Annotated in this window: 75 protein-coding genes and 1 other annotated feature; of the genes, 2 read left to right on the top strand and 73 right to left on the bottom strand. The window is 48.0% G+C overall.

From position 1 onward, the window contains the following. Positions 1–51: 51 nt before the first annotated feature. The 9 genes from smpB to pheS form a co-directional block, all read right to left on the bottom strand. Entirely contained in the window at positions 52–522 is a 471-nt protein-coding gene (gene smpB, locus DW826_RS12650) for an SsrA-binding protein SmpB (protein ID WP_015554767.1), read from the bottom strand. A 137-nt stretch (positions 523–659) separates the two neighbouring features. Next, entirely contained in the window at positions 660–2,990 is a 2,331-nt protein-coding gene (locus tag DW826_RS12645) for an RNB domain-containing ribonuclease (RefSeq protein WP_117552902.1), read from the bottom strand. 229 nt (positions 2,991–3,219) lie between these two features. Beyond that, positions 3,220–3,453, bottom strand: a complete 234-nt coding sequence (gene secG / locus DW826_RS12640) for a preprotein translocase subunit SecG (protein ID WP_021906090.1) — start codon at positions 3,451–3,453, stop codon at positions 3,220–3,222. Between the two features lie 225 nt (positions 3,454–3,678). After that, complete coding sequence (locus DW826_RS18295; RefSeq protein WP_181968065.1) at positions 3,679–3,843, bottom strand: hypothetical protein; 165 nt, start codon at positions 3,841–3,843, stop codon at positions 3,679–3,681. 168 nt (positions 3,844–4,011) lie between these two features. After that, positions 4,012–4,203, bottom strand: a complete 192-nt coding sequence (locus DW826_RS12630) for a hypothetical protein (RefSeq protein ID WP_015554769.1) — start codon at positions 4,201–4,203, stop codon at positions 4,012–4,014. Between the two features lie 16 nt (positions 4,204–4,219). Further along, positions 4,220–4,996, bottom strand: a complete 777-nt coding sequence (locus tag DW826_RS12625) for an A24 family peptidase (protein WP_117469807.1) — start codon at positions 4,994–4,996, stop codon at positions 4,220–4,222. A gap of 42 nt (positions 4,997–5,038) precedes the next feature. Beyond that, positions 5,039–5,260, bottom strand: coding sequence for a hypothetical protein (locus tag DW826_RS18880; protein WP_278286472.1), 222 nt, complete (start codon positions 5,258–5,260; stop codon positions 5,039–5,041). A 343-nt stretch (positions 5,261–5,603) separates the two neighbouring features. Next, entirely contained in the window at positions 5,604–8,018 is a 2,415-nt protein-coding gene (gene pheT, locus DW826_RS12615; protein ID WP_117552900.1) for a phenylalanine--tRNA ligase subunit beta, read from the bottom strand. Between the two features lie 18 nt (positions 8,019–8,036). Continuing rightward, positions 8,037–9,059, bottom strand: coding sequence for a phenylalanine--tRNA ligase subunit alpha (gene pheS / locus DW826_RS12610; RefSeq protein WP_015554773.1), 1,023 nt, complete (start codon positions 9,057–9,059; stop codon positions 8,037–8,039). Between the two features lie 230 nt (positions 9,060–9,289). Beyond that, positions 9,290–9,517, bottom strand: a binding site (T-box leader). A 415-nt stretch (positions 9,518–9,932) separates the two neighbouring features. On the opposite strand from pheS, the gene DW826_RS12605 reads away from it, so the two are divergent. Beyond that, positions 9,933–10,397, top strand: a complete 465-nt coding sequence (locus DW826_RS12605; protein ID WP_117469810.1) for a methylglyoxal synthase — start codon at positions 9,933–9,935, stop codon at positions 10,395–10,397. A 145-nt stretch (positions 10,398–10,542) separates the two neighbouring features. Here the strand turns inward: DW826_RS12605 and DW826_RS12600 are convergent, their stop codons facing one another. The 3 genes from DW826_RS12600 to DW826_RS12590 all read right to left on the bottom strand — a co-directional run bounded on the left by DW826_RS12600 (position 10,543) and on the right by DW826_RS12590 (position 14,111). Next, positions 10,543–11,019 carry a DUF523 domain-containing protein gene (locus DW826_RS12600; protein ID WP_117552899.1) on the bottom strand — a complete coding sequence of 159 codons (477 nt, stop codon included), beginning with the start codon at positions 11,017–11,019 and terminating at the stop codon, positions 10,543–10,545. A gap of 249 nt (positions 11,020–11,268) precedes the next feature. Further along, positions 11,269–13,110, bottom strand: a complete 1,842-nt coding sequence (gene typA / locus DW826_RS12595) for a translational GTPase TypA (RefSeq protein WP_117484052.1) — start codon at positions 13,108–13,110, stop codon at positions 11,269–11,271. Between the two features lie 347 nt (positions 13,111–13,457). Continuing rightward, positions 13,458–14,111, bottom strand: coding sequence for a YigZ family protein (locus tag DW826_RS12590; RefSeq protein ID WP_117552898.1), 654 nt, complete (start codon positions 14,109–14,111; stop codon positions 13,458–13,460). A 303-nt stretch (positions 14,112–14,414) separates the two neighbouring features. Between DW826_RS12590 and DW826_RS12585 the strand changes: the two genes are divergently transcribed. Then, positions 14,415–17,108 carry a transglycosylase domain-containing protein gene (locus DW826_RS12585; RefSeq protein WP_117552897.1) on the top strand — a complete coding sequence of 898 codons (2,694 nt, stop codon included), beginning with the start codon at positions 14,415–14,417 and terminating at the stop codon, positions 17,106–17,108. Between the two features lie 378 nt (positions 17,109–17,486). Here the strand turns inward: DW826_RS12585 and DW826_RS12580 are convergent, their stop codons facing one another. From DW826_RS12580 to DW826_RS12315, 61 genes are all read right to left on the bottom strand, one after another. After that, positions 17,487–18,455, bottom strand: a complete 969-nt coding sequence (locus DW826_RS12580) for an electron transfer flavoprotein subunit alpha/FixB family protein (RefSeq protein WP_117552896.1) — start codon at positions 18,453–18,455, stop codon at positions 17,487–17,489. Between the two features lie 84 nt (positions 18,456–18,539). Beyond that, positions 18,540–19,316 (bottom strand): electron transfer flavoprotein subunit beta/FixA family protein, encoded by a 777-nt coding sequence (locus DW826_RS12575; protein ID WP_117502934.1) that lies wholly within the window; start codon positions 19,314–19,316, stop codon positions 18,540–18,542. Between the two features lie 137 nt (positions 19,317–19,453). Further along, entirely contained in the window at positions 19,454–20,590 is a 1,137-nt protein-coding gene (locus tag DW826_RS12570; RefSeq protein ID WP_015554780.1) for an acyl-CoA dehydrogenase family protein, read from the bottom strand. Positions 20,591–20,798: 208 nt separating this feature from the next. Then, the gene (locus DW826_RS12565; protein WP_117552895.1) at positions 20,799–22,235 is read right to left on the bottom strand and encodes an FAD-binding oxidoreductase; all 1,437 of its coding nucleotides are present in this window, start codon (positions 22,233–22,235) and stop codon (positions 20,799–20,801) included. 415 nt (positions 22,236–22,650) lie between these two features. Next, positions 22,651–23,319, bottom strand: coding sequence for a GntR family transcriptional regulator (locus DW826_RS12560; RefSeq protein WP_117484045.1), 669 nt, complete (start codon positions 23,317–23,319; stop codon positions 22,651–22,653). 241 nt (positions 23,320–23,560) lie between these two features. Next, complete coding sequence (gene thrH, locus DW826_RS12555) at positions 23,561–24,166, bottom strand: bifunctional phosphoserine phosphatase/homoserine phosphotransferase ThrH (protein ID WP_117552894.1); 606 nt, start codon at positions 24,164–24,166, stop codon at positions 23,561–23,563. A 175-nt stretch (positions 24,167–24,341) separates the two neighbouring features. Then, the gene (locus DW826_RS12550; RefSeq protein WP_117552893.1) at positions 24,342–25,559 is read right to left on the bottom strand and encodes a hydantoinase/carbamoylase family amidase; all 1,218 of its coding nucleotides are present in this window, start codon (positions 25,557–25,559) and stop codon (positions 24,342–24,344) included. Positions 25,560–25,827: 268 nt separating this feature from the next. Then, the gene (locus tag DW826_RS12545) at positions 25,828–27,000 is read right to left on the bottom strand and encodes a PucR family transcriptional regulator ligand-binding domain-containing protein (RefSeq protein WP_117552892.1); all 1,173 of its coding nucleotides are present in this window, start codon (positions 26,998–27,000) and stop codon (positions 25,828–25,830) included. Positions 27,001–27,502: 502 nt separating this feature from the next. Continuing rightward, on the bottom strand, positions 27,503–27,859 hold the full coding sequence (gene spoVAE / locus DW826_RS12540; RefSeq protein ID WP_117552891.1) for a stage V sporulation protein AE: 357 nt from the start codon (positions 27,857–27,859) through the stop codon (positions 27,503–27,505). Between the two features lie 125 nt (positions 27,860–27,984). Next, positions 27,985–29,043 carry a stage V sporulation protein AD gene (locus DW826_RS12535; protein WP_117552905.1) on the bottom strand — a complete coding sequence of 353 codons (1,059 nt, stop codon included), beginning with the start codon at positions 29,041–29,043 and terminating at the stop codon, positions 27,985–27,987. 131 nt (positions 29,044–29,174) lie between these two features. Further along, on the bottom strand, positions 29,175–29,432 hold the full coding sequence (locus tag DW826_RS12530; protein WP_117552890.1) for a hypothetical protein: 258 nt from the start codon (positions 29,430–29,432) through the stop codon (positions 29,175–29,177). After that, the gene (locus DW826_RS12525; RefSeq protein ID WP_181968064.1) at positions 29,419–29,868 is read right to left on the bottom strand and encodes a YopX family protein; all 450 of its coding nucleotides are present in this window, start codon (positions 29,866–29,868) and stop codon (positions 29,419–29,421) included. The genes DW826_RS12530 and DW826_RS12525 overlap by 14 nt, the downstream gene beginning before the upstream one ends. 2 nt (positions 29,869–29,870) lie before the next feature. After that, positions 29,871–30,083: a hypothetical protein gene (locus tag DW826_RS12520; RefSeq protein WP_117552888.1), complete on the bottom strand. Its 213-nt coding sequence runs from the start codon at positions 30,081–30,083 to the stop codon at positions 29,871–29,873. 2 nt (positions 30,084–30,085) lie between these two features. Continuing rightward, positions 30,086–30,346 (bottom strand): hypothetical protein, encoded by a 261-nt coding sequence (locus tag DW826_RS12515; RefSeq protein ID WP_117552887.1) that lies wholly within the window; start codon positions 30,344–30,346, stop codon positions 30,086–30,088. Continuing rightward, the gene (locus DW826_RS12510) at positions 30,339–30,695 is read right to left on the bottom strand and encodes a hypothetical protein (protein WP_117552886.1); all 357 of its coding nucleotides are present in this window, start codon (positions 30,693–30,695) and stop codon (positions 30,339–30,341) included. The genes DW826_RS12515 and DW826_RS12510 overlap by 8 nt, the downstream gene beginning before the upstream one ends. An 11-nt stretch (positions 30,696–30,706) precedes the next feature. Then, complete coding sequence (locus DW826_RS12505) at positions 30,707–31,141, bottom strand: hypothetical protein (protein ID WP_117552885.1); 435 nt, start codon at positions 31,139–31,141, stop codon at positions 30,707–30,709. Between the two features lie 113 nt (positions 31,142–31,254). After that, the gene (locus DW826_RS12500; protein ID WP_117552884.1) at positions 31,255–31,692 is read right to left on the bottom strand and encodes a single-stranded DNA-binding protein; all 438 of its coding nucleotides are present in this window, start codon (positions 31,690–31,692) and stop codon (positions 31,255–31,257) included. Further along, on the bottom strand, positions 31,685–31,894 hold the full coding sequence (locus tag DW826_RS12495; protein ID WP_117552883.1) for a hypothetical protein: 210 nt from the start codon (positions 31,892–31,894) through the stop codon (positions 31,685–31,687). Before DW826_RS12495 ends, DW826_RS12500 begins: the two co-directional genes overlap by 8 nt. A 45-nt stretch (positions 31,895–31,939) precedes the next feature. Next, on the bottom strand, positions 31,940–33,013 hold the full coding sequence (locus DW826_RS12490; protein ID WP_117552882.1) for an SUMF1/EgtB/PvdO family nonheme iron enzyme: 1,074 nt from the start codon (positions 33,011–33,013) through the stop codon (positions 31,940–31,942). An 11-nt stretch (positions 33,014–33,024) separates the two neighbouring features. Beyond that, complete coding sequence (locus DW826_RS12485; RefSeq protein ID WP_117552881.1) at positions 33,025–33,717, bottom strand: hypothetical protein; 693 nt, start codon at positions 33,715–33,717, stop codon at positions 33,025–33,027. Positions 33,718–33,728: 11 nt separating this feature from the next. Beyond that, positions 33,729–34,160 carry a hypothetical protein gene (locus DW826_RS12480; protein ID WP_117552880.1) on the bottom strand — a complete coding sequence of 144 codons (432 nt, stop codon included), beginning with the start codon at positions 34,158–34,160 and terminating at the stop codon, positions 33,729–33,731. Then, positions 34,160–34,786: a hypothetical protein gene (locus DW826_RS12475; protein ID WP_117552879.1), complete on the bottom strand. Its 627-nt coding sequence runs from the start codon at positions 34,784–34,786 to the stop codon at positions 34,160–34,162. Before DW826_RS12475 ends, DW826_RS12480 begins: the two co-directional genes overlap by 1 nt. A 12-nt stretch (positions 34,787–34,798) precedes the next feature. Beyond that, on the bottom strand, positions 34,799–35,068 hold the full coding sequence (locus DW826_RS12470) for a hypothetical protein (protein WP_117552878.1): 270 nt from the start codon (positions 35,066–35,068) through the stop codon (positions 34,799–34,801). A gap of 1 nt (position 35,069) precedes the next feature. After that, positions 35,070–35,504, bottom strand: coding sequence for a hypothetical protein (locus DW826_RS12465; RefSeq protein ID WP_117552877.1), 435 nt, complete (start codon positions 35,502–35,504; stop codon positions 35,070–35,072). 127 nt (positions 35,505–35,631) lie between these two features. Then, positions 35,632–36,012 carry a helix-turn-helix transcriptional regulator gene (locus DW826_RS12460; protein ID WP_117552876.1) on the bottom strand — a complete coding sequence of 127 codons (381 nt, stop codon included), beginning with the start codon at positions 36,010–36,012 and terminating at the stop codon, positions 35,632–35,634. Between the two features lie 14 nt (positions 36,013–36,026). Continuing rightward, positions 36,027–36,467 (bottom strand): hypothetical protein, encoded by a 441-nt coding sequence (locus DW826_RS12455; protein WP_117552875.1) that lies wholly within the window; start codon positions 36,465–36,467, stop codon positions 36,027–36,029. A gap of 13 nt (positions 36,468–36,480) precedes the next feature. Further along, positions 36,481–36,756, bottom strand: coding sequence for a hypothetical protein (locus tag DW826_RS12450; RefSeq protein WP_117552874.1), 276 nt, complete (start codon positions 36,754–36,756; stop codon positions 36,481–36,483). 11 nt (positions 36,757–36,767) lie between these two features. Further along, a complete protein-coding gene (locus DW826_RS12445; RefSeq protein WP_117552873.1) occupies positions 36,768–37,055 on the bottom strand; it encodes a ClpX C4-type zinc finger protein in 288 nt (95 codons plus the stop codon). 97 nt (positions 37,056–37,152) lie between these two features. Next, complete coding sequence (locus DW826_RS12440; protein WP_117552872.1) at positions 37,153–37,563, bottom strand: hypothetical protein; 411 nt, start codon at positions 37,561–37,563, stop codon at positions 37,153–37,155. Further along, positions 37,556–37,930: a hypothetical protein gene (locus DW826_RS12435; RefSeq protein ID WP_117552871.1), complete on the bottom strand. Its 375-nt coding sequence runs from the start codon at positions 37,928–37,930 to the stop codon at positions 37,556–37,558. The genes DW826_RS12440 and DW826_RS12435 overlap by 8 nt, the downstream gene beginning before the upstream one ends. Further along, entirely contained in the window at positions 37,924–38,586 is a 663-nt protein-coding gene (locus DW826_RS12430) for a hypothetical protein (RefSeq protein WP_117552870.1), read from the bottom strand. Before DW826_RS12430 ends, DW826_RS12435 begins: the two co-directional genes overlap by 7 nt. Then, the gene (locus tag DW826_RS18290) at positions 38,583–38,732 is read right to left on the bottom strand and encodes a hypothetical protein (RefSeq protein WP_181968063.1); all 150 of its coding nucleotides are present in this window, start codon (positions 38,730–38,732) and stop codon (positions 38,583–38,585) included. The genes DW826_RS12430 and DW826_RS18290 overlap by 4 nt, the downstream gene beginning before the upstream one ends. A gap of 343 nt (positions 38,733–39,075) precedes the next feature. Then, positions 39,076–39,336 (bottom strand): hypothetical protein, encoded by a 261-nt coding sequence (locus tag DW826_RS12425; RefSeq protein WP_117552869.1) that lies wholly within the window; start codon positions 39,334–39,336, stop codon positions 39,076–39,078. Between the two features lie 12 nt (positions 39,337–39,348). Continuing rightward, positions 39,349–39,579, bottom strand: coding sequence for a hypothetical protein (locus DW826_RS12420; RefSeq protein WP_117552868.1), 231 nt, complete (start codon positions 39,577–39,579; stop codon positions 39,349–39,351). A 12-nt stretch (positions 39,580–39,591) separates the two neighbouring features. Then, positions 39,592–39,999, bottom strand: coding sequence for a hypothetical protein (locus DW826_RS12415; RefSeq protein ID WP_117552867.1), 408 nt, complete (start codon positions 39,997–39,999; stop codon positions 39,592–39,594). A gap of 1 nt (position 40,000) precedes the next feature. After that, entirely contained in the window at positions 40,001–40,708 is a 708-nt protein-coding gene (locus DW826_RS12410; RefSeq protein WP_181968062.1) for a DUF2786 domain-containing protein, read from the bottom strand. Next, on the bottom strand, positions 40,708–40,884 hold the full coding sequence (locus DW826_RS18285) for a hypothetical protein (RefSeq protein WP_181968061.1): 177 nt from the start codon (positions 40,882–40,884) through the stop codon (positions 40,708–40,710). The genes DW826_RS12410 and DW826_RS18285 overlap by 1 nt, the downstream gene beginning before the upstream one ends. A 98-nt stretch (positions 40,885–40,982) precedes the next feature. Then, a complete protein-coding gene (locus DW826_RS18280) occupies positions 40,983–41,153 on the bottom strand; it encodes a hypothetical protein (RefSeq protein ID WP_181968060.1) in 171 nt (56 codons plus the stop codon). After that, on the bottom strand, positions 41,146–41,271 hold the full coding sequence (locus DW826_RS18875; protein WP_278286580.1) for a hypothetical protein: 126 nt from the start codon (positions 41,269–41,271) through the stop codon (positions 41,146–41,148). The genes DW826_RS18280 and DW826_RS18875 overlap by 8 nt, the downstream gene beginning before the upstream one ends. 4 nt (positions 41,272–41,275) lie before the next feature. Further along, the gene (locus tag DW826_RS18275; protein ID WP_181968059.1) at positions 41,276–41,422 is read right to left on the bottom strand and encodes a hypothetical protein; all 147 of its coding nucleotides are present in this window, start codon (positions 41,420–41,422) and stop codon (positions 41,276–41,278) included. Then, entirely contained in the window at positions 41,415–41,624 is a 210-nt protein-coding gene (locus tag DW826_RS12405; protein WP_117552865.1) for a hypothetical protein, read from the bottom strand. Before DW826_RS12405 ends, DW826_RS18275 begins: the two co-directional genes overlap by 8 nt. A gap of 2 nt (positions 41,625–41,626) precedes the next feature. Next, positions 41,627–41,833, bottom strand: coding sequence for a hypothetical protein (locus DW826_RS12400; protein ID WP_117552864.1), 207 nt, complete (start codon positions 41,831–41,833; stop codon positions 41,627–41,629). A gap of 113 nt (positions 41,834–41,946) precedes the next feature. Beyond that, entirely contained in the window at positions 41,947–42,582 is a 636-nt protein-coding gene (locus DW826_RS12395; RefSeq protein ID WP_117552863.1) for a hypothetical protein, read from the bottom strand. 13 nt (positions 42,583–42,595) lie between these two features. After that, complete coding sequence (locus tag DW826_RS12390; RefSeq protein ID WP_117552862.1) at positions 42,596–42,793, bottom strand: hypothetical protein; 198 nt, start codon at positions 42,791–42,793, stop codon at positions 42,596–42,598. Between the two features lie 443 nt (positions 42,794–43,236). Further along, positions 43,237–43,410 (bottom strand): hypothetical protein, encoded by a 174-nt coding sequence (locus DW826_RS18270; protein ID WP_181968058.1) that lies wholly within the window; start codon positions 43,408–43,410, stop codon positions 43,237–43,239. Positions 43,411–43,422: 12 nt separating this feature from the next. Continuing rightward, positions 43,423–44,487 (bottom strand): GH25 family lysozyme, encoded by a 1,065-nt coding sequence (locus DW826_RS12385; protein ID WP_117552861.1) that lies wholly within the window; start codon positions 44,485–44,487, stop codon positions 43,423–43,425. Positions 44,488–44,560: 73 nt separating this feature from the next. Beyond that, positions 44,561–45,265 (bottom strand): hypothetical protein, encoded by a 705-nt coding sequence (locus tag DW826_RS12380; protein WP_117552860.1) that lies wholly within the window; start codon positions 45,263–45,265, stop codon positions 44,561–44,563. 67 nt (positions 45,266–45,332) lie between these two features. Then, entirely contained in the window at positions 45,333–45,554 is a 222-nt protein-coding gene (locus DW826_RS12375; protein ID WP_117552859.1) for a hypothetical protein, read from the bottom strand. 15 nt (positions 45,555–45,569) lie between these two features. Continuing rightward, positions 45,570–46,034 (bottom strand): hypothetical protein, encoded by a 465-nt coding sequence (locus tag DW826_RS12370; RefSeq protein ID WP_117552858.1) that lies wholly within the window; start codon positions 46,032–46,034, stop codon positions 45,570–45,572. Between the two features lie 31 nt (positions 46,035–46,065). Continuing rightward, positions 46,066–46,197, bottom strand: a complete 132-nt coding sequence (locus tag DW826_RS18870; RefSeq protein WP_264294164.1) for a hypothetical protein — start codon at positions 46,195–46,197, stop codon at positions 46,066–46,068. Continuing rightward, entirely contained in the window at positions 46,187–47,332 is a 1,146-nt protein-coding gene (locus DW826_RS12365; protein WP_117552904.1) for an RNA-directed DNA polymerase, read from the bottom strand. Before DW826_RS12365 ends, DW826_RS18870 begins: the two co-directional genes overlap by 11 nt. A 385-nt stretch (positions 47,333–47,717) precedes the next feature. After that, positions 47,718–48,116, bottom strand: coding sequence for a four helix bundle protein (locus tag DW826_RS12355; protein ID WP_117552856.1), 399 nt, complete (start codon positions 48,114–48,116; stop codon positions 47,718–47,720). A 136-nt stretch (positions 48,117–48,252) separates the two neighbouring features. Continuing rightward, positions 48,253–49,302: an SUMF1/EgtB/PvdO family nonheme iron enzyme gene (locus tag DW826_RS12350; protein ID WP_117552855.1), complete on the bottom strand. Its 1,050-nt coding sequence runs from the start codon at positions 49,300–49,302 to the stop codon at positions 48,253–48,255. Positions 49,303–49,316: 14 nt separating this feature from the next. Beyond that, the gene (locus DW826_RS12345) at positions 49,317–49,664 is read right to left on the bottom strand and encodes a hypothetical protein (protein WP_207659891.1); all 348 of its coding nucleotides are present in this window, start codon (positions 49,662–49,664) and stop codon (positions 49,317–49,319) included. Between the two features lie 13 nt (positions 49,665–49,677). Further along, positions 49,678–49,839, bottom strand: coding sequence for a hypothetical protein (locus tag DW826_RS18265; RefSeq protein ID WP_173885606.1), 162 nt, complete (start codon positions 49,837–49,839; stop codon positions 49,678–49,680). Next, the gene (locus DW826_RS12340; RefSeq protein WP_117552854.1) at positions 49,836–50,306 is read right to left on the bottom strand and encodes a hypothetical protein; all 471 of its coding nucleotides are present in this window, start codon (positions 50,304–50,306) and stop codon (positions 49,836–49,838) included. The genes DW826_RS18265 and DW826_RS12340 overlap by 4 nt, the downstream gene beginning before the upstream one ends. Then, positions 50,306–50,623: a hypothetical protein gene (locus DW826_RS12335; protein WP_117552853.1), complete on the bottom strand. Its 318-nt coding sequence runs from the start codon at positions 50,621–50,623 to the stop codon at positions 50,306–50,308. Before DW826_RS12335 ends, DW826_RS12340 begins: the two co-directional genes overlap by 1 nt. Before the next feature lie 20 nt (positions 50,624–50,643). Continuing rightward, entirely contained in the window at positions 50,644–51,798 is a 1,155-nt protein-coding gene (locus DW826_RS12330) for a DUF2612 domain-containing protein (RefSeq protein WP_117552852.1), read from the bottom strand. After that, the gene (locus DW826_RS12325; RefSeq protein ID WP_117552851.1) at positions 51,785–53,236 is read right to left on the bottom strand and encodes a hypothetical protein; all 1,452 of its coding nucleotides are present in this window, start codon (positions 53,234–53,236) and stop codon (positions 51,785–51,787) included. The genes DW826_RS12330 and DW826_RS12325 overlap by 14 nt, the downstream gene beginning before the upstream one ends. Continuing rightward, positions 53,214–53,579, bottom strand: a complete 366-nt coding sequence (locus DW826_RS12320) for a hypothetical protein (RefSeq protein ID WP_117552850.1) — start codon at positions 53,577–53,579, stop codon at positions 53,214–53,216. Before DW826_RS12320 ends, DW826_RS12325 begins: the two co-directional genes overlap by 23 nt. Before the next feature lie 126 nt (positions 53,580–53,705). Further along, positions 53,706–54,320, bottom strand: a complete 615-nt coding sequence (locus DW826_RS12315) for a Gp138 family membrane-puncturing spike protein (protein WP_117552849.1) — start codon at positions 54,318–54,320, stop codon at positions 53,706–53,708. Positions 54,321–54,368 lie beyond the last annotated feature (48 nt).

The raw sequence follows: 54,368 nt of genomic DNA, 5'->3' as shown, positions 1-54,368 counted from the left end.
GGCATGTTCACAATTTATTTACTCATGCGTTTTTCGTGGTATAGATCCGCTCTAGTACAGGTTTTTCACCTTGAATTCCTTCTCCAGCTCTCTTCTCTGATCCTTCTTCGCGATATCAGCGCGCTTATCGTAGAGCTTCTTACCTCTTGCGAGACCAATCTCCACTTTTACGAGACTTCCCTTAAAGTATACCTGGAGCGGCACTAAGGTATAACCTTTTTCCTGGATCTTTCCCTTTAATTTGTTGATCTCGTAGCGGTGCATCAGGAGTTTTCTCTCGCGGAGCGGGTCCTTGTTGAAGATATTTCCCTTCTCATACGGGCTGATGTGCATGCCGTAGATCATGACCTCGTCGTTTGTGATCCGCACGAAGGATTCCTTGATGCTGCACTTGCCCATACGCATAGACTTTACTTCCGTTCCCGCAAGGGCAATACCGCACTCGAACTTATCGTCGATAAAGAAGTCGAAATACGCTTTTTTATTGTTCGCGATCAGCTTAAAGCCGCTGCTCTTTGCCATAATCCTATCCTCTTTTCTGTTCCGGCCGGGAACTCATCCGACCGGAACTTATCTCTATATTATAATACCATTTCACCGCAAAGCAATGTTTTCCGGGAAATTTTCGCCGCCAATCCGTCGTGTCCGAATCATTTCGCCTAATCAAATTTTCTTACCGGCAGAAAATCAATGGTCTTCAAATACCTGTCCACAGAGACCACCTGGATCTTCACCGTCTGTCCCAGCTTATATTTCTTTCTCGTCCGCTCTCCCACTAACTCATAGTGTTCCTCATCGAACACATAGTAATCGCCATCCAGGTTCGCAAGGCGTACCATGCCTTCCACAGTGTTCGGGAGTTCCACATAGAAACCGTAGTTGCTGATTCCAGAGATCACACCGGTGAATTCCTCGCCGATATGGTGTTCCATGAACTGGACCTTCTTCGCCTTGTCGGTCTCCCGCTCCGCCTCGTCCGCAAGGCGTTCCCTGGATGATGTCCAGACCGCAACCTCCGGCAGGATCTTCTCGTAGTGGGCAACGCGCTTCTTCGTGAGCTCACCGTGAAGATTCTCCTTGATGATCCGGTGGATCTGAAGATCCGGGTATCTGCGGATCGGTGAAGTAAAGTGGGTATAATAGTTCGCCGCAAGACCGAAATGTCCCATGCAGTCCGTCGTGTACTTCGCCTGTTTCATGGAGCGGAGCGCCAGTCTCGCGAGAAGCGCCTCCTCCGGGGATCCGGCCACCTTTGCAAGAAGCTTCTGCATCTCCTTCGGGTGAAGCTCTCCGTTCTGGAGACGGATCGAGTAACCGAAATTGTTGATCAGGATTCCGAAGCGCTTGATCTTCTCCCCATCCGGCTTCTCATGGCTGCGGTACAGGAACGGCGCCTGCTGCCAGTAGTAATCTTCCGCAACCGTCTCGTTGGCCGCCAGCATGCAGTCCTCGATCAGCATCGTCGCCGCATTCCGCTCGTATGGCTTGATCTCCACCGGGCGTCCCTTTGCGTCCAGGATGATCTTGCACTCCGGGAAATCGAAGTCCACAGCACCTCTCGCCATGCGCTTTTCTCTTAAGACGCGAGCGGTCTCGTCCAGAAGCAGGAACATCGGGACGAAATCCTCGTACTCTTCCAGGCACTTTTTCGCGAATTCAGCTTTCTCTTTCGCTGCGTCTTTCTTTTTCTCGAGATCATCTGCCTGTACATTTTTCAGACTCCGTTTCGATTTTTTCTGTTCATCATTCTCAAAACGCTCGTCCTGGTTCCGTCCTTTTGTCTCTTCTAACTCAGCGTCCTCCCCGCTATTCTTTCCATTCTTCGCTTCCAGGATCGCATTCACCGCCGTGTACGTCATTCTCCGGTCAATGTTCACCACAGACTCGCAGATCTTATGCCCCACAATAATACCCTTTTCATCGATATCCATAAGACAGCTCATCGCCAGCCTGTCACATCCTGCATTCAGGGAACAGATTCCGTTGGAAAGTCTGTGGGGCAGCATCGGGATCACGCGGTCCACAAGGTACACGCTGGTTCCCCGCTTGTACGCCTCCTCATCGAGAGGACTCTTCTCCTTTACATAATGGCTCACATCCGCGATGTGAACGCCGAGATGGTAGATCGTCTCCCCGTTTATCGTCTCCTTCGACACACTGACTGCATCGTCCAGATCCTTCGCATCCTCTCCATCGATGGTCACCATCGGCACATTTCGAAGGTCCACTCTTCCGTTCTTCTCGATCTCCTCCTCCACATATTCCGGCGAGAGCGCCTCCGGAACATGGGAGACCTCCTCCATCACCTCTTCCGGGAACTCCTCCGGCAACCCGTAGGCCCGGACGATGGACAGGATATCCACTCCCGGATCATTGATATGACCCAGAATTTCCTTTACATGGCCTTCCGGATTTTTATTTTTCGCCGCGTAAGTATCCAGCTTTACCACAACTTTGTGCCCGGATACCGCGCCATTTTCCTTTCCCTGGGGGATAAAGATATCCATGGTGATCCGCGGGTTGTCCGGGATCACGAAACCGAAATTCTTGTTTTTCTCGAAGGTTCCGATCAGGGTCTCGTTGGCATGCTTCAATACCTTTAAGACTCTCGCCTCCGTCCGGCCGCCTCTTCCGTTCTCATTGATGACGACCTGGACCGTATCCCCGTCCATGGCATCCCCGGTATCATCCGGCGGGATAAAGAGATCATCCTCCCTGCCCTCGATAGTCACAAAGCCGAAGCCCCGGTGATGAGCCGCAAAAACTCCCGTCTGGGCGAAGACCTCGGATCTCGCATATTTTCCCTTTTTCGAGATTCCAACCCTTCCAGACGCCACCAACTCATTTAAAACTTCTTCCAGCTCGCCGCACTGCTCCTTTGTGACACCAAGAAGCAGCGCCAGCTCTTTTAGTTTCATCGGAACATATGTCGGATCCTTCATCAGGTCCAGCAGCATATTTTTCCGCTCTTCCATTAACTTTTCTTCCATTCTTCTCCTTAAATAATATCCGGTAAAATCCAAACAATCTAAAAGTTCCCAGCGCAGTATTCACACCGGGCAGCCGCAAATGATCAAATTAATAAGATTCTGCAGACCATATTATAAATAATAAAGAGCGCGCCCTTTTGTCACCCGGAATCTTCATCGAAATTTCCTGTTAAACAAAAAACACTCCTGCACGGAAGTTATCGCTGCAAGAGTGTTCGTCATCTTAGAATTAAATTACCTTTAAATTTAATACCAGGGCAAGTACAAAAATCAGGATTGCCGCAATTTTTGTAAACTTTTCAAGGTTGCCTTCCATAGAACGGCCTTTATTTTTTCCCCAGTAGCTCTCAGCTACACCACTGATCGCGCCAAGTCCGGAAGTCTTTCCTTCCTGCATTAACACAATCACTGTCATTGCGATACATAAGATAACGAATACGATCGTCAGAATAATTCTAATCACCGACTACACCTCCTGTCCACAGATAAAGTCATCATAACATAAAAACTCAGGGCTGTCAATCTCCAGCTTGCGGCGCTGAAATCTCAGACAGCACGCGGGCAGTTACTGACATTGCCCGTGTACAGTAACTACGGACTTACTGTCTGCCGCGCTCGAAAGCGCATGGGGACGGTACGAAGCAGGCAGGCAGAAGAATGCCTGCCTGCTTCAGAAGTTTTTTACGGATCACTGGAGCTTTTTCCAGTCGATCCAGTCGCCGTAATAGACGGTCTGGTCTTCCCCGTTTTTCGTCCATATCTTATATGGGTAGGAGCTCCACGATAAGTCTGCGCTGAAACTGAACGTTTTATCCGCATTGTTTTCGTTTCCGGAAGATAAGATATTAGACATGGACTCCTCTCCCGGCACTGCCGCCAGATTTACAATATCAAAAAATGTATTGAGATAAAAAATGAGTGATGCTCGGTCTTTCAACCTGGCATCACTCGTTTTTCGTTGTTTCTTACCAACCCCGTTTGACAGATACCGTAAAATAGTTAAGTTTTTGGTTTAACTGTTTTACGAACACCCGGCATTGCAACGGATCATTTTTTGAGCCAGAAGATCCCGGATCGTCTCCGCGCAGAGTCTGGCATCCGGTTTCGCTCCTTCTTCGATCCGTTCTGAAATACACTCCTTCAGCACGCCTTTTTCCATATACGCGATCTTGATCCGGTAATTTCCAATCTCAATTCCCAAACAATTTTTCATCTTGAAGTTCTCCAATTCAGAACAGGTCAGTATACCAGCCGGTCAATTTTTCTCCGTATAATATCATAATAAAACAGGCCGCCGCGATCGCCGGGCCAAAAGGAACACGTTTTTCTTTCCGGAAAGACGCGAACCCCAGACCGAAGAGACAGCTTAAGATCAGGTAAAACAGGATCTCCCAGGCCGAGCTCAGGTAAAGTCCTGTCATAAAAAACAATTTGATATCGCCCCCGCCAAGGCTTTCCTTCCCTGTGAGCTTGTCAAAGACCAGAGATACGAGAAGCATCCCCCCGCCGAGGATCAATCCAAGGAAGAGACCTCCAAAGATTCTCTGGATCGGGTCCGGGAGAAACAGGGCGGTCGCTAAAAATATCACACAGCCCGCAATCTGCAGGCGGTCGGGGATGATCCATCCATGAAGGTCGGTCAGGCTGAGGATCATAAGGACTACTGTCAGAAGAATTCCCCTGAGACTCATCACAGACATGTCATAGCGATACACGATCATACAGCAGGCAATTCCCGATACCAGTTCCACAAAAAAGGCTTCTGCCGGTAGCTTTGCCCTGCAGTAGCGGCAGTGTCCTTTTAAAAGGAGCCAGGAAAACAGCGGGATCAAGTCCAGCACTCCCAGGACATGCCCGCAGTGGTCACAGTGGGACCGCCCGGCAAACACTGACTCTCCGGAAAGAAGCCGTCCCGCCGCGCAGTCCGCAAAGCTTCCGAGACAGCAGCCCAGGATGAATGTGATCGTTAGGATATATATTGTAATTCCCGGGCTGATGTGCAGCATATTGATACTCCTTTATCTTTTTGTCAAAGATCCTTTGTAGTCCTATCTTCGAGGGCCGAATGGGTTCTGTCCCTGGATCTTTCCTACGTTTCCATCCTCGTCGTAGTACGGGGCTGCCTGGATAATATTTTCGCCAGGCTTTGGTACATATCTGGACATTTCCGGCGTGATATCCACCATTGAGAGATCGATATATTCGATGCCAAGCTGGATCCGCAGTGTATCGATCAGCTGTTTTTCCGTTATATAGTTATGTTTGACCAGAGTCGTTCCCAGTCGTTCTTTTTCCTGTGCCTGATATTTTAATGCCTCGTCGAGCTACTCCTCCGTGATCAGCCCAGCCTCAAGAAACATATCCCCTAAACGTTTTGTATGCATAATTTGTCACCTCTGCAAGGATTCGGTCATATCTGACTGCCAATTTTCTGAACAGACATGTTCTTTTGTATTGTACCATAGGGAAACGTTCTTTTGTAATTTTTCTGGCCGAACGTCTGATTTTTATCTTCCAGCCTTTTTGTTTAAGCGAAAAAAACAGTCATCCGGTGCAGGTTCATGCCTGTATCAGATGACCGTTTTCAAATATTTGATCAATATTCCATTGATCCTACCGGATATCAGCTCCAAGACGGAACTTCAGGTTTCCGAGGATCTTCTTTACGAATCTCTCGATATCCTTCGGATCAAGTGCCTTGTCCTCCGGGACAAAGGTGATCTTAAATGCCATGCTCTTCTTACCCTTTCCGAGCTGCTCGCCGCGGTAGATATCGAAGAGCTCTGCGTCACCGACCTGCTTGCATGCCTTCCTGATCTCATTGATCAGGCTGCCGCAGCTTACATCCTCGTCAACGACCATAGCCAGGTCACGGGTAACCGTGTCATACTCGGAGATCGGTTTGTAGCGCAGACCTTCCGGCATATGGGAAGCAAGTGCCGCGAAGTCGATCTCACCGAGATAGATCTGGTTGTTTGCCTTGCTGTCTTTCGGGAGCTTTAACTCACCCGCAACGCTGTTTGCAAGCTTACCGAAGGAACCGACGCGCTCGCCATCACAGAGAATGTATGCGGAGATTCCCGGATGAAGATACGGAATATCCTCTGCTCTCTCGTAGTCGAAGCTTACGCCGAAGGAAGCTGCAAGCTCTTCCATGGTTCCTTTGACGGTAAAGAAGTCTTCTTCCTCGCCGAATGCCGCGAATCCCACATGCGGAATCTCATTCGGAAGTTCTGTAAGCGGAAGTGCCTTCGGATAGTACACGTTCGCGTACTCAAAGAAACGTCCTGCCGTGTTGCCCTTCTTCACATTCTCAACAACTGTATTCAGCATGGACGGAGCCAGGGTTGTTCTCATGATGGAAAGGTTTGTGGTGATCGGGTTTAACAGGCGGATCACGTTGCGCTCCTTCGCGTCCTCAGCGATATGAAGCGCGTCAAGGTCAGCGTCAGAGTAGAATGCCAGAGTGGATACCTCGAAATAGCCCTGGGATACCATCACCTGTTTTAATTTTGTTCTTCTCTTCTGTGCCGGGTTTAATCCACCGTTTGTAACTGCGGAATCCTTTAAGAAGGTCGGAACGATGTGCTCGTAACCGTATTCACGGATCACTTCCTCCGCGAGATCCGGCTCACCAACCTCGATATCCTCACGGTAGCGCGGTGCTGTCACAGTAAGAACATCACCGTCGCGCTCTACCTCGAAGCAGAGTCTGCGGAGAATGTCAAGAACATTCTCTGCCGGAACCTCGATGCCGAGGATCTTATTGATGCCACTCAATGTCGCGGTAAATTTCTTACCTTCTCTCGGTGCGCCTGCGCTCACATCGAATGCGCTGGCTGTGATCTCGCCGCAACCGAGTTCTTCGATCAGGTGAAGGGCCCGGGCCATACCGATCTCTACGGTATACTCAGCGATACCTTTCTCGTAGTGGCTGGACGCATCGGTGTTCTGTCCGAGGCTTCTCGCTGTCTTACGGATGTTGTCACGCATGAATTTTGCCGACTCAAAGAGAAGCTGCGTGGTGTTCTCTGTGATCTCACTGTTCATGCCGCCCATGATACCCGCAAGGGCTACCGGTTTGCTGCCGTCGCAGATCACGAGATTGTTCTCGTTTAACTTGAACTCTTTTCCGTCCAGAGTCTGGATCATCTCGCCGTTCTCCGCGCGGCGGACGATGATCTGGCTGCTCTCTAAGGTGCTCATATCGAAAGCATGCATCGGCTGTCCGATCTCAAGCATCACGTAGTTTGTGATATCGACCACATTGCTGATGCTCCTTAAGCCGCAGAGTGCTAACTGGCGGCGCATCCATCTCGGGGACTGGCCCGGAGTGATGTTTCTGACACCATGACCTAAGTAGCGCGGGCAGAGATCCTGTGCCTCTACTTTGATGTCAAGGTTTTCATATTTATAATCGCTCTCTTTGTAGTCGAGAGCCGGCATTTTAAGCGGTTTGTCTAAGACTGCGGCAACCTCTCTCGCGATTCCTAAAACAGACTGGCAGTCCGCACGGTTCGCCGTTACAGAGATGTCGAAGATATAGTCGTCTAAGCCAACGACTTTCGCGATATCTGTTCCCGGGACGGTGTCCTTCGGAAGGTCTAAGAGACCGTAGACCTCAGAACCTGGATACAGGTCCTCGTTTAAGCCCAGCTCTTCACCGGAGCAGAGCATACCGTTGGACTCGATGCCGCGCATCGGTTTTGCCTTGATCCTGATGCCGCCCGGAAGTGTGGAATTGTCGAGGGCTGCCGGTGTGTGCATTCCTGCATACACATTCGGGGCGCCTGTGACGATCTGGATATCGTTTCCATACTCGCCGCAGTCTACTTTACATGTGCAAAGATGCGTTCCCTCCACCGGGGTACATTCTTTTACAACACCGACAACGACACGGTCGATCTCAGCGGAGAGATCGATCAGTTCCTCTACCTCGAATCCGCAGCCGAAAAGCTTATCCTCTAACTCCTGGGCTGTCACGTCAATGTCAACATATTCTTTCAGCCAACTAAATGGTACTTTCATGATCTTCTCCCTCCCCTATTAGCCTTTGAACTGCTTCAGGAAACGAAGATCATTCTCATAAAGCAGGTTGATGTTGTTGATACCGTATTTTAACATGGCGATACGCTCGATACCGATACCGAAGGCGAGACCGGAATACTCATTCGGGTCGATGCCGCAGTTTTCAAGCACCTTGTGGTGTACGATACCGCCGCCGAGGACCTCGATCCAGCCGGTGTGTTTGCAGAGCGGGCAGCCTTTTCCACCGCACTCGAAGCAGCTTACATCGACCTCAACGCTCGGCTCCGTGAACGGGAAGTAGCTCGGACGGAGACGTGTCTTAACTTCGCTTCCGAAGATCGCCTGTACGAACTTGTCCAGCATACCCTGAAGGTCGCAGAGTGTGATCTTCTTATCCACAACAAGACCTTCCATCTGATGGAACATCGGGGAGTGGGTCGCGTCACTGTCGGAACGGAATACACGTCCCGGTGCCAGCATCTTGATCGGCGGCTTCTTCGCGTCCATGACACGGATCTGTCCCGGGCTTGTGTGGGTACGGAGCAAGATATCTTCCGCTACATAGAAGGTATCCTGCATATCTCTTGCCGGATGGTTCTTTGCAACGTTTAATCTTGTAAAGTTATGGTCGTCATCCTCGATCTCCGGGCCGTCGTAGATCTCGAAGCCCATTCCGGCGAAGACATCGATCATCTCGTTCTCTGTGACGGTGAGCGGATGAAGTCCTCCTGCCGGGCGCATCTTTGCCGGCATGGTGATGTCGACCTGCTCGCTCTTGTTGCGGGCTGCAAGCTCCAGCTCATCCATCTTATTTTTCATTTCCTGGTAGCGTGCTTCTACCTGATTCTTAAATTCGTTGATCGTCTTACCAACGTTCGGGCGCTCCTCCTTCGGAACGCTTCCAAGACCTTTCATCAGGTCCGCAATGCTGCCTTTCTTTCCAAGGAAGTTCTGCCAGAACTCACCAAGCTGTTCCTTGGACTCTACACTGCCGAGAGCGGCTTCCATCTGCTCTTTCAGTGCCTTGATCTTCTCTTCCATAGTCCACCTCATTCTTTCGGTATGGTTTGGTTATCTATCAGTGCGGCGGTCAGGCTTTTCTGCATGGCCATATCTTCTTGTTTTCGCTTTCACGAAAACAAGAAGCACGGGGCGTTCCCCGTATGATGATTTTTCCTGAAAAAGGCTTATGCAAGCGAGCTTGCAGCACCTTTCTCAGGAAAAATCATCGCATGGCTGAACTGTTAACATGAAAAAAGCCCCGTCCCGCGCTATGGGACGAAGCTGACTCTCCGTGGTACCACCCAGATTCCGCATGATTTATGTGCGGCACTCTAACGTCTGTAACGGGACTTCCCGTCCTGCACTACTGGAATTTCTTTCGCACAGGCTGCTCAAGAGTGAATTTACAAAAGTTTCCTTCGGAAGGTCTTTCAGCCGGTGAACCTTCTCTCTGTCATACCGGAATTTCCTTGTACTGTCTCTGTCATTGCGTTTTACACATTGACGATGGTAGCACAATCCGTAATGTTTGTCAAGTGGCGGGCAGTCCGTCGGAATGGGATCCATGTTTTAACCGTTACTGTTTACGCCTTGCGCAAACAGTAACTGATTTTGCCGATGCTTCGCATTCCAAATCGGCAAAATCCACTACCACCACTGTACTGTACGGAATTTTCAGTTCAGAAAATTCCTACCCGTGTACAGTAACTTTTAACCTTCCTTATTAATTTTCCGTTTATATCTGTGAATTTATTTCGAAACATTGCCCGCATTTCTTGACACAATTCCCGTTTTATGGCATTATCACCTTGTGGCAGCAAATTATCTGCATATTATCTTTTATTTCATCCATTCGCATTCGCAATATGCAGGTCTTTTCGAGACAACACCTGTCAAAAAGGAGGAATTTCTATGGATTTTCTGACACTGACCATCGGTAAACAGAAAAACATCGCTCTGATCGCCCATGACAGTAAGAAGCATGAGATGATCGAATGGTGCGAGGCAAATAAAGAGATCTTAAAGGGACATTTCCTGTGCGGCACAGGAACTACCGCGAGAATGATCACCGAAGCCACCGGTCTCCCGGTAAAGGGCTATAACAGCGGTCCTCTCGGCGGTGACCAGCAGATCGGCGCGAAGATCGTGGAGGGGCGCATCGACTTCGTTGTTTTCTTCTCCGATCCCCTGACTGCCCAGCCCCACGATCCCGACGTGAAGGCGCTTCTTCGGATCGCCCAGGTCTACGACATCCCGATCGCAAACAATAAGGCAACGGCAGATTTCATGATCTCCTCCCCGCTTATGAACGAGACATATGACCACCGGGTCATCAATTTCCATGAGGCGATCGCGGACAGGGCGAAGACGCTGTAAGATTATTGATTGCAACCAGGCGGCACAGATATCAGAAAAAGCAGAAAAACATTCAATGTGGATGTTCTTCTGCTTTTCTTACTTACCAGTATTTAACTATACATAGATCATTCTATATTTTTCTTATTCTTAAACCTCTAAACCATCAATTCAACTCTCCGCTGTTGATCACTGCTTCCAGTTCCTTCAGTTGGCTCTCCCCGTACACTTTCAGTCCATACCCGGCAAGCAGGGCCGCAGTCTTTCCCATTCCCTCGCGGAGTTTATGGGAAAAAGTCCCGTCATAGATGCCGTTTGAGCCGCATGACGGGCTTCTTTCTTTTAAAATCGCAATAGTGCAGTCATATTTTTTTGCCTCCCGGAGCGCAAAATCGGCGCCGAGGAGAAATTCTGCCGTGACGTCCCCGCCTTCCGTGTTCATGACCGCCTCGTCCGGCATATGGATCTCGGAGGCCGCCCGCGGGGTCGGAAGTCCGCCCGCCTGTTCCGGGCAGACCGGATGGAACTTTGCCTTTCCTTCCATTTTTTTCATAAAATCGAGCACATCCTGATTGCGGTTGTTCGAGCCGTCCCACTTGCAGTTTTCGCCGATGAGACAGGCACTGATCAATATCTGAAGCATAATTCTCCCTCTTTCAATGCACGCCGGACAGAGTTCCAGGCTCCTGCATCAACACATTCTGCTGCTCAGATGGCAGGAATCATCACACAGGTTTCTTATTTCTCTCAATCCGGCTGTATGATAAAAGCAGGATCGTCCCACACTTTTTCATGCGGAAGCGATCCTGCTTTCTTTCTATCTTTTCATAAGATCACGCTGCGTCTTCGTGATCCTATCTTCGTACGTTTCCGCGCAGATGGTGATCAATGATTACATCTGGCTCTTCTTGCTGATCATTGCTCTCTTTCTGAGGGTCGGATCAAGGATCTTCTTTCTGATACGAAGGCTTGTCGGTGTGATCTCAAGAAGCTCGTCCGTATCGATGAAATCCAGACACTGCTCCAGGCTCATAATCTTCGGCGGAACAAGCTTTAATGCCTCGTCGGCGCTGGAGGAACGTGTATTTGTTAACTTCTTTGTCTTGCAGACATTGATCTCGATGTCCTCCGCCTTCGGGCTCTGTCCGACGATCATACCGGAGTAAACCTTTACGCCCGGTCCGATGAACAGGGTACCTCTCTCCTGGGCGTTGAACAGACCGTAGGTGATGGACTCACCGGCCTCGAACGCGATCAGGGAGCCTGTCTTTCTGTAGCTTAACTCGCCCTTGAACGGAGCGTATCCGTCAAAGCTTGTGTTCAAGATACCGTTACCCTTTGTATCTGTCATAAACTCACCGCGGTAACCGATGAGACCTCTGGACGGGATGGAGAACTCAAGTCTTGTGTAGCCGCCGTTTGTCGGACTCATTCCCTGAAGTTCACCCTTTCTGCTTGTAAGCTTCTGGATGACAGCTCCGGTAAACTCATCCGGAACATCAACGTAAGCGAGCTCCATCGGCTCTAACTTTCTGTTTCTCTCGTCGTATTTGTAGATAACCTCTGCCTTGCTGACTGCGAACTCAAAGCCCTCACGGCGCATATTCTCGATCAGGACGGACAGGTGAAGCTCACCACGGCCGGATACCTTGAAGCAGTCTGCAGACTCTGTCTCTTCTACACGGAGGCTGACATCCGTGTTTAATTCACGGAACAGGCGATCGCGGAGGTGACGGGAAGTGATGAACTTACCTTCCTGACCTGCCAGCGGGCTGTCGTTTACCATGAAGTTCATGGAGATCGTCGGCTCGGAGATCTTCTGGAACGGGATTGCCTCCGGCTTCTCCGGGGAGCAGAGGGTATCACCGATGTGGATATCCGGGATACCGGAGATCGCTACGATCTCACCGATGGTCGCGTTCTGTACTTCGACTCTCTTTAAGCCGTCGAATACATAGAGCTTACCGATCTTAACCTTCTTCATCTTGTCCGGATCATGATGGTTTACGATCACGCAGTCCTGATTTAACTTTAAGGAACCGCTGTCGATCTTACCGATACCGATACGGCCTACGAACTCGTTGTAGTCGATGGTGCTGATAAGGACCTGGGTCTCAGCCTCCGGATCACCTTCCGGCTCCGGGATATAGTTGATAATGGTCTCGAATAACGGGCTCATATCCACTTCAGGATCATCTAATTCTTTCTTTGCGAAGCCTGCACGGGCAGACGCGTAAACGAACGGGCAGTCAAGCTGCTCATCAGATGCGTCGAGATCCATGAATAATTCAAGAGTCTCGTCGATCACTGCTTCCGGTCTTGCCTCCGGGCGGTCGATCTTGTTGATGCAGACGATAACTCTTAAGTCAAGGTCAAGTGCTTTCTGGAGAACGAACTTCGTCTGCGGCATCGGTCCCTCGAATGCGTCGACAACAAGGACAACACCGTCTACCATCTTAAGGACACGCTCAACCTCGCCGCCAAAGTCCGCATGACCTGGGGTGTCGATGATATTGATCTTCACACCCTTGTAGAATACGGCTGTATTCTTGGAGAGGATGGTGATTCCTCTTTCTCTCTCGATGTCATTGGAGTCCATGACACGCTCTTCTACTTCCTGGTTTGCACGGAATACGCCGCTCTGCTTTAATAACTGGTCTACCAGGGTCGTTTTACCGTGGTCAACGTGGGCGATGATCGCAATATTTCTGATATCTTCGCGTTTGATCTTCATAATCAATCCTCTTTCTTCATCTATAACTGTCCTCTCACCGATCATTTCCCGACCCGTTTTGCACAGTCATCTTACATTGTATACACTACATTTCCTAATTTTTGCATTACCGACTCAAAATTATAGCATTCATGAAATCAAAATGCAATATATAATCTTTCAAAATTCGGGGCAGATCTGCCTTTTCTGTGTGTTTTTTTCTGTCCAATCGGCAGTTAGTTTTCTCTCACCCATTCAAAATGTCAGAACCCCCGTTTATACTGGCTTGCTGCGGCATTCAAGGATCAGCCTGATATCCCCTTCAAGACATAACTTCTGTATGTGCAGACTGATGCCCCGGCCGGCAGTTAAAACAGAATCACTTCCTTATTAAGTGTGCCGTACCACACCTCATCGCCCTTCCCGATCTTCGCGCCGCCGCTTGTCCCCTCGGTGATCTTCTTTTCCAGGCCATCGTACTCTGCCACCGGGACGAGAACGGAAAACTCCACCTTATCCGTGTACACGCTGTCCAGCACCGTCATATTTTCCTGTCCCAGAATGTACTGGATCTTTCCGACACCTGTATAGTCCGTCACGATCTTCATCTCAAAGGCGCGCTTCTTCTCAACGATCTCGGAAGCCGCAAGTCCCTCCTTCACAGCGCCGGAATAAGCCCGCACAAGACCGCCTGTTCCAAGCAGGGTCCCGCCGAAATATCTCGTCACGACGACACAGACGTTGTGGACATCCTCGCCTAAAAGCACGTCAAGCATCGGCCGGCCCGCCGTCTGGGCCGGTTCCCCATCATCGCTGCATCTTGTGAGCTCGTGGTTCATGCCGATGGTAAAGGCCTGGCAGTTGTGGCGGGCGTCCCAGTATTTCTTTTTGATCTCGGCGATAAACGCCGCTGCCTCCTCTTCGGACTCCACCGGTTTCAGGTTCGCGATAAAGCGGGATTTCTTCACTTCGATCTCCGCTGTGCCGCCTTTGTACAAAATTTTCATGCTGTCAAGAGCCATATCTTCTCTCCTTCATATCCCGTCCAAACCTGCTGTCCGTCCCGTATATTTTTCCGTTATTTCCGGTTTCCGGGCAGAACCGGACAGGCAACCCTCATAATTCCGCATTGCGGAAAGATATCCCTGTCATTCATATTTTTGTCATGTCTTTGACGATTCCGACCACAAAATGTAATTTTTCCTTCATATTTTCCCACTTTGCGGTCAAAAATATCATAATACAAACCAAACTTTTCCACAATAACTATTTATAAATGAATGAAACTTTGCTATAATTAGGGAATGATAAAGGAGGCATCCTGAATGAATTATGGAAAAAACGAGGTGGAAAAGACACTCCGCAAGACAAATTCCAGATCACAGAAGATCACCTCACATCTGGTGCTTCTTCTCACAAAGATCATCCTGATCCTGGTTCTGTTTGCAGCGGTGCTTGGAATCAGTTTCGGCTACGGAATCTTCAAGGGCGTTATCGACGCAGCCCCGGAGATCGATGTAGCGAGCATCGAGCCAAGCGGTTATGCCACCATGGTCTATGACAGTAAGGGAAACCTCACGGAAACGCTCGTAAAATCAGGAGCGAACCGTCTTGAGGCATCCTACGAGGAACTTCCCCAGTGCCTGATCGACGCTTTCGTCGCGATTGAGGATTCCAGGTTCTGGTCCCACAAAGGCGTTGATGTCCGTTCCATGGTCCGTGCGGCCGTCGGAATCATTACCGGTGACTCCAGTGCCGGCGGCGGAAGTACCCTGACCCAGCAGCTCATTAAAAACAATATCTTTGAAGGCGGCAATGAGGACACCTTCGGGGAGAAGCTTGAGCGAAAGATCCAGGAGCAGTATCTGGCGATCCAGTTAGAGAAGATCATGGATAAAAAGATCATCCTCAAAAACTACTTAAATACCATCAACCTCGGAAACAACACTCTGGGCGTAAAGGCGGCGGCTCTCCGTTACTTTGATAAGGATGTTTCGGACCTTACACTCTCCGAAGCGACCGTCATCGCCGGAATCACCCAGAACCCGTCGAGATTCAACCCGCTCTCCGAGAACGGAAGAAAACGCAACGAAGAAAAGCGCCGCGTGATCCTCCAATATATGTACGAGCAGGGAATGATCTCGAAGGACGATCAGGAAGAGGCTCTCGCTGATGACGTTTACTCCCGGATCAAAAACGTGGATATCGTCACAAAAGAGACCCAGACGCCGTACTCCTACTTTACCGACGAGCTGATCGATCAGGTATTAAAAGCCCTGCAGGACAAGAAAGGCTACACGGAGACGCAGGCCTACAATCTCCTCTTCTCCGGCGGTCTTGAGATCCACACCACCCAGGATCCGGATATCCAGTCCGTGGTGGATGAAGAGATCAGCAGACCGGAAAACTACGACGTTGTCTACTACTCGATCGACTACCGTCTGTCGATCCAGCATCCGGACCAGACAACAACGAACTATTCCGATGAGACATTAAAAACATACTTCCGCAAGGAACTCGGCGAGACAAACTTCGACGGTCTCTTCTCCTCAAAGGAGAAGGCGGATAAGGCCATCGCGAAATACAAAGCTGCAGTGACAAAAGACGGGGATACGGTTCTCGGCGAATCTGTCCACTATGTACTTCAGCCTCAGGCGTCCTTCGTCCTCATCGACCAGTCCAGCGGCTATGTGAAGGCGCTCAGCGGCGGCCGCGGCCAGAAAGAGGTCAGCCGTTCCTTAAACCGTGCCACAAACACCCTGCGCCAGCCTGGTTCCACCTTCAAGGTCATCACATCCTTCGCCCCGGCGATCGATACCTGCGGCGCTACCCTGGGAAGTGTCTACTACGACGGCCCGTACACCATGGGCACAAAGACGTTCCGGAACTGGTACAGCAGCAAGGGCTACATGGGCTACAGCACGATCCGTGACGGTATCGTCTACTCCATGAACATTGTTGCCGTCCGCTGCATGATCGAGACTGTGACACCGCAGCTCGGCGTGGAATACGCGAGAAACTTAGGGATCACTTCCTTAACAGATACGGACTACAACGCTTCCACCGCTCTCGGCGGTATCACAAAGGGCGTTTCAAACCTGGAGCTCACCAATGCCTTTGCGGCCATCGCAAACGGCGGTATCTACACGAAACCGGTATTCTTCACCCAGATCCTGGACCACAACGGAAAAGTGCTCCTGGAGAATGTGCCGGAGACAAAGCGTGTACTTAAGGACTCCACCGCATTCCTTCTCACGGACGCGATGGCCCAGTCCATGGAGAGCAGCCGCATGTTCGCGTCCTCCGGAGTCAGCTTGAACTCCACAAGTGCCGTGGCAAATATTCCGGGAATGTCCAACGCCGGTAAGTCCGGTACCACAACAAACAATAACGATATCTGGTTTGTCGGATTTACCCCGTACTACACGGCGGGAATCTGGTCCGGATGTGACGATAACCAGAAGATCTCAGCCATCGGAAGCAGTACTTCCTACCACAAGAAGATCTGGAAAGCAATCATGACAAAGATCCATGAGGGGCTTGCGGACACCGGTTTCCCGGTTCCGTCCTCCGTCACAACTGCCCAGATCTGCCGGAAATCCGGAAAGCTTGCGATCCCCGGTGTCTGCGAGAATGATCCAAGAGGAAACGCCGTTTACACCGAGTACTTCGCAAAGGGAACTGTTCCAACAGAGGTCTGCGACCATCATGTACAGCTGACCGTGTGCAGCGAGTCCGGCGGACTTGCAACGGAATACTGCCCTGCGAAGACTACAAGGACCTTCATGGTGATCCCGGACGGCGAATCCGGCGGAACGGATGATTCTAAATACCGTTCTCCGGGAACCTGCACGATCCACAGCTCGACCTCCGTTGTTCTTCCGAGCGAAGAAGGCACTGAGAACATGGGTTCCACAAAGGTCGAGACTGTTCCGGAAACTGTTCCTGAGACCACAAAAGCAGCGCCGAAATCGCCGCTTGACCAGGTATATATTCCTGTGGGACCTGGATATAATTAATCCTAAGTAAAGCAATACGCCGGATAGATTGAATTCTATCTGGCGTATTGTTATAGAATTTTAGTAACTGTTCAGTAGGTCTGCGCACTTGCTGCGCTGACCGTAAGAAAACCTAGGCTAAAAGGCAAAAATCCCATCGGCGTAGCCGATTTGGAATGGATTTTTGCATGTAACTGTGAAGGTACTGAACAGTTACGAATTTTATAAGATTCCAGACACTGCCTGCGGCGAATTTATAGTCGATAAAATTCTCTGTTGATTCGCAAATAGTAGTAAGCTGCAAAGCACCGCTCAGAAAGTTATACTGCTGAAAAATCCCCCAGCTTTAATACCGGGGGACTCTCTCTATTTACATCATGGCTTTTGTAAATACGACCTTTATTCCGCTTTTCTTTTCTTCATCTCTTCGATCATCACCGGAAGGATCTTTGTGACATCCCCGACGATTCCCGCATCTGCCACATCAAAGATGGACGCATCCTCATCCTTATTGATGGCTACGATATAGCCGGAACCGATCATGCCGGATACATGCTGGGTGGCGCCGGAGATTCCACATGCGATGTAGAGCTTCGGAGCGACGATCTTGCCGGACTGCCCGACCTGGTGGGCTCTGGATACCCAGCCTTCCTCGATTGCAGGTCTGGTGGCTCCCACAACGCCTCCCATAACCTCCGCGAGTTCTTCCACAAGGGCAAAATTCTCCTTGCTGCCCATTCCTCTTCCGCCGGATACGATGATCTGTGCTTCCTCGAGGTTGACGGTCTCTGCGATCTCTTTTACTGTCTCAACGACCTTTGTGCGGACTGTGTCTGCGGAGGCATCCTCAGCGATGACTTCGCCGGTTCTGCTCTCGTCTAATTTTTTTGCGAAGGAACCGGAACGTACGGTCGCAACATGCGGAAGGTTCTCTCCCATCTTCATGTCATTCAGTACATTTCCGTTGTAAGAAAGGGATGTGTAAACGCCGTCTGCAGTGATCCCTGTCACATCTGTCACACAGCCGGACTCAAAGACTGCGGAGACTGCCGGGGCGATCATCTTTCCCTCCGGGGTTCCTGCCATATAGACTGCCTTCGGCTGATATTTCTCCGCAAGTTTTACGAGGATCTGTGCCTTCTCCTCAGCCGGAAGTCCTTCCTCACCTGCCACGAGGACCTTGGAAGCTCCTGCTGTGATCACGGTCTTTGTATCAGTGTCCTTTCCAAATACAACAGCGATCACTTCCTCGCCGTTTGCCTTTGCAAGCTCTGCGGCCTTGCTGACTGTCTCAAGTGCTGCACCGACCGGTGCACCGTCTGCGCTCTGGGCGTAGACCATGATATTCTTTCCATCTGTATATTTCATCGTCTCAATTTCCTTCCATGCTTAATTCCGGCTGACATTCACGTTTTGTGCGGGCCAAAGCCGGTTCTGCCGATCCAGCATTCATCAGATTGCTTTTGCTTCGCTCATCATGGCGAGCGCCTGGCTTACCGCCTCCGCCGGATCTTCTGCCTTGATCTTCACACCTGCGGCTCTCTTTGCCGGTGCGTAGACCCTGAGGACCTCGACCTGTGCAGCTCCTGCCTCTTCTGCAGCGAGCTCCTCGATCGGTTTCTTTCTCGCTGCCATCTTGCTCTTGATCGTCGGATAGCGCGGGTCATACTCCGGCTTATTGACAGCCACAACGCACGGAAGCCCTGACTCGATCATGCAGTAACCTTCCTCCGTCTCCTGCTTTACTGTCACTTTTCCCTCTCCTGCTGTGATATCAACGACATCTGCTGTTACCGGAGCGGAAAGCTCCTTCGCCAGGATCGTTCCCACCTGTCCGGAAGCGAAATCTGTGGTCTCTTTGCCGCAGAACACGATGTCAAATTTCTTTCCTGTCCTCTCCTCGATGGCTTCCTTCGCAGCCTTCAGTTCCTTTGCGATGATCTCCGGATCAGCGCTCTGGTAAGCGTCATTTGCCGCAAGGTACGCGTAGTCAGCGCCCACTGCCAGGCAGTTCTTTAAGGAGTTCTTAACGCTCTCATCGCCGATGGAAAGAACGGTCACCTCTCCTCCTGCCGCCTCTTTTAAGCGGACTGCCATCTCCAGCGCATATGTATCAAATGCGTTTACTACCGGTGTCACACCGTCAAGAGCCGGTGCCCCTGTCTTCGGATCCAGGGAGATCTCAACGGAATCGTCCGGAACCTGTTTTACACATACTAAAATTTCCATGTTTTCCTCCAAAATTCGTCCGGTTCCGGCAGAACCAGTTCTTCACGGATACTGCCGGACCGGTGTAATATCTCGAAATTTTGCGGCTTTCACAGCCGTTTCTCCGCCATTCATTTGCCTTTACGCGCAAATTGCTTTTACTTTCCTATCACGTTGTTTGCCACAACAATTCTCTGTACCTCATTGGTTCCCTCAAAGATCTGGAAGATCTTCGCATCTCTAAGAAGCTTCTCAACCGGGTACTCTCTGCTGTAGCCGTAACCGCCGAACATCTGGATCGCCTCAGAAGCAACCTCCATTGCGATATCGGACGCATAGCATTTCGCGATAGCGGATTCCTTCGTGTACGGAAGTCCCATATCCATCTTTGTTAAAGCATGGGCAACCATCTGACGGGCCGTCTCTGTCTTGATCTCCATGTCGGCTACCTTGAACTGTAATGCCTGGTTCTTGATGATCGGTTTGCCGAACTGGATCCTCTCCTTGCCGTATGCGACTGCCTCGTTGATGCCTCTCTGGGCGATACCTGTGGCAACGCAGCCCATCCATGCGCGGGCCTGGTCGAGAGTCTTCATGGCGATTCCGAAGCCCTTTCCTTCCTCTCCGATGAGGTTCGCTGCCGGGATCCTGCAGTCCTCGAATACAACGTCACAGGTATTGGAGGTACGGATACCCATCTTGTTCTCCTCATGTCCTGTGGAGAGACCAGGAGTTCCGGCATCTACCAGGAACATGGAGATTCCCTTTACCCCTTTGGATTTATCGGTCATGGCTGTCACGCAGTAGAAGGAAGCGACACCGCCGTTCGTGATGAAGCATTTTCTGCCGTTTAATACATACTCATCTCCATCTTTCACCGCTGTGGTCTTGCCTGCGCTGGCATCGGAGCCTGCACCCGGCTCTGTCAGACAGAACGCACCGAAGCCTCCGTCGAGGATCAGATCGCAGACATGCTGCTTCTGCTCGTCGCTGCCCGCGATGAGGACCGGCTTCATGCCGAGCCCACTGGCGGAGATCGTTGTGGCAAAGCCTGCGTCCGCGATCGCCATCTGCTCGATAAGGGCGGCTACATCCACACGGGAAAGCCCCGGGCCGCCGAACTCTTCCGGAACCTCGAGAGCCTGATAGCCCTGCTCGACCGCTTTATCATAAATTGCCTTCGGCCATTCGCCGGAAACATCGTATTCCTTGCACTGCTCTGCAACTTCTTTGTCACAGAAATTTTTAACGTCCTGCAGGAGATCCTGCGCCTCTTCAGAAATTAAGTATGCCATAATGAAATTCCTTTGCTGCTATGTCTTCTGCGGCCGCCCTGGAAAATATGCGGGCTTGCCGGACAGCAGCTTTCCTTTCTTTTTTATTTGCGCCGGCCGGTTCACGGGGGAGATTGCCGGCCGGCAGACAGTGTCAATAAATATATTGGTGTACGGCAGCCGTCTCACGGGGAGGAAAAGGACTGCTGCCGGGGCTAAACAGAATACTTTACGCCACTTCCTTCGGATCATAGCAGATCTTGCCCGGGTTTAAGATCATCTTCGGGTCGAAGGTCTCCTTGATGCCGCGCATCAGGCGCATGTTCACCGGACCTGCGAACTCTGCAAGATAGCCTTTCTTTCCAAAGCCGATTCCGTGCTCACCGGAGATCAGACCGCCCAGCTCTGCTGCCTTCCTGTAGATGTCTGCCATGAACTCGGAAACCTGTTTCTTGAATGTCTCCTCATCCATGTCGTTCGCGCATGTATAGATATGTAAGTTTCCATCGCCCGCATGTCCGAAGCTCTTGACCTCGAAGTCATATTTCTCGGACGCTCCCTTGACGTATGTCAGGTATTTCGCGATCTGGTTGACCGGAACGACGACGTCGCACTCATCGAGAAGCTTTGTCTCCGCCTCGATGGCCTCAAGGAAGGAGCTTCTCGCTGCCCATGCGTCTTTCTTCTTCGCCGGGGTATCAGCAACGAGAACATCCACAGCGCCCGCGTCGAGAACAACCTCAGCCGCCTGCTCTGTGAGCTCCTCCAGCTGTTCCATGTTGTCGCCGTCGAATGTCACAAGAAGGTAAGCGCCGATGTCAACACCCTCGACCTGCTTCGGGAATACGCTCTTTCCAAGGTAGCGCTCGGAAGCGAGAACGATCTCTTTCTCCATGAATTCCAGTGCCTGCGGCTGGAAGTGGTTCATGAAGAATTTCGGAACCGTCGCAATACAGTCTTCCAGGTTCTCATACGGGATGATCAGGCTGATGGTCTCTTTCGGTGCCGGGATGAGCTTTAAGGTGAGCTCTGTGATGATACCTAAGGTTCCCTCGGAACCGATCATTAAGTTTAACAGGCTGTAGCCGGTGCTTGTTTTTGAGACGGTAGCGCCCAGCTTTACGATCTCACCGGTCGGAAGGACAACGGTCATGGCGCGCACATAATCTCTTGTGCATCCATATTTGACGGCGCGCATGCCGCCCGCGTTCGTGGAAACATTTCCGCCGAGAGTCGCAAACTTTTCACCCGGATCCGGCGGATATAAGAGACCCTGCTTCTGTGCATCCTCAGCGAGGTCATTTAACAGAACGCCCGGCTCCACGCGGACTACGAAGTTCTCGAGATCATAGCCAAGGATCTTATTCATCTTGCTCATGTCAATCATGACCCCGCCATCTACAGCTACTGCCGCGCCGGTAAGACCGGTTCCTGCTCCTCTCGGAATCACCGGGAGGGAGTTCTCATAACAGACCTTCACGATAGCCGCGATGTCCTCTGTGGTTGTCGCCTCGATCACGACCTCCGGCGCGCCCTTTCCGTAGATCGGCATCTCGTCGTGGAAATAGTCACTGTTGATCTCTTCGCCTGCGTATACTTTTCCCGGAACGATCGCTTTGAACTGTTCCAGGATCTCAGGCGTTACCTCATTATACTTCTTTGCCATGTTTGCTTTCTCCTCTTCTCATATATTGCCGCCACCCATATGACACATGTGCGGTTTTGTGTAATGCAATTGATTCTCTTTTATATTGGTAGTACCAATTATGATATATTTTAAACACCATGCACATTTGTTTGTTTATTGCGCACAATGTTGATTGTTTTCTCTTTATTGGTAGAACCAATTCGTTCTAAAAAATAACTGCTATCAATAAGCAGTGTATTTTTTCCAATACAAGGATATCGCTGTCCCGGATTTTTGTCAAGACTTTTTGTTTTTCTTTGCGCAAATTTCGCACAGATTGTCTGATTTTTGTCAGGATTGTTAGAATTATATCATAGTCATGGTTCCCGCTCTTTTCCCTGACTCTCAAAGCACTGGCTTATCGGAATAATCAGTCGGAACTCTGCCATAATTTTTATAAGTACTGGTAAATATAGTGGAAATGCAGCTTCAGTCCCTCTCTCGCCTTCTCGATATTTCCCTCCGCGAAACCTTCTGCCAGTGTCCTGTGGGCGCGGCTTAAGAACTGCTCGCTGTGCATGCCCTCGATGATCTTTCCACGCATCTTCGGGATATACTCGTCCATGATCTTGTTGAGGGCCTTATAGTTTGCCAGCATACAGAAGTTTCCGGATGCCTCGATGAGAAGGTAGTGGATCGCCTTATCCCAGCGGACACGCTCCTCCTCCGTCTCCGCCCGCTCCAAATTGTCGAGATAGGACATCATCTTCTGGCGCTGCTCCTCCGTCGCCTGTTTCACCCCTGTCTCAATGGCCCCCCACTCCAGGGTAGAACGGAATTCCGTGATCTTATCCACGTCGATCTTCTTTAAAATATACATGAACGACAACATCTCCGCCAGAATCTCGTCAAAATTTCCGGAGACATAGTTTCCCGCGCCTTGCTGGCTCTCCAGAACTCCCATGTTTTCCAGGATCCGGAGTCCCTCTCTCGCGGAATTCCGGCTGATCTCCAGCTTCTGGGCAAGTTCCCGCTCCGGGAGAAGCTTCTCACCCGCCTGGATCTCCCCGCTTCCGATTCCATGTTTTACATATTCAATGACTTTCTCGTAGGATTTCTCCATTTTTGATTCAGCAGTCCTTTCTTTTAACCAGAACTCCTGTACTTTCTACCCTGTTAGACTAATACACCGTTCAAACAGATCCAGCATCTCTCAGCAGACCGTACATTCATTCAAATAGAAAAGCACAGCCGCTGCCCCTTGAAACAGAGCTGACGTTCCATCTCCGCATCCATAACAAACTGCAGTCCGGCTGTGTTCTTAAATGTCTTTTTTGTGCGGAATCTTTTCCATAAGATTCCTGCTATTCTTCCATCGCCTTTTTGATCGCCTCAAAGAGCTCATCATACGTCTCGAACGCTGTGATCCCTGGATGGTCCTTCTTGATCTGCTCCGTGCTGCGGAACAGGAATCCCGCCTTGCTCGCCTCGATCATTCCGAGATCATTGTAGCTGTCCCCGCTGGCGATCGTCTCAAAGCCGATGGACTGAAGTGCCTTCACCGTCGTATACTTGGACTTCTCGATCCGCATCTTAAATCCCGTGATCTCCCCGTCCGGAGCGACCTCCAGGGAATTGCAGAAGATCGTCGGCCAGCCAAGCTTCTTCATCAGGGGCTTCGCAAACTGCGTAAACGTATCACTGATAATGATGACCTGACCAAGCTCACGAAGCTTATCCAGGAACTCCTTCGCGCCCGGAAGCGGATCGATCTTCTCGATGGTCTCCTGAATCTCCTTCAGCCCCAGTCCATGTTCCTTCAGGATCCCGATTCTCCAGCGCATCAGCTTATCATAATCCGGCTCGTCCCTCGTCGTCCTCTTAAGCTCCGGGATCCCGCTGGCCTCCGCAAACGCGATCCAGATCTCCGGCACTAAAACTCCCTCTAAGTCAAGGCATGTGATATACATAGCTGTTTTCTCCTCATTCCCGTGCTTTATTGTCATAATGAAAATATTATAACATTATCATCCAGAAAAATCTATAACCGCTTTACCCGCCCATAAAAATATGCTGCCCGCTGAATCTCCCAGCCAGACAGCATATCATTAAATTTATAGTCTTTTCAAAAAATATTCCCGCCGATTATTTCGCCGTCTCTCCCTTTAAATACTCATACATCACCCGCGCCCCATCACAGATACTCGTAATCTCCGCATGCTCCGACGGATTGTGTGACACACCGCCCCGGCACGGAATAAATACCATACCGGAATCACAAATCTCCGCAAAAGACATGGCATCATGCCCCGCACCGCTCGGCATTCTCCGGCTGGAGATTCCAAGCCGCTTCGCCGCCTGCTCCAGACCGTCTTCCACTGACTCACTCATACTGATCGGAGGAATGCTGTTGATTTTCTCCGCCACATACTCAACGCCGCGCCTCTTGCAGCTCTCCCGCACCGCGGCCTTAAACGCCCGCTCCATACGGTCCAGACTGTCCTGATCAATGCCACGCATGTCCACACCGAGCTCCACCCGTCCCGGGATGACATTCAGAACATTCGGATGGTTCTGAACCACGCCCACCGTCGCCACCGACTCGTACGCAGATTCCCACTTTCCGATCTTCTCCATCTCCAGAATGATCTCCGCAGCCGCACAGAGCGCGTCACTCCTCATATCCATCGGCGTAGCGCCAGAATGCTCCGCCATACCACGAAGATACACCCGGTACCTCACCGGCCCCGCGATCGTCCCGACAATACCGACCTGCGTCTTACATTCCTCAAGCACCTTTCCCTGCTCAATATGTAACTCCAGATATCTCCGAAGTCCCGATATCTTCTTCGGATGAAGCGTCAACCCCCGGTGCTCAAAAATACTCTCCAAAGACTCCCCGTCCTTCGACATCAGATGTCCGATATCCTGCTTATAGACCTCATGCGTGATCAGTCCACTACCGATCGTACAGCACCCAAAATTACTGGACTCCTCACACCGGAACGCCCCGACCCGAAGCGGGATCCTGATTCCATCCTCCTTCGCCCAGCGCATCACCATAAGCCCGGCCATCACGCCAGCCACACCATCATACCGTCCACCCTCGATCACAGAATCCAGATGCGACCCGATCAGCGTATACCCGTCCTCGTCTGTATTCGTCACATAAGTATTCCCAACCTCGTCTGTAATCACAGAAGCCCCGAGCTCCCTTCCAAGCCCCTTAAAGACCTCATGCATCGCGTCCTCCGTTTCCGAATACCCCAGCCGCGTCACGCCGCCCTGCGACGTACTTCCGATATCATAAAAACTCTGAAATAACCTTTCACAATACTGAACATCCTCGATCCGACGCTCCATAACCAGTACCTCCTGAATTCCCCTAAGTATTTTCCGATCTATCTCATCTTCATTGCATATTTACTTTATCTCTATTTCGCAACAAGAAATAATTCTGACAATACCATTATAATCCATAAGAACTCAGAATTATATGTTCTCCCAGCCAAACTGAAACGCGCCTTTTTGTACGTACGGACAAAAACATTCTCCCTGGCATGCCAGTACACAGCGGGGGTGAGGCTTCGGGCACGGATGCGCCTGAAGCCTCACCCCCGCGTACCCCTCGTCACTCCTTCATCCGCCAAGCCAAAACTCCCATATACAACTTAAAACCATCCTCCGGCCTTTTAATATCCAACCCCGTAACCGCCTGAATCCTCCCCAGCCGATACTTCACCGTATTCCTATGCGTATGCAGCACCCCAGCCGTCTCATCCAGACTCCCCGAACACATAAAATACGTCCACAGAGTCTCTAAAAACTCCCGACTCTCCACCGGCGCCAAAATCCTCTCAAATACATCCCTTTCCCCCGCTGAAAAAAGATCCTGCAACACACAGTACATCTCAACCTTTTCATATACGCAGACACAATTCTCAGGCTGAAGCTTTCTCATGACCCTAATTGCCTTAAACGCATCACTGTATGTATCGCGAATCCCGGCTAGTCCAGTCCGGACCGGACCGACAGAACAGACAAACTTATCCGTTCCCGCATTCCACAGAGAACATATTCTCTCCTCTTCAAAAAAATCCACAAGCGTCTCCCGAAGTCTGCACTCATCCTCTCCCTCAGTCAGAATCAGATACCCCTTCTCCAACGGAACCATCACACGCTCCCTGATCCCAGCAGTCTCTCTCATCCTCTCCAACAAAGTCCGCCCCAGAAACCTGATCCCCTTCCAATCCTGCTCATCCGGCACATACCGCTTTCTGAAATTGATCACCACCGCCGAAAACCAGTCATGCTCCACGTCCATCCCAAAAAGCCGTCCCCGTTCCTCCATCAGGATCTCATCACTGTAATTCTCGTAAAGAATATCCTTCACATACTTCTCCAGAATCTCCGAGTTTCCCTCCTCCTCAAAGATCAGATTCATCACATTCACAATAATATCAATATAAGCCAGCTCCCCCGGAATCTCCAAAACCGGCAGTCCCACCTCATCCGCCGCTCTCTTCACACTCTCCGCGACAGTCTTCACATACTGCCCCGTCTTCACCGCAATACAGCAGCACGTATCCGCCAGATCCCGGATCAAGGCACACTGATCCTCCTCACTCTTCCGCACCGAATAAAAACTCGTGATCAGAAAATCATTTCCCTTGAGCCACCTCTTGATCTCCGGGACCTCCATCACCGTCACATGCTCCACTTTCCTAAAAAGTCCCTCTTCCCCCGCCACCACGCGGACACCCCGCATAACCGAGAGCTTCAGGACATCACTTACCTTTGCCACAAAAGTCCCTATCTCCTTTACAAATCATTACACTTTTCCATTCAAGGAACAATTGTTAATTACGTTATCTCCTAAGCGGAAATCATAACTTACGTTATAGACCCTAATACACATAACTATTTTACCACATTCTACGATTATTCTCAATCTATCCTTGCCTTAATGCCACTCCACAAGCCCCGTCATACTGTCTATCTCGTTGCCTCTCGTCTTCCTGTTCCATCACCTTACAAATAATCGTATCAATCTGCACCGAATCAGCATGTTTTTTTACACCCTTCAAATTTAATCATCCCTATTTTTCAAATAATGTTTTTACATATAAATTCTCACCATAACAATGCCGTTTAAAAAATTCCAAATATTTTTTACTCTTCCACAAACTCCCGCGCCTTTTTGTCCCTCCGGGACAAAAACAGCCAACCCAGGCATGCCAGTGCACAGCGGGGGTGAGGCTTCGGGCACGGTCGCGCGCCCGAAGCCTCACCCCCGCGTACTCCTGTCACTCCTTCATCCCCGGCCTGAAGATAATCGCACCCAGATATCCAAACACCAACGCCCCACTGATCCCCACAGCACTGGCTGTAAATCCCCCTTTAAAGATTCCAAGCACTCCATCCTCCGACATCGCCTTCACAACCCCTTTCCAAAGTGTATTTCCAAATCCAAGCAGCGGCACAGTCGCTCCTGCCCCGGCCCACTCGGCAAACGGCTCATACACTCCCAAAAATCCAAGGACACTCCCGCTGACCACTAACAGCACCATGATCCTCCCCGGCATCATCTTTGTCTTATCCATCAGGATCTGCACCAGCATGCAGATCAGACCACCCACAAGAAAAGCTCTGATATATTCCATAGCCACACTCACTCCACTTCTCATTCCTAAGATTTATATTTTCACACTCTGTATGATCCACGTCCGTCTTCCCTTAACATTTTTCCAACAGATTGTTCCTCCTTCGAAAATCCCCGGCTAAGTTCTTACAGAAAATCCGGCGTCTCCAGCACCACCCCATGCGCGATCCCCGGCACACTCTTCCCCTCATTAAAGCTCACCGTAGAAAGCAGAGCCCCCGTCGGCAGAAACAGCACCCTTTTCCACTCCCCATTCCTGATCTTCGGCAAAACAAACCCGCAAAGCACCGCCGCTGAACACCCACATCCGCTTCCCCCGGCATGGGTATCCTGCTCCTCCGGCGAAAACATTTCGATCCCGCAGTCCATATATCTGCTCTCGATCCGGTATCCTGCCTTCATAAGATAATCCAGCAGAAGTCTCCGTCCCACTGTCCCCAGATCCCCGGTGATGATCTTATCATAATGTGTCTCGTCCACCCCGAGATCCCTGAAATTTTGCAGGATCGTATCAAGCGCCGCCATCGCCATCGCAGCCCCCATATTCATGGAGTCATGAAAATCCATATCCACAATTTTTCCCGTCGTCACCGCCGTGATCTTCGCAAGCGGCGCTTCCTTCCCCCGGCAATCCCCGGAGGACACGATCACCGCTCCGCACCCAGTCACCGTCCATGTAGCCGAATACGGCCTCTGATTCCCATATTCCAACGGAAAACGGAACTGCTTCTCCGCCGAAGCGAAATGGCTGGAAGCGCCTACAAGAACATGATCCGCAAATCCACCCTCCACGCACATGGCGCCCAGCCCCAGACCTTCCCCCATGGTGGAGCATGCTCCGTAAAGCCCGAACATTGGGATCTCCAGATTTATATTTCCAAAAGAAGTGGCGATGAGCTGTGCCAGAAGATCCCCCGCAAACGAATACCTGATTTCTTCCTTCGAAAGCCCGCTCTTCTCGATCACAAGACCTGCAGTCCTGCTCTGAAGCTCACTCTCCGCCTCCTCCCAGTTTTTCTTTCCCAGCATGGGATCCAGCTCCACCCGGTCAAAAAAAACGCCAAGAGGCCCGTCTCCTTCCTTCTTTCCCACCGTCGACGCAGCCGCCATGATCAGCGGCGGATTTTCAAACACCACACTGGTACGCCCGCGCTGCTTTCTTAACGTTCCTGTTTTCTCATCCATTTTTCTATCCACTCCCATCTTTATTTTGGTCTCAAAATAGGATCCCTCATGTTTCGAGTTCGCCTCACTTTTCCTGTTTTGTAATTTACATTCCATCAGTTATCAATGATAACACAGCCATATCTCCGTAGTCAATCGGAAGTGTGGCTCATTTTTCTCTGTAATTCATCGCAGATGGCGGACACTCTCTTTTCGCCAAATCCCTTGAGAGTGAGCAGGCACTCTCTTACTTGGTCTATCGTGAGGGAGTCTGCTTCTGCCGCCTCCTTGCCATCTTTATATCCGGACTTATAAACCGACTCCGCCCACATCGTCATCTGACAATGGTCCATTTTGCGGATTTTGTCGTACTGCTTCCTGTTGAGGATAAACCCTTTAATCTTTCCCATTCTGTTCCTCCTTGCGGTCATAAATATTTCCATCTATTCTGTACTTAGAATGATTGTCAAGGAAATAATGTCTCCTACGCTTAGTGTCGTTGATATAGAACTTTCCTTCGTCAAATTCAACAGTTCCGTATCCACTGAGACCATCGCATCTCATGTAGACTATATCGCCCTCGTAAATTCTCCTGCCATCCTTTGCAACAATTCCTGTGAATTGGCATAATGTATCCGGATTTATTCTTGCTTGAAGATGCCTGTTCGGCAATCCCCAATCGGTCATTTGGTCGAAAATCATGTAATGCTTCGTGTTGCCCGGATGGTTCTCATAATCTTCCTTAATGCAATATGTTGTATCATTCAAGGCTATATAAAATCCCTCATACCACCTATCCTTGTCATCGTCATCAATGCCTTTCGCTCTAAAAAGTATGTCTCTCATCTTCATTTTCCCCCATATACTTCATCTCTTGCAATCTCGTACAGATACGGATAATCGTGAGGGTTGAAATTGAAACCGTACAATTCATAAAAAGCATCATTGCTCATCTTGAACCACAGAATCGCCCATTGGAGTAGGCTTTTCCCTTTCATAGTTCTCATGGAGTAACTCGCCCTTGCATTTGCTTTCATAATGTTTCTTACTATAACTGCCAATTCTATTCCTCCTTTTCCAATTCATCGAGCCTGCCGGATAATACTAACGCAGTGGCTTCGATGACAATTCTCATAATCTCCATATCCAAAGTCTCCCAAGGGATATGTGTCGCTTTGTCTCTCTGTCCTGCCGTCTTTTGCGTAGTCATCTGAATGAGCCGATATACAGATGCTTTCAGTTCCGGGATATTCTCTTTCTGACCCTTATCCATCAAAAACGACCACATCACATCCTTAATTCCATTAGCCGGATTCTCACTCATTTTTTGAACCACTCCTCTCATCAAGCCTTTTTACCTGTCTACCAACCTTGAAATCAATCCGGTTGGATACCTCATCTTCTGCTTGGAACATCAATTCCATCTGTCTGCACATGATTCTGACATCTGCCAGTTCGTCAATAATGTCCTCTCTCGCTTTGGTCAAATCTGTATCTCCGGATACGGGATTTACATTTTCTCCTCTTACAAGAGCAAATTTTCTTCTCCATTTCAAGAGAGCCTTTGTCAGTTCAGACATCTCTTCGATGCACATATCTACCTGTGGCTGAGTTCCATATTCTGAGATGCAGCGACGATATACGCTGTCTCTATATTCGTTTGAATAAGCCATAAAACTGCCTCCTAATATTCTTTCGGTTTTTCGATTGATACGGTTACAGGCATCTTCCAATCAGACTTTGCGTCATCAATTATCATCTGAACAAAAGTCTGTGCCATATCCTCTTTCCATTTTCGTTTTCCGATAGCCTTTTTAATTTCGGCTTTGAACTCCTCTTTATTCTCTTCGACCATTTCAGCCATTGCTTCTCTCACTACGGTCTCTACCGTCTTTTCTGCAAGGTAATCGAGATACGGTCTTGCTCTATAATTATCCTTTCTGCAAGGGTTTCCGTCTCTGTCAACATAGGTGTCTATCGTTCTGTCAATAGCTTTTCTGATGATTTCATCTCGATTTCCAAGGGCGGAAACGATAGCCGCCTTGACTATTCTGCTTACCTCTTCTTCAACATATTTTGCATCAATGCTAAGTGATGCTGTCATTTTCTCTTCGCTCATTCTTTTTTCCTCCTTGTCCGATGATTACCGCACCAATGGTCTTTCCGGAATGTTCCCGGGCAATACCATCGGTGTATGCAGTCGCTGCACATTTGCGGCTCATCCTTTGTTTTCTATACAAACGGTAACTCCTCATCAATTCCATCCGGAACATTCATAAAGCCATCGCCCGATGAGGAATTATTGGATGCAGGCTGCTGATAATTGCCTCCTGCGTTGTTCTGTGAGGATGCCTTGCTTTCTGCGAACTCCTGCTCCTCGACAATTACTGTCGTTGTGTAAACCTTTACGCCGTCCTTATTCGTATAGGAACCAGTTTCAAGTCTGCCTGTAATTGCAATCTTGGTTCCTTTGTGGAGATATTTCTCGGCAAACTCCGCTCCTTTTCCGAATACCGCACAGGAGATGAAATCAGCCTCCTGCCCGCCATCCTGCTTAAATCTTCTGTCAACTGCCAGTGTGTACTTCGCAATGCAGGTATTATTTCCATTCTGTGAGTAATTGATTTCCGGGTCTCTCGTAAGTCTACCCATTAAGATAACTTTATTCATTTTCTGTATCCTCCATTTCTTTCTCGAACTCATCCAAACCCACCGTTGGGAGTTTCCACCAAATTAGCACTAAAACTGTTATCCATGTCAAAGCGTATGAGAACCTGCCTATCTCTCCTTTAATCAAAATTGCCATCCCACATACGAACCAAGGAAAGCAGTTCCAATGTCTTTTCCATTGTTTTTTCAATCTTTTCAGCATACTTGCTCCTTAGAGTATGGCGGCTTAACAGCCGCCTTACAAATATCAAACCTCAGAGTCCAACTTTCCATAAAAAGCGGAGCGGAAGCCGATGCCGCCGTTCGAGTCAGAACGAGCACGGTTGAGGAGCAAGTAGAACACACCCGCAGAGGCACCACTGCCCCAGTAGCCCCCGGCAATCGGCAAACGCTCGCCCTCCGTATCTGCATACAGGTAAGCCTCCGGTTCGCCGGGATACAGGGCAAGTTCTTTCATCTGTTCGGTGGCATCAAATTCAAACTCTGCATCTCCCCACTCACATCCATCGTAGTCCATGCCCGACTCCTCAGTTGTAAACTTGAGTCCGCCGTCCTCAGCATTGATGCGAATAGGCTTGCCATCTTTCATCAGTTCCACCCACTTGTCGCTGTCTTTGCTCATGTCGATATCTGCCGCAGCATTGTTGTCCGGTATCACTTCGATGACACCATCCATAAGTCTCATTCCTGCAAACCACTCCCAAATGTTTCCACATAAATCAGAAACCCCAAATGGCGTGTGGTCGTGGTTCCATGTTGCAGGTCCGGAGCCTGTCAGTGTCTTATATCCGCCATCATAGGTCTTTCCCTTTTCGGAGTTATCTCCATGCCAGTCTCCGCAGTTCGTGTTTCCATGCGGGAACACTTCGTTCTTGTGGCAGATATTGGCAATCAGTCCTCTCTCTGCCGCAGTCCACAGATGCCATCCCTCGCCCTTCGCTCTGCAAAGATTGACTGCTTCGTCATAAGTGACATTCACTTCTGGCTTTGTCATTGGGAGCGAATATGCTCTACCGTTGATTACTGTATTCGGATACTTGCTGATGTAGATTTCATCATACACTTTCCCATCCACCACAAACGCAGGATGAGGTCTGCGTGAGCCTCCAAACAATTCATTGTCCGTCACTCTCGAGAAACGAACCATGATAGACGGAATGCCTGCCTTGTCGTAGATAACAACATTATCCGCTCTAAACGGTTCAAATTCCGGAACTCTGATAAACGCTCCGCAGCCAGTCTCTTCGATTGAGATTGCCTCCGCAAGGCATCTGCCCTGCTTGTCCTTTTTCTTACAGTTTCTTGTGCATCTTACTTCCATTGTGATACCTCCTATAATTCGTAGTCTTTTCTGTTCTTGCCCTTACCTCTGTACTTGGTAAACGGCTCTATCCATACACTCTTGCCGGACTTGTAGTGTCTCATATAGCCTCTGACGCTTACTTCGTGTTCCGGTTTGGTATAGGTTCTCTTTTGGTCGGGAAGCCTCAGAACTTTGCTGTCTACTTCCTCAATTACATACTGCTTCCGGATGAGTGGAAGCGGTTTCGTTACATCTTTTCGTAACGCCTTAGCCTGCCGCTTGGTTCTTCTGCCCTTGTCCTCAATCTTTACCGTCTCCCGGTAATAAGTCATAAAGCACATCAGAGCGTGGTACTTCAACGCTTCCTTGAGATGCGTATTATCCATTGCCATTACCTGCATCAAGAGCATTTTTCTTTCCGGCGGCAGGTGTGATGCAAAACGAAAGTTGGATGTCTGCGTAGTCACAGGGTCGTAATCGTATGTAACAACCGCAGGCAGGTTAGGCTTTTCCGCCGGGTAGACCGCCAGTTCCACCAAATCTCCTTTGCTCTCGAATGTGAACTCAATCAACTCTTCCTGCAATTCGACAACACCTGCATCTAACGGTGCGTGGAACTCCTGCTGTTTCAGCCATTCTCTGTTTTTGGAGAACCAATCAAGAACGATTTCCATTCTTGCATTTGACTTTACAATTATCCTGTCTGCCGACTGCTTATCCATCCTCTCGCCTCCTAAAATTCAAATCCCATGTTGTCCTCGATGTCTGAAATCTCATCCTTGAGATACTTCCTGTAAATCTCTTCGTTATCTCTGAACCAAATCGAGGTATCAAGACAGTTGCAGAACCACTCCACATCTTCCTCCGGGTCACAGCATTCCAGTTCATCAATCTGTTCCTGCAATTCTTCGTACTCGTCAGAGTCCTCTTCACACTCGTCTCTTTCATCCTCGAGTTCTGAAATCTTCTCCTCAAGAGCATCTTTGAGTTCATCCTGTCCTTTTCGGAAGATTGCATCCGTGATATTATTCAGAGTGACATTTACACCCTCCTCCTGTAATTCAACAGCTATATCTCCAAGGTCGTACCCGACATCATCCAGTATGGAGATATCGAGGCTTCCACAATCAAGTAGCACAAACAACAGTCCATCTAATGCTGACATCACAACACCTCCTCAACAAATTCATCTCCCTTGAACCAACACTCCTTAGTGCCAAGTTTCTTTTTCTCGCAACCATTCATCCTCATTCGATACTCCTGCTCCGCTTTCGGGTCGTGCCACTGCAAACCTCTCTTTTTGTACAGTGGTATCCAATGCTCGTCATAGAATGAGTATCCGCAGCCATCTATTCCGAAGAAATAACCCCATTCATCATGCTCGTAAATCCGGAAGCCGCACTCAGACATCTTTTTGATGCCGTCCAACTCATCCATAAAGTAATCATCCGCTGAGTCCGAGAAACTCCACATCCATCCCCACATCGGAAGAATGCTGTCACGCTCAACCTCAAAGTCATCTGCTCCGAGTTCAATGGTATTTCCATCTTCAAGATTGATGAGGTAAACATCTCCTACGATATTCTCAATCTCGCCATTGGGGTCGTAGTCTTCGCATCCATCCGGGAGATTATATACATATACTCTGTCGCATACTCGAGGCATCGTAACCTCGTGCCAATCATCCGGTTTTGCCTGCATGAGAGTTTCTATCATCTCCTGCGGATAGGCATTCATTTCTCTGACCCACTCGTGAGCCGCATCGCTTATCGTCATTCCTGCTTTTGCCATGTTCATTCCTCCTTATCCCGCAATATGCTCGAGTGTTTCCACATCGAAATATGCGTATGTTCTTCTCGGTCCTGCCGGATGCTTTCTCTGCAATCTGCTCAGAACATAGCACTCGTGCGTTTCTCCTTGACAATCCTTAACAGTTTCTGTGTTACTGAGGACTCTCATGTCTGAGAGCCTCTCTCCGAAGAACTTCAATGTCTTGTCATCAAAGAAGTGACCATACGGATACTTCCCTTTGTACATATCAACCAATTTCCAAACCGGAATTGTAACTTTCATATCACTCAGCCTCCTTTCCTGTGATGATTGCGAATGCCTCCTTGAGGACTGCCAACTTCCTTTCTGCCTCGGTCGCTCTCTTGAGTAATTCCTCAATTTCTCCCGCAGCCTTATTTCTCATCAATCCCATCTGAGCATTCAAGCTATTAAGAGCCAGTCCATCATCCGAAATCTGCTTTTCGAGTTCGTTAATCTTGGTGCAATACTGAGCATCCATTCTGTCATAGTCATTCTTCTCTTTCACGAGTTCCACCTCAAGTTCCTCAATTCTTCTCGCACGGAGTCTCATCAATCTCTGAATGCCGCCCTGCTTTTTCCATGCCTTGCAGAACTCATCTTTGTCGATGTCACATCCCATGTACTCTGCTTCGATTTCTCTGTATTCTGCCTCGGTCGGCTCAAAACCTGTTCTTTCGATAAACTCTGATTTCATCATATCTTTGTACCTCCTTGGGTGTTATGTTTTTCGTTGAGCGTACGATAGCATAGCCTACCTTGAAGTCAATAGTTTTACTGATATTTTTTAGGAATTTTCCGCCTGTAAATTGGAATATTCCAATCTCTTAGGTATGAGAAATAAGCCAGTCGAAACAATCGGCTTTATTCCAAAATTCCTCGACCTCAGTATCTCCATTGGAGACTCTGATGCCAATAATACTGCCATCGTCTTTCTGAATGTAAAACTTATCTCCGCTGACATTCCCTGCCTTAATATCATCAAGCATATCCTCGCACACTTTGCGGATGCCGTCATTGTCAACCATTTCAACCCTGTATCCGATATGCTCCATTACCTCAAGGAAGCGTTCTGCCTTTAGGTCCTGCTGTCTGTTCAACTGCTGATTGATGACACGCACATCCTCCCCAAGTGACTTAGCCAATTCAGTCTGTGTCATCTTCTTTTCTTTCATAGACTCCTTAATGAGTTCAATTACCTTTGCCATCTTATCTCCTTTCATCAGTTACGCCCGAGAACTCTGCACACTACACTCTCGAGAGTATCGTTCATCGCTACATTACTATCTTCATCGTGGCGGTACATTGCCATCATTCTCTGCATCTGCTCATCACTGATTTCTATGTTGCCACCTGCCAATTCTTGAGCAGTTACATTCAAATCCTCCTCGAGGTACGCATCATCTTTTCTGCGGTAGATAATATCTTCTACCCAGTGAGGAAGTTCGAGTCCTACGATGTTGCCGCACTCATCAAACTGAATTTTCATGGCATTGCAGTAATCTTCCACCACATCCTCCGGGCAATCTGCATTATCCAAATCCGGACTGCCTAACTCCATAGCAAGGCATCTCACTTGATGTCTCGCCTCGTCTTTCGCCTTGAGCGTATCATCTCCGCAGGCTGCTCCGTCCGCTGCCTCGTAAATCTCATTCCATGTCATCGTCTGCACCTCATTATTCTTCTGTAATTTCTCTCACATTGAGAAGAAATCCAAGCATACCTATTTTTCCGTATAACACATCATTGTCAAATGGCGGAACATTATTGTTCTCCCCGAATTTAGCAATTCTAACTGCGTATTGCAGTGCCGCAGGATTTCCGTTTGCGTTCAGCCAAGAACATCCAATAACATTTTCAAACCAATCTTCTACCACAAATTGGCTTGCCTTTATCCCGGTTCCATCCTTTATTTTTACCGTCTTTCCTGCCAACTTACTTTTTTCTCTCATCATAGTCCTCCTTACAGGTACGACCTCCCGTACCTCTTTCTAAATTCTTCTCTTGAGCCTATCTTTGCCTCGAACATCGCCTGCCCGAGCATTTTGGATAATCGCTCCGCCATCGGGTTATCATGTATCCGGTGCAGTTTATCGCCCATGTTGTGACAGTTATTACAAATCGGAACCTTGAGTCCGTCCTTGTCACTGAGTTCTCTGCCCGCCGTACCGAATATGAGATGATGCTCCGCTTCCGCCTGTCTGCCGCAGAATATGCAGATGTCATTGTATTCGGTTACTATGCCTTGCATCTAATCGCCCTCCTTTCTCTGATATAGGTTTATGCAGCGTTTTTATCGCTTCCATGGTGTATTTGTAGGGTTCTGTTCCTGTTGGCTTGCTCCTGCCTTAGCCATACACAATCTCTCCCATAACGGCGTACTGAATAATCATGTCTGCTACCGTTGCATCTACCATCGAACAGTCAAGTCCAAACTCTCCGCTACTGCATCCCACTGAGTTCATTCCGGAATACATGATGTCATACGGTCGGTTTACATCCTCACAGTATTTCTTGATACCATCGAGCAACTTATCTCTCGTGAGTTCATAGACCTCATTTTCCTCTGAGTCGTGTAGTTTCAGAGTGCCGCCCCGACTTATCTGTTCGGATGCGTATTCTCCGAGATAATCTCCGACAACCTCGGCTTTTCTACACCAGTAATTGATGCCGCCCTCCAATGCAGTTGTGACGATATCATCTATATCTTCCTGTGTGACATTCACTTCAAGTTCTACTTTAACCTTAAAATCATTCATCTGCCTTTACCTCCCATCCGCAAGACGGACACTTCTTGTCATTACATCCATCTCCATAATTGATAAGTCTGCCGCACTTCTCGCACCTTACCCATTCATTATTGACAAACCAGTCCTCCATGAGTGTCTCCGGATGCTGCCAGTCAACTTCCTCGAATAATTCATCTGCAAACTCCTCTTGGCAGTTGCACATCTCAAGAAAATCATTTCCGGTATATACTGCATCCGATGTCTCCGGGGCATAGCACGGTTGGTCCTTATGGTTCCGGTAAGCATCTTCGTCTTTAAAAATCATTCCCTGTCCGTAAAATTCACGGTGGATGGCATAATCTTCTCCATCATCCTCGATACTGCCGACTTTCAGCATATCGCCACCTCCTTGAGAACCTTTCTTTTTGTAGGAACATATACTGTTTCTTCAACCGTTTCTACCGACTCGCTGAGTCTTGCCGCCTCTTCAACAATGCTGTCGCAGAGTATATCAAATCTTTCAACAACCCTGCATCTTTCTCGGAGTTCCTCGATACTCCATTCTTCAAAGTCCTCATTCTCATCAACACTCCTGCCGGATGCGTATTTCTGCATGAGCGGGTGCTTGTAGTTTACTCTCGTGTCCTTTCTACATCTTCCGCAGGTACATCCGCTTTCTTCTACGGTTCTGAAATTCCGCTGTCCGCAGGATGTGCAGAACGACTTGTATCCGGTATCTTTCAATCCGCCGCTATACAGGACGAGGTATCCGCCACTTCTGCCATTGAAATGTGCCTGCCATGCGTAATCATTCTCTCTGTCAAATTCATCCGTCAGTTCATTGATTGTTTCATAGGCTCCATCACAGTCCATGATGTCGTACAATCTACTGGCCTGTTCAGAGGTCAACCCAAGGCTGCGGATTTTCATGTTATTTGCGTAGGAACTCGCCCTGTTCCAACTGCTCATGGTGTCATATCTGAAGTGGTTCTTGAGGAAACCAACCATTGCCTTTCGACTCCTGTAATCTATCTTCTTATGGAATTTCTTCATTTTCTGCTCCTTTCTCCAAGTAGGATGCCAAGGTTGATACACGCCGTACCAAATGAGACTATGGCTGTAACGCTGTTACCTGTGATGATAAATGCTGCTATTGATACTACAAACATGATATGCAATGCAATTTTACCGATTTTCATTTACACCGACTCCTTCCTGTGATATTCTTATTAAACAGGAGGGAGGTATGACTCCCCCTCCCACGAACTGAAATCAGCCTGCCAAAACTGCTATCAAAGCAAGTATGGCAGTGGCTAAATCCACAATCGCTACCGTCCAAGTAATGATTTGAACCGCCTTGCTGTTTTCAGTTCTTTTTTTGAGCTGTTCTACCTCCGCTTCGAGTTCTTCGACTCTCCGTTTTAGTTTTCTCAACTCCTTGTCCTTATTGATTGGCTATCGCCTCCTCGGATTTTTTAGTACCATTTGGTACAATCGTACGATAGCATTGCCTACCTACCTGTCAATAGAAAGTCAGCATATTTACTGAGTTTTTTCGCCATCCTTTTTCTCGAAAAGAGGCACTCTCTTGTTGTAGGTCATATCGTACTCTCCGCTGCACTTATGCAGTTCCCAACCACCAAGTCCTGTTCCCTCGATGGAAACATAGTCATCAGCACACCAAGTTCTTACGCCGCCCTCTACTCCGTGCTTTCTTGAAATTTCCAGTAACTTCTCAACCACCGGAACCGCCTCTTTGCAGAACTCTCTCATCTGCTTCTCTGAAAAATTCATCTCTGCCATAATCTTTACCTCCTAATAATCTTCATCGAGGCATTCATCAGCCTCGTCATAATACTGACCGTCATATCCTTTTGCCATCAACTTTTCATAACAATCGAAGCAAACCAATCTGAATGCGATGCCGTGGCAATCGTGAGTGAAAAGCATATCATCTCTCACTACTTCCTTGCCGCAGGTAGGGCATATTCTAATATCTGCTTCGCACATTTCTTCCGGGTCACTGACTTCAAAACTCATTCCCATTTTTATTTCTCCTTACCAAATTCTCTTGAGTCCACCGATGGACGGCTCGATTCCTATGGTTCCGAACTCACTGCAATCCGGCATTGTCGTATTTACCACATAAGCGAGAGTCTGATTATCTCCTAAATCCTCCATATCCATCTTCCACTCTTCGATATATTCGGAAACATACAAGAACGAATACATCAACCCGAAGTTCGTCTGCGTCTTGATGACATGGTAGACAAGTCCATTGTTCTCCTCTTCAAACTTCCTAACCATCTCCTGCTCCTCATCGTTGAGCCAATACAATAGACCCGGTCCTTCTGAGAGGTTGATTTTACCCTCTTCTTCAAACTCCTTAATCGGCTGCTCCATGATGCCGAGTTTCTTCATCCTCTTAATTGCTTCCTGCTTCTGCTGTTCTCTTAAATCTGCCATCTTAAATACCTCCTAACGCCATTTTCTGTTCTGTTTTTCCTACAATCTTTGTTCCCGGGTCGAATTTCTTCCCATCTTCGTTGCCCTGCCAAAATGCTCTTGCACTCATCTGCTCCTGTGCAGCACTTTTGAACTTCTCGTGCTTCATGGCATCGGTTTCATCACTGACCTCTTTTGGAACTGTCATTACCAACCCCCATCCAGTCTCGTCATGTTTCCTCTGCTGTTCAAATGCTTCCTTGATACCCTGCGTGTAGCCGAAGCCATATCCATTGCAAAGTCTCTTTCTGTATTCTCGAGTGCAATCCTTAGACTTCTTTCTGAGGTCATCAATTCCGCTGCGGATACATTCGACTGCATATCTGAAAATCTCAACGCAAGCATCAACATCTCCTTCGAGACCTACGAAGCATATCGTAGCCACCTGCTTGTTGTACTCCTTTCTTCTGTATGACTGACAGCAAAAGTTCTGACCGATGATTGCCGATAGACTTATCATCCACGCTTCTCTTCTCTTGCTGCAATCGAACTCTGTCTTGATGTGGACGACTTTCTTCTTGCCGATGTCCTCGAGGTCTGTTTCTGCTATCTTATGCTCTGCCATTAACTTCTTGGCTTTCAAGAGTGCCGACTTCGCCTCGTGTTCGTTGCTGCTCTCTGAGAGAGCGAGCAACTTCTTAATCTTCTCCCTGTAATTCTGTTCTGTCATTATGCTATCTCCTTCTTTCCGAAAAACCGTTCCGCTTTTTCTTTTGACGAGGAAATGTAGCATCCTCTCCATCCATCATTTTGTTCCCATTCTTCAACTGGAAGAAATCTCATCTCCGCTCTCCAAAATCCGTTTACGTCCTTGACAACTCTTGTTTCCATCTTCTTATCTTTCATGCCGTTTTCCTCCTTGCTTGGCTTGCTTTTATCGTGAGCGTACGATAACATGACCTCCTATCATGTCAATAGGTTTTACGCATTTTTACGGATTTTTTTCAGTCGTCCAAGTAGTCCTCGATGTCAATGTTCGCTGCCTCGCAAATGCTCTCATAGTCTACACCGTTCTCCCACATATTCTTGATGCAGTATCCGTGAACTGTTCCATCCCACTGTGCGATGTGCTGCTCTATTGCCTCATTCAGTCTTGCATTGTTTCTATCAGTCATCCTCTGTCATCTCCCTTTCAATTCTCTCTGCTGTTTTCTTGGTTCCATCTCCAAATCGGCATCCTTCCTTGCAGAAATACCAACCCAAAAGAACTCCATCGTCAATATACTGAACCATCTTCTTACACCTCCGCCTTTTTTATAATGGATGTAGGACACCAAAACTCCTCGCCATCCAATCTCAGATACATTCTTCCTCTGCCTTTCTTGAGGACCCGTGCAAGAGGTCCGATGTCATCAATCTTAACAAGGTCTCCTGCCTTAATCATGTACCTCGCCTCCTTTTACCAATTCGTACTCGGCTACCTCCTTATCCGTCAGTGGTTCTGAATAATCTGCATATCCCCAAACCTCTCTGTTCACTTCGTATCTGTAAGTCCTCTTACCAAAACTCGTGACATTCTCCAAGTTTCTTTTTGGAACTGCCCCCGGCATTGGCGGTCTCAACGCAAACCAATATCTGTATCTCATCTCTACGCCTCCCTAATCTCAACCAACTCATCAATTCCGGTATAGATACATCTTCCGGTGGTAAACACCAATCCATCCCATCTGACTGAATTAACTGTTTCAGTGTACATCTCTCCTGTTGCTCCATCTTTCCACTCAACCTCAACTGTCTTTCCGGTTGCAAGCATTTCTTCGATTTTCTCCACATCTGCCATTCTGAATATTTTCATAGTCTTTACCTCCTATTCGGTGTTTTTACTGATTTATCTTGACTACATCGTACTTGGAACATTCCAATTTGTCAATAGTTTTACGGAAATTATTTTGGAATATTCCTATTTAGCTACGCAAACACCTCCTGCATCCTCTTCCTCATTTCCGAGATGCCTGTCATTACATTTATCATGCCGGACCACCTCTCCATGTGGTCGAGGTATATGCCGCAGGCTTTCTTGCTGAGGCGGTAGACTTCGATGTACTTATTCTGCCTGCTCCTCTCTGATGTCAGAGAAAACTCTCTTCTCTCATCGTCTGTGCAGTATGGCAAAATCTGATTTTTAATTCTTCTTACGACTTTTCCGTTTGGTGCAGAAAACATTTCTCCTATCTGTCTTGAGGAAATGAAATCCAAGGCATCCACAGAGCCTGTATCTGCCTGTTCCTGCCTCTTTGGTTCTTCCGGTATAGAATTTGTTGTATCAGTCTGAGCCTGCTGCTCCTGTAAATGCTTTAGGCACATTCTGTACCCTGCCATAAATCCCGACTCCTCGTACTCAACTGCAACATCCATCATCTTGTCATAAAATCTATTCTGCGGTTTCAGTTCCTTTGGAAAGAAATATGCAACCATCTTGTCGTACTGCTCAACCTCATTGCAGGCTGCTTCTGTATGCCTCTCCTTGCACTGGCAGCCGTCTACATATTCTCTGAAATATTCAGCTAACTGCTCATCTGTCAGTTCTTTTGGAATAACGCTCATGCCACGCACCTCCTTAAATCAATACTCCTATTTTCTGTTTGGACTTCTGCCAATAATAGGCATCATCCTGCACATATCCATCATCTATCGCTGCTTCCAGTCTTACATCCAGTAATTCACTGTTCGGAATATCGTGGTCTGTATCGAATGGTCCGATTGTTGTATAGCCGACAATTTCTCCGGTCGTTTCGCTAATAAGGTTGTAAATCATACTGCATACCTCCTTTGCTTTTTTGCGAGCGTACGATAACACAACCTTGCACCATGTCAATAGGAATATCTTTATTTTTACGGAATGATTTGGAGAACTCCAAAACGATAATAGAAATGTGTCCATAGGACATCCATAGGACAATGAACATAATAGATATAATATATATAGGTAACGGTAACGGTTACGGTATGGTTTAGGACTTTCCGCAGGACTGTCCGTGTGACTGTCCATAGGACAAGGCGGATTTCTTCTTATATAATGTATGTCGAATTGCTTTTGAAAAATCAGTAAAACCGTTGGTGCAAACCGTTTATCAGATTGCTTCGTCCTTGGACGGAAAACCATGCGTCCACAGATTGTCCACAGGACAAATTTCGGACAATAAAAAAAGAACCTCCCTACCGTATCTGATAGAGAGGTCCATTCCTTACCAACCGGAACTATTTTGCATTGATGAAATCAACTGCATCTCCAAGTTCCCTGTACGCCTCCTCGAACTGCTTCTTTGGAGACCACGACTCATAGCCATCCTTATATCTTACTTTGTATCCGGCTTTGCCGTCCTTTTCCATCGGCTCTGCCTTTACGATTTTTACGCCAATGTAGTTCTTCATTCTTTCCTCCTGTTATCTGACTCTAATGGAGTCTCCTGTGATGATGAGGTTCGGGTTCTCAATGCCATTCAGAGAAACGAGGGCATCGACAGTTGTTCCGAAATCCTTCGCAATGCTTGTGAGCGTTTCTCCGCTCTCGATAGTATGGTACTTCTTGCCGCCATCATTTACGATGTCCTGTACTTCCTGCCATCTGTCTCCGAGAACGGTTCTCCTTACTTCATCATCTCCGTACTTGCCAGTCCATACTTCATCTGCCAACTCCTGTGCGGACGCACTGTAAATATGATTGATAACTTCCTGCACCTCATCATATCTGCTTCCGAGTGCTGTTTTTCTTGCATCTCCGCCGCCGAACTCATCTTTCATAGTTCTGTAAACCAATTCAAGCGTTGTTCCCTCCGGAGCAGACACTTCCGGCTCATCCTTGCTGTCATCATTGTTGGCAGTAAATCCATTGAGTCCTGCCGCTTTGATTGCCGCAGGGAAGTCACGATAGCAGAAATCTTGGTCTACTGTTCTGCCGCAGATTGTCTTGTCCGCAATGAAATTCTGACCGCCGCCATACTGCCAAATATCGTGAGATGTTGCAGGTGTGTTGGATGAATACTTTGCCACCCAATGAGTAAATCTCTGTAAACGAGAGTCGTCTACATGAGACTGGAAGTGTGAGTCTGATGTATAAACTCCAACGAAGTATCCTGCCTTTTCGCATCTGTCGCAAAATGCAATAACGATGTCTGTGAGAGTATCCTTTGCGTTCTTGAGCATATTGCCCTCGACATCGTAGTAGATAGGATATTCAAACTGCTTTCCTGCAATTACTGATAGGAAATGGTCTGCCTCCACCTGTGCGTCTGCAACAGACTTGGCGTTACCATAATAATACGCACCGACAGGCATACCAATCGCCTTGCACTGTGCGTAATAATCTTCAAATTTGCTGTCCTTGTACTTGCCCGCATCTGCTCCGGCAGCTTTAACAATGACGAACTGTACACCTCTTTCATCTCTTGCCTGCTTGATGCTAAGGTCTCCCTGCCAATGTGAAATATCAATACCAAAAAGTTTGTTCATAGTAAAACTCCTCCTTTTACAAAAAAATAAGGGCGGCTTTTCAGCCACCCCGATGTGTTATGCCTATTCAAAATCAGGCTTTAATCAACTTGCCTTTCTTGAGAAGATTTACCATCTCAAGGTTCTGTGCCGCAGTATATGCGTAATTCTTGATACCATTTGCGGCTGCAATCTTCGCACGATGAGCCTTGGATGTATCTTTCTCTCCAACCGCTGCAAGTGCCGTAACAATGGAACCCGATGCTCCTTTGTACTTAGGGTAATGAGAAACCGCCTGTCTTGGATTGCCGGATATGACTACGACAGTATGACCTTTGGTCTTTGTGACAAGAATGTCTCCGTTGCACAACTTCGTGCCGGATGTTACCGTAATAGGCTTCATGAACTGCTTAGACGCTTTGAGAGCGGACACCTCGGCTGATGTGTTGAAATTGCCCGGGTCAAATCCCGCTTGGATGCAGCACGCTCTTACAAGTGAACTGCAATCAGCCTCTGTCTTGGCAGAAATCTTTGCAAGGCTTCCGTTCTTTCTTAACTGTTCAATTACAGTTATGCGGTGTCCTTGGCAGTATCCGATGTTGTTGTTTTTGCAGGCCTGTATCATTGCTTCCGCAATAGCATTGGCAACCGCAACACTCTTTGGTCTCATGCAAATCCATCCCTTTGAATGGACATAGTACGGCTGAGTTGAGACTTCGTTTCCTGTTTGGTCTCCCGGCTTTCCTCCGGAGATTTTGCCGTTCTCATCAATTCTCGCACTACCTACCATTAAACTCATGTCAATTCCTCCTTAAACAAATAGGGCAACCTTTCGACTGCCCTGTGCTTACGATATGTTTCTCAGATTACTCCTCATCATCGGTGTTGGAACCGCTATTGGCATAGTCGGTCAATCCCTCTCCGATGATGTACGCCACCACGGACGCACCTGCCATGATGAGTGCAGTTACCTGTGTTGCTGTGTTGTCTGTGCCGCCAGTAGCCAAAATCATCATAGAGACAAAGGATGCTACTGCCGTCCATAACTTTCTACTTGTCAGTTTTCTGACCCAATCAATTTTCTTCATGTTCTTTTCCTCCTGTTATAAAAATGAATTTTCTCCCATGCACTTCTGATAGACTTTATCTATCTTTGCAATGGCATTTACTGCTTTACTGTTCTTGTACTCCGGATGCTCCGAACAATATCTCTCATAGTCCGAGATGTCGTCCAGTATCTGATTGAAGAACTCCTCAGAATGTTCCACTCCTCTTCGCAATTCATCTGCAAATCGGAGTATTCGAGTGCGGCACTCATCCGCATCGTCTTTGTCCATCCTGTTCTTGAGGTCATCGTGCTTCTCTTTCAGATTTTTGACATCATTCTCGACTGTCTCCAATTTGTCCATCACATCCTTGTTCATGGTCTTTCCGAGAAATCTCATAGCATTGCCTGCAAGTTTTCCGATAGCAGACCAAGGATTGACTTTGATTGGTGCAATCTGTACCAATGTCATAAAGAGCAGTACGACACCGCCTCCTGCTTTCAGCCAATCATTTAGGCTCACATTCCTCACCTCCTTTCATAGAAAAAACCGCCTACTTCGGCGGCTTAACATCAAGATATTTGCATTTATTACACGGATACTGACCTGCCGGGATGAACCATGACTTACAGTCGCTGCACTCGCCATAGTGGCTGCAACTTCCGGAGCATCGCTCATATCCCATAAAGCATCTCCTCTTCCTGTGGGAGCATTTGAATAAATCTTTCTTCATTCTCTCTCCTTTCTCCATGCGTCAATATCATATCTGTATAAAGAGATGCCAACAATTCCTCGCTGTCTGTGTGTTCCAACATACCTGTATAACTATTGAATGTCTGAGTAACCTGCTCGAGAGTCATCTCATAATCGTGATACTTATTTGCTACACCTCTGAGGCTTCTCTTCATTCCGAGAGTCGTTGATTTCCTCAGCACAACCTTGTTGTACCAAAGTCTGTATCCTACAAATTCAATGCCTTGATTGATAGGTCTGATGCAGGTTTTCTGATTAAGGCTTAACTCAAGTTCTTTCTCGAGGAAAGTGTCTATCGTCCATCTCCATTCATGGAGTTGTGCCTTACTGTTACTCAAAATAATGATGTCATCCATGTAGCGGACATAATACTTGATACCCAAGACTCTCTTGCAGAACTGGTCGAGTTCATTCAAGTAGATATTCGCAAACATCTGACTGAGCAGGTTTCCTATTGGCATACCCACATCAAACAATCTTTCCTCCAACGGTACATCTCCCGGGGATTTGCCGGGTGGCAACCCGAATGGAGTGTGCTTGCAATCAATTATCCCGAACAGAACCTCAAGCAATCTCTCATCCTTGATTTTCTTGCGTAGGATGTTCTTGAGTACCCGATGAGAAATCCGGTAAAAATATTTGCTGATGTCAAGTTTCAGATAGTACCAATCTCCATCTTTCTTGCTGACATACTCCAACCAATCTCTCAGACGAGTCATTGCTCCCAACGCTCCTCTGCCGGGTATGCAGCCATACGAGTCCTTGATATATCCCTTAATCAGCACAGGATTGACAACTCTATAAATCGCCCACTGAACCACACGATGTTCAAAGGCGATTGACATTATCATTCTTTTCTTAGGTTCGTAGACGAAGAATATAAAGTACCTATCTATCTCGTATTCTCCCCGAAGGACTCTTTCTCTCAACTCCTCAAGATTTGTCCAAGAGTCGTAGCCAAATCGCAGGACATCCCTGTTGTATCTACGACTCTCGGACGCATCAAGAAAAGCATCGTAAAGGTTATCCATCGAAAAGATAATGTCGTACACATTCTTAATCTTCATCCAAAAACCACCTTTACATTCTTGCATAGCGGCTTTCGCCAAAGGCTACTTGCAGCTTTCAAGTTCCCATTACGGACCGTGAGCCTCCCGAATGGAGGAACCGACCGCTGTCCTATTACACTCACTGCTCTCATACAGTCGGTTGTTTTTCTCCTTTTTGGAGTGGAAACAGACTCCTTTACCCCTCGTGTACTGGCAGGACATCCGTAGACCTCCTGCAAATCTGACAATATGAGGGTAGAGCGGAGCGGAAGCCGATGTTGCTGTTCGAGTTAGAACGAGCATTGTTGAGGTTCAAGTTGAACACACCCGCATTGGCACCATTGTTCCAGTTGCCTCCGGCAATCGGCAAACGCAATAGCCTGTTCCCAAAGTAATTGCTAAATTATTTTCTGCCGTTGTTTTGTGCAGTGGCAGTGACCTTATTTATCCAACTTCCGGTCATCTTACCTATCTGCGAGAGGTAGTCGCTCATCACATTAAATCTCTTTTGGTCGAGGATGCGTTTCTTATATGCTCTTTCCACATAGAATTTGGCATATTGGACCTGCTTGTCGAGTTCGTTTAATTCCTTGAGGACTGATTTTGCATAATAGCATTTATGAGTATCCATCTCCCTCTCAGCCATCGTGTTCATACACATTCGGATTTTGGTTGCGAGTCCTGCATACCCTTTCTCCGGTCTTGGAAACTTCTCAAGGAACGGCTCGGCGTAGTCCATCATATCTGCCACTTTTTGTCTTATGCTCTCGCCCTCTGCACCTTTTGTTGCTGTATCGCTCATCTTACCTCCCTACAAAAAATGCGTCCGATGGACTGTCCGAATTATGTCGCACGGACTGTCCTATGGACGCACATCATTTTATTGCTTTTTCTTCATACGCTCGCTAACGCTCGCAAAACAAAATGCAAAATTCAGATTACAGTTCTACATAAGCGGAGCGGAAGCCGATGCTGCCGTCCGAGCCAGAACGAGCATCGTTGAGGTACAAGTAGAACACACCCGCAAAGGCACCATTGTCCCAGTGGCCCCCGGCAAACGGCAAACGCTCTCCGGCGTTATTCATCCAATGATAGTCTCCACCATAATCTTTGCCCGGCTCGTCCGGATAGAGAATGAGAGCCTTTGCCAACTCCGGTGCAGTGACACCACTCGCAAGGGTCATTGCTGTGTAGCTTCCACCTCTACCTGCATCCTGTGCGGATGTAATTCCGGTAGTCAACTGAATGTTTCCGGATACGAAGTCGTACTTGAGAGTCGCTGCTGTTCCCGGTGCTACAAGAGAACCGTCATTCTTGATTGCTTTCCACAAGGTTGAGGAAGCGGACATATCGCACTCGGAACCAAGTGCTGCATTGTTGTAAGGGATAATCTGAATTTCTCCCTCATTCAGACGCATACCGCCAAGCCATTCCCATACATTGCCGTTCATATCCTGTATTCCGAACTGAGTATGGTCGTGACCCCAAGTAGCAGGACCGGAACCTGTGAATGTTCTTCCTGTCTTGTTGTTATCCTTTGCGGACTCCTGCCCTTTTTCATAGGTGTACGCCGAGTCTCCTCCGTAGTTGTTGTTACCGTGTGGCATAGTTCCCATCTTGCGTGTGAGCAATGCTACTGCCGCCCATTCAGCAAGTGTTCCAAGGTGGAAGCCTGCTCCCTTAGCCTCGCAAGCCTGTCTTGCCTGGTCGAAATTGACATAGGTCTTAGGGTCTCTGTGAGACAGTGAGTACGCTCTGCCATTGATGACGATATTCTGATACTTGGAATACAGAAATCTGCTCTTTTCTACACCATTCACAGAGAATGCAGGATGAGTATTCTCAGAGCCTCCGGAAATAATCTCGGAGTTCTTGAGTTTGTTGATAGGTACATAAACGGAAGGAAGTCCGAGGTCATCAAGTAATACTACATTCTTTCCTCCGGAAATCTCCTTAACCGCTGCTGCAAACTGGTCGTAATTTGACATAGTAATTTACCTCCTTATTCGATTGAGTACAGTTTGAGAGTTACATTGTCCATAGAGAACGCAACAGGCTCGGGAACCATAACAGTTTTCTGACTGTTCTCATCCTCCGGGTCGTAGTCCGGATTGACCTGTTCCTTATCGACATACTGTCTTGCAGGAATTTCAATCTGTGCTGCATACTTCACACCAAGACCTGTCACAAGCATCCCGAACTTGTCGATGCAGATGTCCACACTGACATCAAAATCTCTCTCTAACTTGGCGAGATTGAGCATCAGTTCATCATCGAATGTAACTTTGGTCTTGCTTACTGTGTAGGGAATTTTCTCCCCGACATTGACTTCTACAACTTTCATTGCCATCTTTCTTTACCTCCTAATGTTTTCTTGCCTCTGCATACGCCTCGTTGGTTTTCTGAGCGATGCAGTCTGCCATCTCCCTCTGAGCGGCTGACGCTCTCTCGGGATTGATACCGTATTCTCTGAGAGTAGCGTCACGCTGACTTCTCCTCTCGTCATTGTGGATAATTACATTCACGCTGCATTACCTCCCTGTACATACAGTTTGAGGTCCACAGATGCAGCACTTCCGGTGTACTTAACCTTGAAGCCATTGACCTGCTTGTCATAGACGATGATGTCGCCTACATTGTCCACAGGAGTAACAACCTCCGCTGTCACTGTGTAGTCAAAACTGTCTCTGTTGACAGACAGTGCAATCGTCTTTGCGGAATTATTAAAAAAAGCCTCTCCTGCCGCATTGGTAAGAGTGACTTTGATAATCTCGCCTCCGATATTACTAATCTGTTCTCCATGGTGCTTCATTACTTCGGTCAGAAATTCTGCCGTGAGGTTGGCTCCATTTACGCCACCCTCGATGTTGTTGAGGTTCTGCTCATCCACAGGCGTACCTTCCTGTATTCCCTCAACTTCGTCCTGCCACATCGTAGGCTCGTAAAAGCCTGCTCCGTTGGTGTCGAGGTACGGTTGATTTCTACCATTCATTAGGTTTCATCCTCCTTTTCATAGATTGGGAACTCAAACTTTGTCAGAACGCCTTGGTTGGCAGCACGGACAATCTCGGTTGCTTGATACCCTGCCTGTTTTCCTGTGACATCAATAATTCTCACAGCCTTAATGGTCTGTGAGCCGCTCGATGTTCTCGGAAAACTGACGATGATTTCAACTTTGTTGCCAATCACTCTCTTTGTATTGATTGTTGCATCATACCAAGTGCCATTGACAAGGTACTGAAACTTTACCAAAGCGTTGAGCCACTGCTTTCTTCGGTCATTCATAAAATCTGTACTCCAAAATGACATCGTTTTTACCTCCTTCTGATTTATTTTCCACAAGCCTTAGTTCCGCACCGTTTGATGGTTGCGGCAGATACGATAACTTTGCCACTGACCTCAGAGCCGTTGGATACCGATGTCTGAACGACAGGTTCGGTTCCCTCTCCCGAGATAATGGTTCCACTCTTCGGTGCGTTGGATACTCCTATCGTTGTATTGCTCTGAATATTTGTATCCTCTGAAAGTCGAACCTTTGCAGGCATCATCATCTTTCCTCCGCCACTCGTAACAACTCCGGATAATGGCAGAACCGTAGTCGTGTTGGTAAAGGTCTTTCCTACCTCCGTGCTTTCTCCGATGAATACACCATTGACAGCCTTGGCAGGATAAACGCCGGACACCGACTGACCTGCTACCAAGACATCCACGATTTCGTAATCTGAATTGATAATGATTTCTACATCATCCGTGAAGATTTCTCCTGTCGTGGAATTATACAGTTTGCCACCTATCCGAATTGTGCCGGACAGGGTTGTGTCAAATACATTTGTGATTGCGTCCATGTCGAGATTAGTCTCGACATACATGATGTTTCCAAGTGTGCCGGGTCTTGGCTTGGTGCCGCACTTGAATGTTCCGCAAATCAAAAGGTCGTAGGTTGCACATATCCATCGGACAAGTGTTTCTACGACCACCTTAATCTGATATTCAAATTCAATACGAACTCCCGCAGGCTTTACCATTGGAACTTCGCCCACCCTCACGACCTCTCCTCCCGGCTTGAGGAACGGCATTGTCAGAATGATTGTTGCAGGCATATCCGGGTCCTCGATGTAATAAATCGGGGAGACATCCCACAGTAAAGCAAGACCATTCATCAAATCGTAATAGGTGCATTCGTTGGTGTTTACCAAATTCTGATACCGTAGGAACTGCCTGTATCTTTCGTCAGAAATAACAGGGTCCTCAACATTGATACCTGCCAGTATCCCGGCTTCTTTCCTACTGAGGGGAATAATAGTTCCAACCATATCCAAATTCTGTCCTGTGGCTGTATCGAGGTCTGTGAGGTTCTCTAAGTCATCAAACACCTGTTGGAGTTCCTGCAACTGTTTCGAGAATGCTCGTATCAATGCCTCGATGTTCTTCTTTTCGAGAAACTGCTGAGGTAAATCGTTCAGCCAGTTATCAACTATCTTCACTGAACGACACCTCGATTCTCTTCTCGTCTATCAGAACCTTTTGGCGTGATGTGACGATGATATTCTTTTGCTTGTAATCTGACGGCTGAGGCACATACACGCTCGATGTTCCGTATGCTGTGTAAATCTCAATGTATGTCAGACCTGCTACCGCATAATAGATACCGTCATTCAGTAACTGAGTGAGGAGGTTTTTGCCTGCTACAAATTCTGCTCCATCATTTAACAGCGACTGCATAGTGAGTGCTGCATAGTTCGTAGGCAGTTCTGATTTGTTTCCGTGCAATACAACCTTGAGCCATGTGTACAGGTAGTCCGGTCTATTGAAATGTACCGGGATAGAATCTCCATAATTTCCCGGAACCGCAACTTCGACACTTCCGTAGGTCTGAATGCCTCCTGCTTTTCTCCGCAGGATTGCCTCTGCAATCTCATTGTTGTCTCCACCCTCGACTATGATTTCAATGCTGTGTGGAGGAAGTCCTCTCTCATCGACTGTATCTGTATCATTCTCATAGCCGGATGCAGTCTCCACATTCTCGACATTGTTCAGCAATTCTCCGACAATGGATTCTATCATCGTATTAGACCTTAATGCCGACTTCGCAATGTAAGACTGTCTCAGTTCGATGTCTGATTCTCTCTTTCTGCCGTATGTTGGTTCGAGCAAATTCGTCACGGCATTGAATCCGGTAATGTTGTTTACCATCTTCGTGACTATGCCATATGGGAGAGTAATTTTCCCATAATCTTCCGTAAGGAACGATGCGATAACTGTGACGCTCGATGTCGTGAGGTTATCTGACAGTATGAGAACATTGCTCCTGCTCAATGTCTTATCCTCAATCGTAAGAGTATTATCAGTCGTTGTGACTGTATATCCGTCATCCTTAATCACTCCGGCAAGTCCTTCGATGATGCTGCTCTCGATTCCATCCGTGCTTGAGTATGAGAACTGATTTCCATTAACGGTAACAGAATAGACACCGACCTCAGCCGATGCCACCTTGATGCTAACCTTGTTGAAAGCCTCTCTCGTAATTTCAAACTCGTCTGCACTTTTCAGCCTTACTTCCGGATTTGTATTCGTAGCAACGATTGCCTCCTCACGAACATAGGTTCCGTCATCTCCGGTGCAGTGCAGCATATAGGCAGTATTCTTATTTGCTGCTCTGCGGATACCTCCGTACTGGATTGCGTTGTCGAGGTTGAGACCTGTTGCCGTTGCAGGATACTTCGCATAGTAGTTGTTCTGTGCAGTTTCCCATAACTCCGAAATCTGATTGGAGAATGTCGTGATGAGCGTATCGAGGAATGACGGTTTTGTCAGTCTCGTATCAAAACCAAAATCAGCCGACAGGTCTGTATGGATTTCCTCCATAATCGTGTCGAGTCTCTTGATGTTGAACCCTTTATCAGTTACTCCGTATTCTGCCATCTATTTCCACCTCCTCTCTGATAACTTCGTTATCAACATAGGCAGTGAACATTATCTTTCCCTGCCTTGTCTTTCTGTCATATTCAACCGTAACGTCCTTAACATCTGTTACTTCTGTGACATCAAATATTTTTTCCCGGACTGCCATCTCAAAACTGTCAGTGTCCGGGTTCTTGATGAAAAGTTCATCTCTGTACGGCAGACCTTCCTCTTCATCCCATCTCCATTCTCCGAGCCACCACTTGAGCCGTATCTTAATCTTCTGTGCAACGGACTCTGTAAGGGAGATGTCTCCTTTCTCCGAGAGGAATAAATCTCCGTCTGCGGATAGTAAAATATCCATAAAGCACCTCCTCTTGTATGGACTTCGTTATTTGCTTATTTCTGCCTTTCAGCCTTGTTTATGGAGAATTTGTTGTCCTTTGCAAAAGAAACGAATCCTGTGGCTGTCACGGCTTTATATGCTATGTTATTTAGGTTTTTGGGTATCTCCTCCGGTGCTATCGACATGGATATGGTTCTTGAGTGATACTGAACCCGCCTTGATGTCTCCTGTGACCGTCAGACTGCCGTCTATATGTACTCCGCCGTCATCCAGTTCCATAACTGTCGAGCCTGTATCAATCGTGCAACCTCCATCATTTACCATGATTTCTGCTCCTCCGGCTTTGATGATGACCGCATTTCCGCTTGACGCTCTTATCATCGGTTCGTAACTCTTCTCGAGCAAGCCGGGGATAACCATTGCACTCGACAGGTCGAACTTCAATGAGCCGAGTGACTCAGAACCCGTTCTCCAAGCGTCCAGTTCCACCTCAGATACGAGAATGATGCAACTATCGCCTTTTTTCACAGGGAACGCTATTCCTACTCCCGAACTTTGGCAGAACGGAAAAATGACCGGAGCCTCAGTTATCGTAGGATAGTCAAGTTTCGCTCCATCGGATGTAACATATTTTCCGATAGGCTTTACCGTTACCATCCCGCCATCAAACGAGATTATTTCTCCCGGGAGTGCAGTATGGATTTCATTCACAACCGCTTTCGCAGTTTTCTCAATCTCTGCTGTGACTTCCTGTAACATATCTGCCTCTGAAGTGCTATACTAACGTTGTAACAGTAGTGGCTAATA

It is taken from the genome of Clostridium sp. AM34-11AC (assembly GCF_003435375.1).
Classification (GTDB): domain Bacteria; phylum Bacillota; class Clostridia; order Lachnospirales; family Lachnospiraceae; genus Pilosibacter; species Pilosibacter fragilis.
This window is presented reverse-complemented; position numbering and strand designations above follow the sequence as displayed.

Excerpts from the sequence above, each read along its gene's own strand:
- DW826_RS12420 (WP_117552868.1), bottom strand. The coding sequence starts at position 39,579 with ATGGGAATGAGTTTTGAAGTCAGTGACCCGGAAGAAATGTGCGAAGCA.
- DW826_RS12575 (WP_117502934.1), bottom strand. The coding sequence starts at position 19,316 with ATGGAAATTTTAGTATGTGTAAAACAGGTTCCGGACGATTCCGTTGAG.
- DW826_RS12605 (WP_117469810.1), top strand. The coding sequence starts at position 9,933 with ATGGATTTTCTGACACTGACCATCGGTAAACAGAAAAACATCGCTCTG.
- DW826_RS12410 (WP_181968062.1), bottom strand. The coding sequence starts at position 40,708 with ATGACAGAACAGAATTACAGGGAGAAGATTAAGAAGTTGCTCGCTCTC.
- DW826_RS18295 (WP_181968065.1), bottom strand. The coding sequence starts at position 3,843 with ATGTCTAATATCTTATCTTCCGGAAACGAAAACAATGCGGATAAAACG.
- DW826_RS12385 (WP_117552861.1), bottom strand. The coding sequence starts at position 44,487 with ATGAACAAACTTTTTGGTATTGATATTTCACATTGGCAGGGAGACCTT.
- DW826_RS12470 (WP_117552878.1), bottom strand. The coding sequence starts at position 35,068 with ATGAAAGTTACAATTCCGGTTTGGAAATTGGTTGATATGTACAAAGGG.
- DW826_RS12365 (WP_117552904.1), bottom strand. The coding sequence starts at position 47,332 with ATGAAGATTAAGAATGTGTACGACATTATCTTTTCGATGGATAACCTT.
- DW826_RS12535 (WP_117552905.1), bottom strand. The coding sequence starts at position 29,043 with ATGGATGAGAAAACAGGAACGTTAAGAAAGCAGCGCGGGCGTACCAGT.
- DW826_RS12335 (WP_117552853.1), bottom strand. The coding sequence starts at position 50,623 with ATGTCATTTTGGAGTACAGATTTTATGAATGACCGAAGAAAGCAGTGG.
- DW826_RS12480 (WP_117552880.1), bottom strand. The coding sequence starts at position 34,160 with ATGTCAGCATTAGATGGACTGTTGTTTGTGCTACTTGATTGTGGAAGC.
- DW826_RS12490 (WP_117552882.1), bottom strand. The coding sequence starts at position 33,013 with ATGGAAGTAAGATGCACAAGAAACTGTAAGAAAAAGGACAAGCAGGGC.
- DW826_RS12345 (WP_207659891.1), bottom strand. The coding sequence starts at position 49,664 with ATGGCAATGAAAGTTGTAGAAGTCAATGTCGGGGAGAAAATTCCCTAC.
- DW826_RS12435 (WP_117552871.1), bottom strand. The coding sequence starts at position 37,930 with ATGCTGAAAGTCGGCAGTATCGAGGATGATGGAGAAGATTATGCCATC.
- DW826_RS12355 (WP_117552856.1), bottom strand. The coding sequence starts at position 48,116 with ATGAGCGATACAGCAACAAAAGGTGCAGAGGGCGAGAGCATAAGACAA.
- DW826_RS12565 (WP_117552895.1), bottom strand. The coding sequence starts at position 22,235 with ATGGCAAAGAAGTATAATGAGGTAACGCCTGAGATCCTGGAACAGTTC.
- DW826_RS12600 (WP_117552899.1), bottom strand. The coding sequence starts at position 11,019 with ATGCTTCAGATATTGATCAGTGCCTGTCTCATCGGCGAAAACTGCAAG.
- DW826_RS12590 (WP_117552898.1), bottom strand. The coding sequence starts at position 14,111 with ATGGCTCTTGACAGCATGAAAATTTTGTACAAAGGCGGCACAGCGGAG.
- DW826_RS12645 (WP_117552902.1), bottom strand. The coding sequence starts at position 2,990 with ATGGAAGAAAAGTTAATGGAAGAGCGGAAAAATATGCTGCTGGACCTG.
- DW826_RS18875 (WP_278286580.1), bottom strand. The coding sequence starts at position 41,271 with ATGGTTCAGTATATTGACGATGGAGTTCTTTTGGGTTGGTATTTCTGC.
- DW826_RS18285 (WP_181968061.1), bottom strand. The coding sequence starts at position 40,884 with ATGAAAGATAAGAAGATGGAAACAAGAGTTGTCAAGGACGTAAACGGA.
- DW826_RS18275 (WP_181968059.1), bottom strand. The coding sequence starts at position 41,422 with ATGATTAAGGCAGGAGACCTTGTTAAGATTGATGACATCGGACCTCTT.
- DW826_RS12515 (WP_117552887.1), bottom strand. The coding sequence starts at position 30,346 with ATGAGTGAGAATCCGGCTAATGGAATTAAGGATGTGATGTGGTCGTTT.
- DW826_RS12325 (WP_117552851.1), bottom strand. The coding sequence starts at position 53,236 with ATGGCAGAATACGGAGTAACTGATAAAGGGTTCAACATCAAGAGACTC.
- DW826_RS18870 (WP_264294164.1), bottom strand. The coding sequence starts at position 46,197 with ATGGGATATGAGCGATGCTCCGGAAGTTGCAGCCACTATGGCGAGTGC.
- DW826_RS12395 (WP_117552863.1), bottom strand. The coding sequence starts at position 42,582 with ATGAGCGTTATTCCAAAAGAACTGACAGATGAGCAGTTAGCTGAATAT.
- DW826_RS12405 (WP_117552865.1), bottom strand. The coding sequence starts at position 41,624 with ATGAGATACAGATATTGGTTTGCGTTGAGACCGCCAATGCCGGGGGCA.
- DW826_RS12350 (WP_117552855.1), bottom strand. The coding sequence starts at position 49,302 with ATGTCAAATTACGACCAGTTTGCAGCAGCGGTTAAGGAGATTTCCGGA.
- DW826_RS12585 (WP_117552897.1), top strand. The coding sequence starts at position 14,415 with ATGAATTATGGAAAAAACGAGGTGGAAAAGACACTCCGCAAGACAAAT.
- DW826_RS12580 (WP_117552896.1), bottom strand. The coding sequence starts at position 18,455 with ATGAAATATACAGATGGAAAGAATATCATGGTCTACGCCCAGAGCGCA.
- DW826_RS12400 (WP_117552864.1), bottom strand. The coding sequence starts at position 41,833 with ATGAAAATATTCAGAATGGCAGATGTGGAGAAAATCGAAGAAATGCTT.
- DW826_RS12500 (WP_117552884.1), bottom strand. The coding sequence starts at position 31,692 with ATGAATAAAGTTATCTTAATGGGTAGACTTACGAGAGACCCGGAAATC.
- DW826_RS12450 (WP_117552874.1), bottom strand. The coding sequence starts at position 36,756 with ATGAGAGAAAAAAGTAAGTTGGCAGGAAAGACGGTAAAAATAAAGGAT.
- typA (WP_117484052.1), bottom strand. The coding sequence starts at position 13,110 with ATGAAGATCAAACGCGAAGATATCAGAAATATTGCGATCATCGCCCAC.
- DW826_RS12375 (WP_117552859.1), bottom strand. The coding sequence starts at position 45,554 with ATGAAGAAAATTGATTGGGTCAGAAAACTGACAAGTAGAAAGTTATGG.
- DW826_RS12340 (WP_117552854.1), bottom strand. The coding sequence starts at position 50,306 with ATGAATGGTAGAAATCAACCGTACCTCGACACCAACGGAGCAGGCTTT.
- DW826_RS12530 (WP_117552890.1), bottom strand. The coding sequence starts at position 29,432 with ATGGGAAAGATTAAAGGGTTTATCCTCAACAGGAAGCAGTACGACAAA.
- thrH (WP_117552894.1), bottom strand. The coding sequence starts at position 24,166 with ATGTATATCACATGCCTTGACTTAGAGGGAGTTTTAGTGCCGGAGATC.
- DW826_RS12510 (WP_117552886.1), bottom strand. The coding sequence starts at position 30,695 with ATGGCTTATTCAAACGAATATAGAGACAGCGTATATCGTCGCTGCATC.
- DW826_RS12425 (WP_117552869.1), bottom strand. The coding sequence starts at position 39,336 with ATGGCAGAGATGAATTTTTCAGAGAAGCAGATGAGAGAGTTCTGCAAA.
- pheT (WP_117552900.1), bottom strand. The coding sequence starts at position 8,018 with ATGAAAGTACCATTTAGTTGGCTGAAAGAATATGTTGACATTGACGTG.
- DW826_RS12505 (WP_117552885.1), bottom strand. The coding sequence starts at position 31,141 with ATGAGCGAAGAGAAAATGACAGCATCACTTAGCATTGATGCAAAATAT.
- DW826_RS12315 (WP_117552849.1), bottom strand. The coding sequence starts at position 54,320 with ATGTTACAGGAAGTCACAGCAGAGATTGAGAAAACTGCGAAAGCGGTT.
- DW826_RS18270 (WP_181968058.1), bottom strand. The coding sequence starts at position 43,410 with ATGAAGAACTACATTGGCGTAAAAATCGTAAAGGCAGAGCCGATGGAA.
- spoVAE (WP_117552891.1), bottom strand. The coding sequence starts at position 27,859 with ATGGAATATATCAGAGCTTTTCTTGTGGGTGGTCTGATCTGCATGCTG.
- DW826_RS12570 (WP_015554780.1), bottom strand. The coding sequence starts at position 20,590 with ATGGCATACTTAATTTCTGAAGAGGCGCAGGATCTCCTGCAGGACGTT.
- DW826_RS12625 (WP_117469807.1), bottom strand. The coding sequence starts at position 4,996 with ATGCTGCACATCAGCCCGGGAATTACAATATATATCCTAACGATCACA.
- DW826_RS12445 (WP_117552873.1), bottom strand. The coding sequence starts at position 37,055 with ATGCAAGGCATAGTAACCGAATACAATGACATCTGCATATTCTGCGGC.
- DW826_RS12455 (WP_117552875.1), bottom strand. The coding sequence starts at position 36,467 with ATGACATGGAATGAGATTTACGAGGCAGCGGACGGAGCAGCCTGCGGA.
- DW826_RS12430 (WP_117552870.1), bottom strand. The coding sequence starts at position 38,586 with ATGAAGAAATTCCATAAGAAGATAGATTACAGGAGTCGAAAGGCAATG.
- DW826_RS12380 (WP_117552860.1), bottom strand. The coding sequence starts at position 45,265 with ATGAGTTTAATGGTAGGTAGTGCGAGAATTGATGAGAACGGCAAAATC.
- DW826_RS12495 (WP_117552883.1), bottom strand. The coding sequence starts at position 31,894 with ATGCTGAAAAGATTGAAAAAACAATGGAAAAGACATTGGAACTGCTTT.
- pheS (WP_015554773.1), bottom strand. The coding sequence starts at position 9,059 with ATGGAAGAGAAGATCAAGGCACTGAAAGAGCAGATGGAAGCCGCTCTC.
- DW826_RS12485 (WP_117552881.1), bottom strand. The coding sequence starts at position 33,717 with ATGGATAAGCAGTCGGCAGACAGGATAATTGTAAAGTCAAATGCAAGA.
- DW826_RS12390 (WP_117552862.1), bottom strand. The coding sequence starts at position 42,793 with ATGATTTACAACCTTATTAGCGAAACGACCGGAGAAATTGTCGGCTAT.
- DW826_RS18280 (WP_181968060.1), bottom strand. The coding sequence starts at position 41,153 with ATGACTGATAGAAACAATGCAAGACTGAATGAGGCAATAGAGCAGCAC.
- DW826_RS12415 (WP_117552867.1), bottom strand. The coding sequence starts at position 39,999 with ATGGCAGATTTAAGAGAACAGCAGAAGCAGGAAGCAATTAAGAGGATG.
- DW826_RS12465 (WP_117552877.1), bottom strand. The coding sequence starts at position 35,504 with ATGATGAAATCAGAGTTTATCGAAAGAACAGGTTTTGAGCCGACCGAG.
- DW826_RS12320 (WP_117552850.1), bottom strand. The coding sequence starts at position 53,579 with ATGGATATTTTACTATCCGCAGACGGAGATTTATTCCTCTCGGAGAAA.
- DW826_RS18290 (WP_181968063.1), bottom strand. The coding sequence starts at position 38,732 with ATGAAAATCGGTAAAATTGCATTGCATATCATGTTTGTAGTATCAATA.
- DW826_RS12550 (WP_117552893.1), bottom strand. The coding sequence starts at position 25,559 with ATGGAGCGTCGGATCGAGGATGTTCAGTATTGTGAAAGGTTATTTCAG.
- DW826_RS12525 (WP_181968064.1), bottom strand. The coding sequence starts at position 29,868 with ATGAGAGACATACTTTTTAGAGCGAAAGGCATTGATGACGATGACAAG.
- DW826_RS12560 (WP_117484045.1), bottom strand. The coding sequence starts at position 23,319 with ATGGAGAAATCCTACGAGAAAGTCATTGAATATGTAAAACATGGAATC.
- smpB (WP_015554767.1), bottom strand. The coding sequence starts at position 522 with ATGGCAAAGAGCAGCGGCTTTAAGCTGATCGCGAACAATAAAAAAGCG.
- DW826_RS12440 (WP_117552872.1), bottom strand. The coding sequence starts at position 37,563 with ATGAATGATTTTAAGGTTAAAGTAGAACTTGAAGTGAATGTCACACAG.
- DW826_RS12475 (WP_117552879.1), bottom strand. The coding sequence starts at position 34,786 with ATGGCAAAAGCAGGAATGACGATAAGCGATGCGGCTCACGAGTGGGTC.
- DW826_RS12630 (WP_015554769.1), bottom strand. The coding sequence starts at position 4,203 with ATGAAAAATTGTTTGGGAATTGAGATTGGAAATTACCGGATCAAGATC.
- DW826_RS12460 (WP_117552876.1), bottom strand. The coding sequence starts at position 36,012 with ATGGCAAAGGTAATTGAACTCATTAAGGAGTCTATGAAAGAAAAGAAG.